Origin of the sequence: Micromonospora sp. DT43 (assembly GCF_049841645.1) — a bacterium.
Lineage (GTDB): Bacteria > Actinomycetota > Actinomycetes > Mycobacteriales > Micromonosporaceae > Micromonospora.
Map to the genome: position 1 here is coordinate 172,438 of NZ_JBNCKR010000003.1, position 56,295 is coordinate 228,732.

A 56,295-nucleotide genomic window follows, 5' to 3' on the forward strand; every position below is an offset into this window, starting at 1 on the left:
CCGAGTACTTCGGGCCGATCCTGGGCGTGCACGTGTTCGACGACGCGCGCTTCGACGAGGTGGTCGCGCAGGCCGAGTCGATCGCCCCGTACGCGCTGACCGGGTCGGTGTTCGCCACCGACCGCCGGGTCATCGACGCGGTCGGCGAGCGCATGCGGTACGCGGCAGGCAACTTCTACATCAACGACAAGCCGACCGGCGCGGTGGTCGGGCAGCAGCCGTTCGGCGGTGCCCGGGCCAGCGGCACCAACGACAAGGCGGGCTCCTGGCTCAACCTGGTCCGCTGGGTGTCGCCGCGGACGATCAAGGAGACCTTCGTGCCGCCGACCGACCACACGTACCCCCACATGGGCTGACCTGCGGCGACCCGCCGGCGGCGTGCGTAGCGCCGCCGGCGGTCGGCCGAGGCCCGCAATCCATCGATAGTCCTCAACGGACAGTCTGCCGCCGACAGTGCACTTAGGAAGTCCTGTCGGGTGGCAAACTGCCAAATCCTGGACGCCGGCAGCGCAAAGTGGCAGCGTAACGGGCATGGCGGATTCCGGAGTCAACCCTACGGCGGCGGCCCTTCTCGGGCTCCTCCACGAGGGCCCGATGACAGGCGGTCAGTTGATGGCCGCCGCTGAGCGCCGTCTGGCGCCGTACTGGTCGATGACCCGCAGTCAGGTCTACCGCGAGTTGCCGGTGCTGGCCGAACGGGGTTACGTGCGGCTCGGCAAGCCGGGCCCCCGCATGAGCCAGCCGTACGCGCTCACCGCCAGCGGGAAACGGACATTTTCCCGCTGGTTGGCGGAGAACCCGGGGCGGGACACCATCCGCAACCCGATCGCGCTCCGGATGGCCTTCGGCAACCTGCACTCGTCCAGCCAGCTCAAGAGCCTGTACGCCTCGGCCAACGAATACCACACCGAGGCCCTCGCTCAGGTACGCGAACAGGTCAAGAACGCCAAACGGGACGGCGAGACGTACGACGCCAGCGCGCTGGAGTTCGCCGTCGCCTACCATCGGGCGGCCCTGTCGTGGCTGAAGTCCGCCCCCGTCGGGTGATCTCCGGCGGGTTCGCCGACACGGAACGAGCTGTGCTGCTTCCGGTGGCGCGGCGTCATTTTGGCGTCGGCCTGCGGGGCTCGCAAGCTCACTCCTCGCCCGAGCAGTACGCTTGTCTGTCGTGACCGCTGCCGATTACGCCGAACAGCTCAAGGAACTCGACGCGACCCTGCGCAACATCGAGGCCGTCCTCAATTTGGACCGGCTGCACGAGGACAAGGCCCGCCTGGAGCAGGAGGCGTCCGCCCCCGACCTGTGGGACGACCAGGCCAAGGCGCAGCAGGTGACCTCGCAGCTGTCGTACGTCAACGGCGAGATCAGCAAGCTGGGCAGTCTGCGCTCCCAGCTCGACGACGCGCGGGTGCTGTTGGAGTTGGCCGAGGCCGAGGCCGACCCGGGCGTGCTGACCGAGGTCGAGGCGGAGATCACCAGCCTGACCAAGTCCATCCAGGAGATGGAGGTCCGCACCCTGCTCTCCGGCGAGTACGACTCCCGGGAGGCGCTTGTCGCCATCCGGGCCGGTGCCGGTGGGGTGGACGCGGCGGACTTCGCCGAGATGCTGCTGCGCATGTACCTGCGTTGGGCCGAGCGGCACGGCTACCCGACCGAGGTCTACGAGACCTCGTACGCCGAGGAGGCGGGCCTGAAGTCGGCCACCTTCGCGGTGAAGGTGCCCTACGCGTACGGCACCCTCAGTGTCGAGTCGGGCACCCACCGGCTGGTCCGGATCAGCCCGTTCGACAACCAGGGCCGCCGGCAGACCAGCTTCGCGGGCGTGGAGGTGCTGCCGGTGACCGAGCAGACCGACCACATCGACATCCCGGAGAACGAGGTACGCGTCGACGTCTACCGTTCCTCCGGGCCGGGTGGGCAGAGCGTCAACACCACCGACTCGGCGGTCCGGCTCACCCACATCCCGACCGGCATCGTGGTGACCTGCCAGAACGAGAAGTCCCAGCTGCAGAACAAGGCCTCCGCGCTGCGGGTGCTCCAGGCCCGGCTGCTGGAGCGCAAGCGCCAGGAGGAGCAGGCCAAGCTGGAGGGCCTGAAGGAGAACGCGGCCGGTTCGTGGGGCGACCAGATGCGCTCCTACGTCCTGCACCCGTATCAGATGGTGAAGGATCTCCGAACCGAGCAGGAGACCGGCAATCCGAGCGCGGTCTTCGACGGCGAGTTGGACGGTTTCATCGAGGCTGGCATCCGTTGGCGTAAGCAGCGGCAGCTCGCCGGCGACGGTGCGTGACGGCTCGTGGGCGGAGCGCGTCGTCGATCTCCAGGTGAGGGCCTGATTCGACGACGCGCGCCGCTTCCGCGGGGCGTGGGGCTTGGCTCAGTTGTTACACCGCGTAGACTCACGACCCGTGATTCAGCTTGAGCAAGTGACGAAGACGTACCCGAAGGCGTCCCGGCCTTCGCTCGACAACGTGTCCGTCTCGATCGAGAAGGGCGAGTTCGTCTTCTTCATCGGTCCATCCGGCTCCGGCAAGTCCACAATCATCAAGATGCTGCTGCACGAGGTCACCCCCAACAAGGGGCGGGTCATCGTCAACAGCAAGGACGTCACGTCGATGCGCTCCTGGAAGCGACCCCACTTCCGGCGTTCGATCGGCTGCGTCTTCCAGGACTTCCGGCTGCTGCCGAACCGCACCGCGTACGAGAATGTGGCGTTCGCCCTCGAGGTGATCGGCAAGACCAAGGCGGTTGCCCGCCGGGTCGTGCCGGAGGTGCTGGAGCTGGTCGGGCTCGGTGGCAAGGAGCACCGCTACCCACACGAGCTCTCCGGTGGTGAGCAGCAGCGGGTCGCCGTCGCCCGGGCGTTCGTGAACCGTCCGCTGATCCTGCTGGCGGACGAGCCCACCGGAAACCTGGACCCGGACACCTCGATCGAGATCATGCGCCTGCTGGACCGGATCAACCGCACCGGCACGACCGTCGTGATGGTCACCCACGACTCCAACATCGTGAACCAGATGCGCCGCCGCGTCATCGAGATCGAGAGCGGCCGCATCGTGCGTGACCAGGCCCGCGGCGTCTACGGGTGAGCCGGCGCTCCACCCCTGCGCAGCCTGACGACGAACACTTCATGCCGGAGACCCGGAGGAAATCCCGATGCGCGTGAAATACGTCCTGTCCGAGGTACTGGTCGGACTGTGGCGCAACGTGACCATGACCATCGCGATGATCATCACGATGGCGGTCTCGCTGACCATGCTCGGCGCCAGCGGTCTCATGTACCGCCAGGTTGACGACATGAAGGACCTCTACTACAAGAACATCCAGGTCTCGATCTTCCTGAGCCAGGAGGTGAGCGAGCAGCAGCGCACCGACCTGGACGCCAAGCTGAAGAGCAACCCACTGGTCAAGGAAGTCATCTACGTCAACAAGGACGAGGCGTACAAGAAGTTCCAGGAGATGTACCAGGACGCGCCGGACCTGGTCAACGCCGTCAAGCCGGACCAGCTGCCCGAGTCGTTCCGGATCAAGCTGAACAACCCGGAGCAGTACAAGAGCATCTACGACCAGTACAAGGACACCGAGGGTGTCGACGAGATCGTCGACCAGAGTCGACTGCTCGACAAGATCTTCGACGTCCTCACCGCGATCCAGAACATCGCCCTGGCCGCCGCGATCGTAATGGCCATCGCCGCACTGCTCCTGGTGGCCAACACCATCCAGGTCGCCGCGTACAGCAAGCGGCGTGAGGTGGCGGTCATGAAGCTGGTCGGCGCGTCCAACTGGTTTATCCAGGCGCCGTTCGTGCTGGAGGCCGTGGTGGCCGGCCTGATCGGCTCACTGCTCGGTCTGGTGGCCCTGGTCGCGGCGAAGTATCTGCTCTTCGACGGATCGCTCAAGGCGTTGCAGGGCCTGCTGTCGCCGATCAGCTGGGGTGACATCCTGTTCATCTTCCCGCTGATGGCCGGCGTCGGTGGCCTGGTCAGCGCCGGCACCGCCTGGATCACCCTGCGCTTCTACCTGCGGGTCTAGGCAGCGTACGGGTCGTCCCGTCGCAACTTCGGGACCCTCCCGCGGCCGGAATAAACGGCGCGGGAGGGTCCTTATCATTCGGGTAGCATGATCGGTTGTCCGGCCGGGGTGCGCCCGGCGACGGACGTCTTTGGAGAGGGGGTGGCGCCGATGCCACGGGAAAAGGGGCGCAAGGTGGTCGCCTCCAACAAGAAGGCCCGCCACGACTACGCGATCCTCGACACGTACGAGGCGGGCATGGCGTTGACCGGCACCGAGGTCAAGTCGCTGCGGGCCGGGCGGGCGTCGCTTGTCGACGCGTTCGCCCAGGAGCGCGACAACGAGTTGTTCCTGCACTCCATGCACATCCCGGAGTACACCCAGGGCACCTGGACCAACCACGAGCCCCGGCGTACGCGCAAGCTGCTGCTCAACCGGGGCGAGCTCGACAAGCTTCTCGGCAAGACCCGCGAGGGCGGTCTGACCATCGTCCCGTTGCAGGTCTACTTCTCCGATGGCTGGGCCAAGGTCGAGATCGCGCTGGCCAAGGGCAAGAAGTCGTACGACAAGCGTCAGGACCTCGCCAAGCGCGACGCGGATCGGGAGATCGCCCGGGTGTCCGGTCGACGCGGCAAGGGCATGGACGACTGATTCATCCTTTTTGTCCGGGCCGGCACGCCGGCCCCGGGGCTCGGGATGAAAGCCGTTGCGGCAGGCGTTAGTCTTGTCAGTGCCACCACATCGGTGGCCTGTCGAGGGGGTGACTGGTTTCGACTTCGTACGCAGCGACAGGGGAAGCGAGCCGAGGAAGCCGACGTCGTCTCGAGAATCGGTCGTCGGAAACTTATAAGCGCCAAGAACCAACGCGCTGACTTCGCTCTCGCCGCCTGAGGCGAGTAGCTAAGTCTGTCGGCCTGGGAACGCCTTCGTCCCAGTAGCCGGCATCAGCTAGAAGGCTGGCCAATCGGACCCGGTCGCGGGGTCCGTGCGGCGAGATCAATCAGCGACTGGGCCCGTCACACCAACTTGCTCGCGTGAGCGGTGGGGCCGAGTAGAGGCACAGCGAGCTGCGCTCGGAGAAGCCCTGACAAACCGGCGAAGGACCCGGGTTCGATTCCCGGCACCTCCACCACCTCGAAGCGATGCGCCCCGGCCGACGGCCGGGGCGCATCGTCGTTTCCGACGGGCGACCGAGCAAGCATGGGCGGGCCGATCAGCGGGACACATGGACCGCCACCGACGCCGGGGGTTGCGGGCGGGTCGCCGACGCCTACGCTGCCGCTGTGACGAACCATCAGCTACGTCTGTCGGTCGGCGCGTCGGCCGGCCAGCGCACGGTCGCGGTGGTGACGGGAGTCCTCGTGGCGGCGTTCGGTGCGGCATTCCTTCTCGTACCCCTGCTCGCCGGCGGGCTGCTGCTCCGCCTCAGCGGCCCGGGGGACGGGTTCGCCTCCTATGAGGAGGCCCGCGACCTGCCGCCGGGAATGCTGCCGCCCGCGCTGCGGGAGTCCGGCGGCTCCGCCGGGCCTGGACCGGTCCTCGGGCTGTGCGGGCTGCCGTTCGTCCTGCTCGGCGTCTATCTGGTGCTGCGCGTGCTCCGGACGGCCGCGTGGCTGGAGGGCAGCCGGGTACGGGTGCGGGGCGCCCTGCGCAGTCGTACCGTCGATCTCGCCATCGCGGCCATCGACTCCCGGTCCCACGGCGACCTGTCGGCCCGTGCGGATCGGTTGCCGGCCGTCGTGGTCACCGATCGGGCCAGCGGGCAGCGGATCACCATTCCGCTGTGGGGGATGGGCCTGCCCCTCCTGCCGCCGTCCGAGCTGCGCGCGCTCGCCGACGCGTTCGCGGCGGGTCGACCCGGCGCGGCACCCAGCGACGAGGCCCGCGCCGTCGCCGCCGATCTGCGCCGCCTGGCGGACGCCTGAACGGCCCGCGGACGGCGTCAGCTGAGGCGAAAGTGAACGGTGCGACAGCTGGGGCAGATGAGCGGGAAACGCCCCTGGACAGGGGGAACGGGCGGGTTCACCATCACGGTATGGGATAGCAGCGCCGTGCGGGAGGTGCCATGGTCACCGGTGGAGTCCAGCAGCCGTCAGCCACCGCCCGGGCGTCCGCCGCCCGCACGCACGTGGTCGGGCTCCCCGGTGAGCCGCGTCCCGCCGGTCTCCCCGGCGACCTGCACGCCCTGGCCCGGGCCGTCGCCGTCGCGACGAGCGAGCCGCGCTGGCGTGAGACCGTGCTGCTCCGCCTGCGCCCGGTCGGGCAGGGCTTCGCCGAGCACGTACGGGCCACCGAGGGGCCGGCCGGCCTCTATCGAGAGCTGCTCACCCACTCGCCCCGACTCGACCACGGGATCCGGCTGTTGACGCGGGAGCACGCCCCGATCGTCGCCGCGGTCCTGGCCATGCAGCGGCTCGCCGAGCGGTCCGAGGCCAGTCCCGACGAACTGCGCCGCCGGGCGGGGCACCTGCTGCGGACGCTGGCCCGGCATCGGCGGAGGGGCGCCAATCTGCTCTGGCAGGCGTACCAGACGGATCTGGGCGGCGAGACCTGAGCCGGGGCGGGAACCCGTCGGTCGGCGGCCCCGTCGAACCTCGCATGCGTCGAGGAGTTCTGTTGCTCGTACTGCCGCTGCTGTCCATGGTGGGCTGCGCCGCGACCGGCGCGGAGCCCGCCGCCCCGCCCACCACGACGGCGCAACCCGCGTTCGACAAGCGGGCCGCCGCGGTCGCAGCGGCGTGGCGGCCCGGTCCCGGCTGGCGTGACGGGTACGTCCCCCTGCAGGGGCCGACGGTCCTCACCGGCGACCCGCGCTTCACGCCCGACACCGAGACGGCCTTTCGGTCCGGCTGGTACCGCGCCCAGGTCGCCATCCCGCCCACCCGCGTCGGCGCCGAGATCCGTTTCCCGGACGGCCGGTTGACCCTGCCACTGGTCAGCGCGGCCGAGGCGTACCGGCAGCTCGACCGGGGTGACCCGCTGCCCTGCCCGGGGCGGCCGAAGCGGCCCGGGCTGCCCACTCCCGGCGGTCCCACAGTCGAGCCGGGACCGGACGGCTGGGCCACCAGCTCGACGGAGACGGCCTGCCTCCCGCTGACCGTCACCGGGGTGACTCTCGGATCCGTGCCGGTCCGTACGAGTCGAGGTGAGGCACAGGTCCCGGCCTGGTTGTTCACGGTGGAGGAGCTGGCCGTCCCGGTGGCCCAGCTCGCCGTCGCGCCGACGGCCGTCACGCCGGTCCCGTCTGCGCCAACGCCCACCGAGCCGCTGCCGGAGGGTCTGGTGGCAGCCCAGGACATCGTTGCGGTGGACGGCGCACGGCTGACCCTCCGGCTCGGCGTCGGCGCGTGCGACACCGGCATCACCCCGGCGGTGTCGGAACGGCCGGACGTGGTCGTGGTCGGTGGGGCGGTCACCCGGTCCCCTGGCGTCTGCCCCGCCGTGCTCAAGCTGGAGCCGGTCACCGTCACCCTGGCCACACCGCTGGGGGCGCGGCCGGTGCTGGACGTCTTCACCGGCGCCCCGTTGACGATCGCCCCGCGCTGACCCGGCCAGGCCCGCGAGTTCAGAGAATCGTGGGCACGTCGGTGCTGATCGGCACCGGCAGCACTGTGGGTCCCTTGGCACGCAGGCCGGCGGCGAGGGCGGCACCGAGCTCGTCGGGGGTCCGCACCACCTCGGTGGCGCAGCCGTAGCCGGCCGCGATCGCGGTGATGTCCAGCCCCGGCAGATCCAACCCCGGCACCCCTGGAGTGTCCTTCAGCTGGGCGAACGCCTTGAGGATCGCGTACTGCTGATTGACCGGGACGACGACCACCACGGGCAGCGCCAGGCGCGCGGCCGTCCACAGCGCCTGCACCGAGTAGTGGAACGAGCCGTCGCCGATCACCGCTACCACCGGCCGTCCACGCCCGGTGTCCCGCTCGGCCAGCGCCACCCCGATCGCGGCCGGCAGGCCGTAGCCGAGCCCGCCGCTGGCCATCGTGAAGTACGACGCCGGTCGGTTGATGCGCAGGTGGCGGCGCAGTGCGGACAGGTTGGACGGTGACTCCTGGACCAGCACGCCGTCGGCCGGCCAGTGTGCGGCCAGGGCGGCGAACATCGCGTCGGCGCTCAGCGGGACGGTGACCTCCGGCGGCGGCGGAACGGCCCGGGGTGCCGGTGGTTGTCGGTTGGCGGCCGGAACGAGGTCGAGCAGCGCGGCGAGCGTCAGCCCGGGGTCGCCGAGCAGGCTGTCCCCGACGGGTGCGCGGGCTGCCTCGTCCGGGTCGTCGGTGACGTGCAGCAGGCGGGCGCCCTCGGGCAGGTGGTCGCCCGGAACGTGCGGGTAGTAGCGGAACACCGGGGCACCGACGACGAGGACGGTGTCGTGGCCGCGCAGCGCCTCGGCCAGCGGCCCGATGGCGAACGGCAGGACTCCGCGGAACTGCGGGTGATCCTCCGGGAACACCGCCCGTTCCGGTGCGGGGGCCGACCAGACCGGTGCGGCAAGCCGCTCGGCCAGGGCCACGGCCGCCGGCCAACTGTCGGAGCGGTCCACGCCCGGCCCGAACACCAGCACCGGATTGCGGCTGTCGGCCAGCACCCGGGCGAACATCTCCAACCGCTGCGGATCCGGCCCGAAGCGGGTCGCCACCGAGCGCGGCGCGGGCGGCGCCTCGGCGGACCGGGCCCAGTCGTCCATCGGCAGGGAGAGGAAGACCGGCCCGACGGGCGGCTGCACGGCTGTCGCGTACGCCCGCAGCAGCGCCGCCGGAATGTCCTGCGCGCGGACCGGCTCGTAACTCCACTTGACGTACGGCTCGGGCAGCTCCACGGCCCGACGGCTGGTCAGTCGGGGCTCCAGCAGCAGCATCTCCCGGGTCTGCTGGCCGGCGGTGACGATCAGGGGCGTCTTGTTGTGCCAGGCGGTGACCAGGTTGCCCATGCCGTTGCCCATGCCCGGGGCGGTGTGCAGGTTGACGTGCGCGGGCCTGCCGGCCGCCTGGGCGTACCCGTCGGCCATCGCCACCGCCGTGGCCTCGTGCAGCGCGTGGACGTACTGGAAGTCGGTGGGGAAGTCCCGCAGGAACGGTTCCTCGGTGGAACCGGGGTTGCCGAAGACGGTGGTCATGCCGAGGGTGCGGAGCACGTCGTACGTCGCGTCCCGGACCGTTGTCATCGTCACCTGCCTCCGTGTCGCGCGCAGGGGCGACCGTGGTCGCCCTCCCGATCAGCCGAATCTATCGGGATGTGACAGACCTTTCGGGCGTTTCCCAGCCGTCGAGGCTCCGACCCGCCCGGTGGGTCGCGCGCGTCCCAGGTCAGGGCAGCTTGAAGGGCAGGGTGATTCCGTCCAACGCCCGGCCGCACGCGCAGTCCTGCTCGGCGGGGAGCGCCGCCACCGCGTCCAGCAGCACGTCCCGCAGGCGCTCGGTGTTGGCCGCGAAGACCCGGAACACCTCGTCCTGGGTCACCGACTCGCCGGCCTGCACCCCGGCGTCCAGGTCGGTGATCAACGCGATCGACGAGTAGCAGAGCGCCATCTCCCGGGCGAGCACCGCCTCCGGGTGGCCGGTCATGTTCACGACAGTTCCGCCTATCGACGCGAACCAGCGGGACTCGGCCCGGGTGGAGAACCGCGGCCCCTCGACCACCACGACCGTCCCGCCATCCACGGCCGTGACGTCCCGGGAGGCCGCCGCGGCGAGCAGGGCCCGTCGGCCCTGCGGGCAGTACGGGTCGGCGAACGGCACGTGCACGGCGCCCTCGTCGTAGTAGGTCTGTGCCCGCCCGCTGGTCCGGTCGATGAGCTGATCCGGCACCACGAACGTGCCCGGCCCCAGCTCCGGGCGCAGCCCACCGACCGCACACGGCGCCAGCACCTGGCGTACGCCGAGCGACCGCAGTGCCCACATGTTGGCCCGGTACGGGATCCGGTGCGGCGGATACCGATGGTCGGAACCATGCCGGGGCAGGAACGCGACCCGCCGCCCGGCCACCTCCGCGATGGTCACCGCGTCCGACGGTGGACCGTAAGGGGTGCCCAGCTCATGAGGGGTGCCGTCGAGAAGGGCGTACAGGCCCGAGCCGCCGATCACCGCCAGGTCTGCCGTCGGTGCCATGGAACCCTCCGTCGCAACTGTCCGATCACCCGCCGGTCAGACCTTAGCCAGCGCCGGGGACGCAGGCTATGGTGCCAGGCATGGCGTTGACAGCGCGGCTGATCCCGATGCACCGTGCGGATCCGACGAATGACGGATCCAGGGTGCGGGCTCACGATTGACGGGTAGGTGGGATGCAGGGAGAGGGCCAGGCGATCGGCGGACGAGCGATGGAGTCGATGACCGGGCGGCTGCTGGTCGCGACTCCGGCGCTCAAGGACCCGAACTTCGACCGTACGGTGGTGCTGCTGGTCGCCCACGAGCCGGGCGGCGCGCTCGGCGTGGTCCTGAACCGCGCCACCGAGGTGCCGGTCGCCGAGGTGCTGGGTGACTGGAGCGACCTGGCCCGTCACCCGGCGGTGCTCTTCGAGGGCGGCCCGGTGCAGCCCGACTCGGCGATCTGCCTGGCCCGGATGCGGCAACCGCTACGCCGGCTCAAGGGCTTCCACCAGGTCTCCGGCGCGGTCGGCACGATCGACCTCTCCGTGGACCCGGAGAAACTGCGGGAGAGCATCGGCGGGATCCGGGTCTTCGCCGGCTACTCCGGTTGGGGCAGCGGGCAGTTGGAGCAGGAGATCGCCGACGGGTCCTGGTTTCTGCTGGACGCCCTGCCCGGCGACGCCTTCGTCGACCGCCCGGACGACCTGTGGCCGATGGTGCTGCGTCGGCAGGGCGGCATGATGGCCGCCGTCGCCCACTTCCCGCCGGACGTGGCCCTCAACTGACCCGGCTGGACGGGGACCCCCGCGAGATGACCATGCGGGCCGGTCTGTGTATAGTTTCCCAGTGCCCGGGCGACCGGGACGACAGCAAGGGGCCGTGGCGCAGCTGGTAGCGCACCACACTGGCAGTGTGGGGGTCAGGGGTTCGAGTCCCCTCGGCTCCACCTTGCGACGAACGCCCTGGCCGGGATGACCCGGCCAGGGCGTTTCGGTGTTCTCGGCGGATTCGCCGCGACCAGCACCCCGGCGGGCAGCGACCTAGAATCACCCCACCTGACACGTCAGGAGGTGGATGGTGCTGGCGGGGTCCTTCATCTCGGTGGTCTACGCGTTCCTCGGGTGGCTCGTCGCGTTCACCGCCCGGGCCGCCCTGCGGCCGTCGGTGGACAGATATCGCAGTCCCGGGGTGCGGACCACCGCCACCACGAGATCGACCGCGCACTGGTACGCGGCGCACCGGCGGATCGAACGGCCGCTGTATCGGACCGGGATCGCGCTGGCCGTCGTGTCCCCGCTGCCGGTCGTCCTCGGCGCCGCCCTGGGCGACCCGCCGGTGATCGTCGCGGTCCTGGTGCTGGCGGTGCTCGTCGTGCCCTACCTGCTCTACCTGGGCTACGTCGGCAACCGTGCCGCGCTCGACGTCCAGGACGGGCATTGAGCCCACGCCCCTTCGGCGTCCTCGCTCAGCTCGCCTGACCGCCGAAGCGCACCCGGATGTCGGACGGGTAGGAGGCCTTCTGCCAGATCACCGAGAAGTGGCCCGTCGGGCTGGACGCGGGCTGCGCGTAACGCCCGTCCGGGGACAGGATCTCGGCCGCGCCGAACGCGCCGTCCGGCCCGATCGTCCTGGCCTGTACCCGGGTGGCCGAGAAGTCCGGGCTGGGGGAGTTCCACGTGACCAGGCCATCCCCGTTGTCGTCCAGGGTGACCTTCGGCCAGTTGCCGACACCGAGCCTGGTGACAGTGCCGAGGCGTGCCGAGATCCGGTAGATCTTTCCGTCGGCGGTGTAAATGAATCGCGGTGCTCATGCGTGTGCCAGGTGTGGAGCAAGAACGGAAGGACTTCGCGGACTTCTACCAGCGCTGCCGGGACAACTGCCTGCGTGCCGTACTGGCCAGTGCGGGTGATCGTGCGCTGGCGGAGGACCTGGTCGCTGAGGCGTTCGCGCGGGCCTGGGCGTCCTGGCGGAAGGTGAGCCGGCATCCGGCACCGGCGGCGTGGGTGGTGCGTACCGCCCTCAACATTCGAGTTTCCTGGTGGCGGCGGCGCCGACGCGAGGTCGCCCTCGACGGACACGATCTGCCCCGCCTCGACGTCGACGTCCGCGACGTCGACGAGGCGATGCTGGCCGCCATTCGTCGACTGCCGAAACGGCAACGCGAGGTGATCCTGCTGCGGGTCTGGCTCGACCTGGATACCAACACCGTCGCCGATGAACTGGGCATCTCGCCACGGACCGTCGCCGTCCATCTGTCTCGCGCCACTGCGGCCCTGCGGGCGCACTTCGTGCCCGTAACCACCTGAGGGATTCGATATGAACGAGGATGAGGTGCTGAACGCGATGAGGAAGACTCTCTCCGACGTGCGGATGGACCGTCCGGTCGAGGCGATCGAGAAGCGCGGCCGCACGCGGCGGCGTAACCAGGGCGTGCTCGGTGTGGTCGCCGGTGGAGGACTCGCCGCCGTGGCCGCCCTCGCGCTGGCTCTGCCGATCGGCTCGGACCCTTCCGGTTCGGCCCCGGCCGGCGGCACCGCGCCGGCGGCCCCGGCGGGTGACGCCACGGTGCCCGTCATGGAACCGGCGGCGTTCTCGGTGGCCAAACTGGCGGACGGGTCGGTGCAGCTGCGCCTGAAGTCCAAGCAGGTGATCAATCCCGACGCACTGGAGAAGGCGTTGGCCGACGCCGGCGTTCAGGCAGTCGTCAAGGCGGGCGTCCTGTGCACGCCGAAGGGCAAGGAACTGCCCCAGATCAAGGACGTCCTGACGTTCGAGCGGATCGACGGGGCCAACGAGGAGGGCGTGTTCGGCGATTCGGAGTGGGTGATCGCGCCGGCGAAGATGCCCAAGGACAGCAACCTGCACTTCAGCGTCTTCCCGGTGCACAAGGGCGGGGACTACGCGAAGGTGGCCTGGGCCCTGGTGCCGAAGGGCGCCCCGATGAACTGCCGGTCAGTCGTGAGCTGACCCGGAGAGCCGCACGCGAAAACGCCCCGACCGGGTCACTCCGGTCGGGGCGTTTGTCAAGTTCTGGACGATATAGGGCGGATTAGCCCTGGCGGCTCTTCCACTGCGGGTTCGCGCGGTTCACCACGACCACCCGGCCACGACGGCGGACCACCACCGAACCCGGCTTCTGCTTCAGCGCACGCAACGAGCTACGTACCTTCATGTCTGCCTCCTCGGTATTAGCGGTTCCGAGTATCGAAACGCCGCGCCCACCCCGGGGATTCCCGCGGCAACGGGCCGAGGCGGTCAAGCGGAGGCTCGTGACGGAATCGTCGGTAGACGGACCGTGAAGGTCGCCCCGGCGCCAGGCCGGCTGTCGGTGGAGATCGTCCCACCGTGGCTGGTCACCACCTCGCGCAGGAGAGCCAGGCCCAGACCGAAGCGCCGTTCCTTGGCCCCGGCGCCACGATGGAACCGGTCGAAGAGGTGTGCCGCGTCGGCCGGGTCGAAGCCGGCTCCGCTGTCCCTGACCACCAGGTCCGCGCCACGGCGGGAGGTACGCAGTAGGACGTCGATGCGGCCACCGGCCGGAGTGTGGGTGAGGGCGTTGGCGAGCAGTTCGCCGACCATGCGGCGCAGGGCCGAGGCGATGCCGGGGACGAGGACCGGAGCGTCCGGGACGGTCAGGTGTAGCTGGACGCCCTGCTCCGCGGCGCGGTCGGCCTCACAGTCGACGGCCTGGGCGGCGAGGAGGGCCAGGTTGACGGGCTCGGAGGGGTGCCGGTCGGCCGGGGTGGCGGCGAGGCGGGCGGAGAGCAGGAGTTCGTCGACGATCTCGCCGAGCCGGCGGGTGGTCTCGATCAGGCGGTCGTAGTCGGCGTGGTCGGCCCCGGCGCGGCGGGCCAGGATCTGGGCACGGGTGTGGACCTGGGCGATGGGGGTGCGCAACTCGTGGCTGGCGTCGGCGACGAAGCGGCGTTGCCGGCCGAGCGCCTCGGCGAGCGGTGCCACGGCTCGGCGGCCCACGGTGATGCCCGTGAGCACTGCCGCGGCGAGGCCCACCATCGCGGCGAGGAGGAAGGCGGCGAGCAGGTGACGTCTGTCGGAGAGCTGGAAGCGTGCGTCGAACACCGCTTGCACGACGCCGGTCCCACGGGGCTGGGTACGGACGTAGTAGGTGGTGCCGTTGCGCTCTACCTTGTCGCTGCGGACCTGGTGGTCGAGGGCGACCGCGTCGATGGCGGACCGCAGCGGGAACCCCGGAGGGGGCGGGTTCCGGCCGGAGTCGATGCGGCCGCCGTCGTACAGGATGATCCAGCTGCAGCCCGGCGGCCCGGCGATGGTGCCGTGGACCGCGCCGTAGTCGAGCTCCCGTTCGATCTGCGCGTGCTGGTTGCGCAGCAGGGCGGCATAGGAGATGGCGGCGCCCAGGGCGAGCAGCGCCGTCATGGCGAGTCCGACGACCAGACTGACCCGGGCCCTGGCCCGGCGCAGCACGGTGTCCTCGAAGCTCACAGGGTGCCCAGCCGGTAGCCGAGGCCGTGCACGGTCCGGATCACCGAGCGGCCGAGCTTGCGGCGCAGGTAGTAGACGTACGTGTCGACGAGGGAGGCCGCGGCCGCCTCGTCGAAGACCCGGCTGCGTAGCTCGGAGCGGGAGTGGACGGTGTGTGGTCGGGCCGCGAGGACCCGCAGCAGCTCGAATTCGCGTGCGGACAGGGCGATCCGGGTGCCGTCAGGGAGCACGGCGTCGCGTACGGAGAGGTCGAGTTGACCCGACCCGAGCCGCAGCACCTCGGTGGACTCGCTGGTCCGGCGGCACAGGGCTCGGATGCGGGCGCTCAACTCGTCCAGGTCGAAGGGTTTCGTCAGGTAGTCGTCGGCGCCCGCGTCGAGGCCGGCGATCCGGTCCTCGACGGTGCCGAGCGCGGTCAGCAGCAGTGCCCGGGCGGCCACCGCACGGGAGCGCAGCCGGACCACCAGGTCCAGCCCGTCGAGGGCGGGCAGGCGCCTGTCGATCACCATCACGTCGTACGGCCGGGTGAGCCCCAGGTGCAGGCCGCGCTGGCCGTCGGGGGCCTGGTCGACGACGTATCCCTCGCCGGTGAGCGTCTCGGCCACCATTCCGCGCAGTTCCGAGTCGTCCTCGACGAGCAGGAGTCGAGTCATACCGTGATGGTGACATAGATAACCATCGTCGTCTGTAGAACTTGTCTCCTCAAACAATAATTTTACGGGGCTCCGGCGGGCACGAGCGACCCTGCCGGAGCGGGAACGCGTGCCTCACGTCGCTCGATCCAGGTGAGCAGCGGCGTCGTCATGAGTGTCGTGACGAGCGCGACCACCACCAGCACCGTGAAGAGCGACGGGTTCACGATGCCCGCCTCCAGTCCCACGTTCAGGGCGATCAGCTGCATCAGGCCCCGGGCGTTCATGAGAGCGCCGACGCGCAGCGCGACCCCGTTCGGCTCGCCGCGCATCCGGGCCGCGGCCCAGCAGGCGCCGAACTTGCCGACGATCGCCACGGTCACGCACGCGGCGGCGAAACCGAGCACGGCCGGGTTGCCCAGCAGCGCGAACTCGGTGCGCAGCCCGGAGTAGGTGAAGAACAGCGGCAGGAACACCGTCGCGGCGATCGGTGTCAGCGTGTCGACCACCTTGTCGGTCTGCGGGGAGCGTGGCATCACCACGCCGACCGCGAAGGCGCCGAAGACCGCGTAGAGCCCGATCTCGTCGGTGTACCAGGCGACCAGGAAGAGCAGCGCCACAGTGCCGAGCAGCCGCGCGCGATCGCCCGGGAGCCCCATGACGTAGCCGGCCACCCGCCGCCCACCCAGCCACAGCGCCACCCCGAACAGCAGCGCGCCACCCGCGCAGACCAGGGCCGGGCCGACCGAGCCCGAGGCGAACGCCAGCACCACCGCCAGCATGATCCACGCGACCATGTCGTCGATCGCGCCGCTGGCCAGGGCGAGCAACCCGTGGCGGGTGCCGGTCTGGCCGCGCTCGGTGATGATCCGGGCGAGCATCGGGAAGGCCGTGATCGCCAGCGCCACGCCGACGAACGCCGCGGACACGCCGATCGACACACCGTCCGTGCGGATCGGGACGAAGCCCGCCGTGCCGAGGACCAGCAGGATCCCCAGCGCCAGCGGAGCGGTGACACCCGCGAGCGACACCGCGCCCGCCGTGCCCGCGAGCCCTGTCACCCGGTGGGACGTGAAGGCGTACCCGGCCTGGAACATGAACAGCACCAGGCCGACCTGGCCGACCACGTACAGGATCGGCAGCAGCGGCGCGGGGAAGAGCACGGCCTGCGCGCCCGGCCAGAGCAGGCCGAGCAGCGAGGGGCCGAGCAGCACCCCGGCGAGCATCTCGCTCACGACGGGAGGCTGGCCCACCTTGCCGAGGAGCCAGGCGACCAGCTTGCAGAAGAGCAGAATGACCGCGACCGCGATGAAGAACCGCGGGGCGAGTTCGCTGGGGGTCACGCGCTGGCCTCCTCGAAGAAACGGGTGCACAACTTCTGTCGTCGGGCGTCGACGACCATCCACGTACCGCAGACCAACTGCTTGACCGAGCGCCCCACGTCGAAGATCCGGTCGCGCTGCCGCATGAGGGTGAGCCGGTTGCGGCCCGGACCGGGGAGACCCCGGGGGGTCAGGTACGCGGGACCGCGACTCGGCAGCGAGCGGGTGTGCTCTGCCGACGAGCTGACCGAGAAGCGCCGCAGCACCTCCCGGGTCGCCGCGCGTAGCTGGACGGGGGCCGAACCGCGCGCCGGACAGGCCCGGTTGGCACTCACGCCGTACGGGATGAAATGGGCGTCCTGCCGGTGTAACGACAGCCAGCGGTCCGGGTTGAACGCGTCGTCCGCGGCGGGACCGGTGCGCTGAAAGGCCCGGTAGTTGAAGAGGAGCACGGATCCGGTGGGGAGGACGTGATCGCCCACGGTGATGGGTCCGGAGGTGATCCGGTGCGCGATGCCGAAGAGCGGATGCACCCGGAGCGTCTCGTCGATCAACCGGTCGAGCGACTCGTTCGACGTGTCCGTGACGGACCCCGAGCACAGCAGGATGTGGGCCATGGCCTCCGACATCTGCACCACAGCAGTGGTGAAGAACGCGCCGTGCAGGTACCAGGCGGTCTCCAGGGCGGTGAAGGGCGGCGGGAGTACGACCGGGCACGTTCCGGCAGTGATCCGGTCCAGCAGGTAGCGAGTCAGACGATTCCGCCGAGACATGTGCCGCAGGCTCATCCCCTTCAGGGCGGTCGCCACGTCGTCCGCGTTCGCCACGATGAGATCGCGGACGTCGCGCGGGCAGGGTGCGCCGAACACCAGCTGGTACGAGACCTCGGCCCAGATCGGCATCATCAGGTCACGGAGCCGCACGTGGCTGATCCGGTCAGCCGGGAGCGTGTCGAGGATCCGCCGGGTCGCGGCCGTCGCCAGCTCGTCGGTGCGCGCGTGCGGCATGGCGAGCACCTGCCGGGTCGTCCGCGCGACAGTCCGGTACCGCTCGCCGGGCTCCAGGTGCTCCTGATGCATCTGCGGGCCGGGCGCGAGCCAGTACCAGAAGAGGTCCGACAGGCCGGCCCCACGGCTGCGCCCGTCGGCTGCCGGATCGCTGTAGACCCGAAGGAAGTCCTCCGGCCCCACCAGCGGCCCGGGCACGGTGATGCCCTCGGTCCCGTTGACCCGCTCGAAGATCCACTCCCGCAGGTCGACCACCGCCTTCACCGGGTCGCCACCTGGTCGGGCGTCAGATCGGCCGGCCGCCGCGCTCCGGCCAGGGCGAGGGCCTGATCCAGCTCGGTGGTGAGTCGCTCGAGAGCTTCGCGTACGCCCACCGCCCCGCCCGCCGCGAGCCCCCGCACCACCGGACGCCCCACCAGCACCGCCTCCGCCCCGAGCGCCAGCGCGATCACCACGTCGGAGCCGCAGCGCACACCCCCGTCGAGCAGCACCGGGATCCGCCCACCCACGGCCGCCACGACCGCAGGCAGCGCGTCGAGCGTGGGAATGGTCCCGTCGAGCTGTCGTCCACCGTGGTTGGACACGATCACGCCGGCGACGCCGTGCTCGACGGCGAGTCGGGCGTCCGCGGGATGCAGGATGCCCTTGAGCAGGATCGGTAGTGGCGTGACACCGCGCAGCCACGTGATCCGATCCCAGCCCACCGTCGCGTCCATCGCGATCGAGCGCACCCGGCCGGTCGCGTCGCGCATGTTCTCGCAGGCGTAGCCGGGCGGCAGGTCCGTGAAGCCGTTGCGCATGTCACGCTCGCGCCGTCCGAACACCGGGGAGTCCACTGTCACCACGAGTGCCCGGCAACCCGCCGACTCGGCGCGCTTGACCACGTACTCCGTGAAGTCGAGGTCGGGTTGTGGGTACAGCTGGAACCACAGCGTTCCGCCCGCCACCGCGATCTCCTCGACCGGCTGGGTGGCGGCCATGCTGACCACAAGCGCCGTGCCGGCCGCCGCGGCCCCGCGCGCGGTGGCCGCCTCGCCGTCTGGGTGCGCGAGTCGATGGAAGGCCGTCGGAGCGACCAGGACCGGCGCGGCCAGCGACGTGCCGGCCACTGAGGCCCGCAGGTCCCGCTCGCCGGTCGCCCGCAGCACCCGTGGCACGATCCACCGTCGCTCGAAGGCACGCTCGTTGGCGGCCAGGGTGCGCTCCCGCCCGGCCCCACCCTCGAAGAAGTCCTGGTGAACCGGGTCCATGTCAGCCCTCGGCGCCGGCGATGCAGCGACCCAGGAACTCCTGCAACGGCCGTACGTGGACGTCCGGCCGGTCCCACCGGTTCTCCAGGTTCTCGGCGAGGTGGTGCGTGCCGATCAGGCGGCCGTCACGGTGGTAACGGACGACCGGGTGCAGGTACGCCGCGTCGTGCGCCTGCCCCACGACGTCCTGGGCCACGCGGGACACGGTGATGTCGAACGGGTCGACCTGGTCGTGGTCGGGGCCGTACTCGAGAGTGATCACGAACGCCTGGTCGTGGTCGTGTTCGGCGGTGCGGAGGCCTGTCGACTCGAAGTAGGCCACCGGCACCTCCTCGTGGTAGCGGGCCTCGGGTCCGGCGACGGTGAGCACGTCGGCGATGAACCCGAACTGCTGCCACAGGGCCGAGCTGCGGTTGACCCGCTCGATGACGGCCGCGGTCATGGCCGCCGTGTCGACGGCGAGCCTGTCGAACGGCCAGGCCGTGGCGTCGTAGCGGCGGGACAGGATCCTGTGCAGTGCGCGCACGGCGTAGCGGAAACCGTGCACGAAACCGCTCGTGGACTTCTTGAAGTCGCGCTCCTGGGAGATCGTCCCGGCGAAGAACAGCCCCGGAACGTTCACCGACTCCCACGCCTCGGTCTGCGCCGGGAACCGGTCTGAGATGGCGAGCTGTGGCCGCGCCGAGGAGTCGAAGATCGAGTCGTCGAAACGGAATCCCGTGCACGCCAGCACCCGGTCGTAGTGCAGTTCCTTCACGACCTCGTTCGCGCGCGAGAAGCTGAACGTGACCTTGTAGCCCGTGCCGTCGCGCTCGATGCTCTTGATCGTCCCGTCCAGGATCGCGTTCGCCGACTTGAGCTGATAGGTGTCGAGGAAGTTGTTGTTCACCGCGCGCAGGTGCCCGACGTAGTGGGTGCGCCACGCCATCCGGACCGAGCTGGGCCCGGCGACGTGGATCAGTGTCGTGGTCTCCATGAGGTTCTCGGCGGTCTCGAAGGCCGAGTTGCCCTTGCCGATGATCAGCACCTTCTGGTCGAGGTAGTCCCGTGGCTCGACGCTCATCACGTCGTACCCCTCGGCCAGTTCGAACCCCGCGATGTCCGGCTCGTAGGTTTTCGACACACCGGTGGCGACGACCACCGCACGGGCGTCCCAGCGCCGGTCGCCGGCCTCGACCGTGAACACGTCGTCGTGCTTGGACACACGCGTCACCCGGGTGTCGTAACTGACCTTGACGCCGGTCTTCGCCGCGAAGTCGGCGAGGTAGCGCACCATCACGTCGGCGTCCGGGAAGTACCGCTCGGTGTACTGCGTGAACAGCAGTGCCGGGTCGTCGGTGAGCAGGGAGTTCCAGTCGAGCCGCAGATTCAGCTCGGGGTCGTCCGTGCCCGTGTGCGGCTTGTTGATCGAGATGAGTTGGCGGTGCCGCGGATAGGTGGCGAAGAACGCCCCCGGTCCGTCGGCGCCCTCCAGCACCACATAGTCACACTTGCCCTCGGCCTCGAGCAGGGCGGCGAGTTGAAGGCCGGCCGGACCGGCCCCGATGATCAGGTAATCAAGCGTCACGGCGCTCACCGTACGAGCCGGAATTCAGAGAGTTTTCAAGCTCTTCCAGAATCGCGGCCGCCCTTCGCACGTCGGAGTCGAGCGGTCGGTCCGGGTCGATCGGGGGGATCTCCTCCAGGGCTCGGAGGATGCGGTCGCAGCCCGCCGCCGTGGGCCGGCGCGCACCCACGTGCACCGCCTGGCGCAGCCCGAGCCCGAGCGACCCGGTGATCAGGCGCAGCAGCTCCGCCTGGTCCATGGCGCGCAGAGCGGCTTGCGTGCCGAGCGGGATGACGTCCTGGTTGTGCAGATTGGTGGGCAGGCTCTGCAGGCTTGCGGGCACACAGTCGCGCCTGATCTCGGTGATGAGCGCGGTCGACGCGAGCTGGACGCCCTGCAGCCCGTGCTGCTGACCTGGTCCCGCCGCGAGCATCGGCGGCAGTCCGCCGTTGCGTCCGGGATCCACGAGCAGGTCGAGTTGGCGCTCGGCGAGGTTGCCGACCTGGGCGATCACCATGGACAGAACGTCGGCGGCGAACGCGGCGGGTTGGCCGAAGAAGTTGCCACCGTGCACGACCTTGTCGTCGGCCGGGAAGAACAGGGGGTTGTCGCTCACCCCGCCGAGGTCCGCCGACACGACGCCGTCGACATAGCGCAGGGCGTCCTCGGCCGCTCCGAGCAGCTGCGGCGCGCAGCGGATGCTGTAGGGCTCCTGCAACGCTCTCGTGCCGGACTTCCGCAGGCCGGCGGAGGTCGCCCGCATGGCGGCGCCGACCCCGATGGCGCCCGGGTGGCCGTAGGCGCCGAGGAGGGCGGGATCGAGAAACTGCGGATCACAGCCGAGCAGGTCCGCGAGCAGGCAGGTCAACGTCTGCACCACGCGGTGCGAGGTGCGGACCCGGCCCAGGGCGAGGGCCAGCGCCGCAGTGGTGAGCGACGTGCCGTTGACAAGCGCGAGCGCATCCCGGCCGTCGAGCGGCAGCGGCTCCAGGCCGGCCTTCGCCAGGGCATCCCCGGCGGGCATCCGGACGCCGTCCAGGTAGGCGTGCCCGCGACCGCGCAACGCCTGAGCGGCGGCACCGAGCGGGATCAGGTCACCGCTGGCTCCCACCGATCCGAGCCTGGGCATCGCCGGCGTGAACGTCGTGCCGAGCATGGCCGCGAGCGCGTCGATCACGTGCGGCGAGACCCCCGACGCGCCCCGGGCCAGGGACCAGGCGCGGACCAGTAGCGTCGCGCGTACGACATCCGGGGCGAGGTCCGGTCCCTGGCCCGCCCCGAGGTGGGCGAGGGTGTTGTCGGCCTGGTCGCGCTGGTCGGCTCGGCCCGCGTAGCCGACGAGCGCCCCGAAGCCGGTGGTGGCACCGTAGATCGCCCGGTCGTCGCCGAGTGCCTTGCCGAGGAATGTGCGGCAGGTCGCCACTCGATTGCGCACCTCCTCGCCGACCACGACCGTGACCGGGCCCGCGGCGACGCGCAGGTCGGCGAGGCGCAGGGGTGCTGCCAAATCCACCTCAATCGTCATGAGAGCGGATGCTAGAGGCAATTTCTCAGAGCGCTCTGAAATCGCCTCAGTAAATTGCGGCCCATGACGCACGATTGCCTGATCATCGGAGCCGGGCCGGCAGGCCTGCAGCTCGCGGCCCTGCTCAAGCGCGACGGTCACGACTACGTGGTGCTGGAGGGCGGTCCACGGGCCGGCACATTCTTCGAGACCTATCCGCGGCATCGCCAGCTGATCTCGATCAACAAGGTGTGGACCGGGTCGGAGGACCCGGAGTTCAATCTACGGTCGGACTGGAACTCGCTGTTGACCGACGATCCGGCGCTGCTCTTCAAGCACTACAGCACACGCTACTTTCCCGCCGCGGACGATCTCGTGCGTTATCTCGCCGACTGTGCGCGGGGTCTTAACGTCGTTTACGACACCCGGGTCACCTCTGTGTCGAAGGCCGACGACGTGTTCACCGTGCGGGCGGGCGACAGGAGTTGGGTGGCCCGGAGAGTCGTCGTCGCCACCGGCGTCTCCGAGCTCTACGTGCCGCCGATCGAGGGCGCCCACCTGGCCGAGCGGTACGACACCGTAAGCGTCGAACCCGCCGATTTCGTCAATCAGCGCGTGTTGATCATCGGTAAGGGCAACTCGGCCTTCGAGACCGCGGACGCGCTCGTCGAGACCGCCGCCACGATTCACGTCGCCGGACCGCACTCCATCAAGTTGGCCTGGCAGACCCATTACGTCGGGCACCTGCGGGCGGTGAACAACAACTTCCTGGACACCTATCAGCTCAAGTCACAGAACGCGGTCCTGGACGGCACTGTGGAACAGATCAGCCAGCGGGAGGGCGGCGGGTTCCGGGTGCTTTTCCGGTACGCCCGGACTGTCGAGAATCTGCGCGAGCTCGAGTACGACCGAGTCATCCTCTGCACCGGATTCCGCTTCGACGCGTCCATCTTTGCCGAGTCCGCCCGGCCGGAACTGGTCATCAAGGATCGGTTCCCGGCGCAGACGCCTGCCTTCGAGTCAGTGAACGTCCCCGGTCTCTACTTCGCCGGCACCCTCAGCCAACAGCGTGATTTCAAGAAGTCCACGAACGGCTTCATCCACGGCTTCCGCTATGCCACCCGCGCCCTGCACCACATCCTCCGCGAGCGGCACCACGGCCAGCCCTGGCCGTCCCGACAGATCGCCCCGACGCCGGAGGCGATCGCCGATTCGATCATCACCCGGATCAACGTGACCTCGGCACTGTGGCAGCAGTTCGCGGTGCTCGGCGATGTCATCACGGTCGACGGCGAAACCGCCTGCTACCGCGAGGAGGTGCCGGTCGCCTATCTGCGGGACGCGGAGCCGGACGCGTTCGCGTTCCTGATCACCCTGGAGTACGGCCCCGACCACGACCAGATCGACCCGTTCGACATCACCGTGCCGCGTCCGGCCGAGAACGACGCGAACGCCGCCCACGGCGCCAGCTATCTCCACCCCGTCGTGCGGGTGCTGCGTGACGGGCAGATCGCCGCCGTGCACCACCTGGCGGAGAACCTGGAGAACAACTGGGACCTGCCGACCGTGCACCGGCAGCCCCTCGAGGTCTTCGTCAAGGGCGTCCTCGCCGATGCCCACTGACGTCTGGCCGCAGCCCGTCCTCGACCTCCTGGCAACCGGCGGGGACCGCCCGGTCTTCGAGGACGGACCGATCGTCACGACCGCCTCGCAGATGACGGGTCTGATCCGGCGCATCGCCGCCGGGCTGCGCTCGTCCGGCGTGGGGCCAGGAGTGGGTGTCACTCTTGATCTGCCGGTCACCGCCTCCGCCTTCGCCGCCACGATGGCCGCCTTCGCCGTCGGGTCGCGGGTGTCCGGGTGGCGTGCCGACCTGAGCCCGGCACAGCTCTCCGGCTCGCTCGTCGTCGACTCGGCTCGGCTGGCCTCGCTCGCCGAGCATCCCGACGACGGGCTGGCACTTGTCGCAGCGGGACGGGCCGAGGATCCCGCGCGGATCATCTGGACCAGTGGCAGCACGGGGACGCCGAAGGGCGCGGTGCAGACCTATGCGGCGATGTCGGCGGCCTGGGCCCCGTACCCGGACCGTTGGCCCCCGGCCGTCGCCGAACTGGCCACCCGGTTGCGGCGCTACCTGGTCTTCGGCTCGCTGGCCAGCCAGGTGATGCTGGAGTACGGCGTCCTCGCCCTCGCGGCGGGCGGCACCCTCGTCGTGGCGCCCCGGCCGGTCTTCCCGGCTGCCCTGGCCGAACACCGGGCCACGGCGAGCGTGATCACTGTAGGCAAGCTGCACCAGCTGATCCGGGACCAGCGCGCCAACCCGGTGGACCTGCGTCACCTGCGGGCGCTGATGGTCTCCGGGTCGCCACTCGCGCCGGGCCGCCTGGCGGAGGCGCTCGACGTGCTGGGCCCGGTGGTCTTCCACGGTTACGGGCAGACCGAAACGTCGATGATCGCCATGGTGACCCCCGCCGAGATGATGGCCGACGTGGCGACGCTCGCCACTGTCGGTCGTCCGGCCGTGGACGTCTCCCTGCGCGACGGGGAGATCTATGTCCGCACACCCGCGCAGGCATCCTCGTACTGGCAGGACCCGGACGAGTCGGCCGAGGTGTTCGTGGACGGTTGGGTGCGTACCCGTGACCTGGGGGAGCTTGGCGTCGACGGATACCTGCGGCTGGCCGGGCGGGTGCGCGACGTGATCATCGTCAACGCGCAGATCGTCCACGCCGGGCCGGTGGAGCGGGCGCTCGCCGCCGATGCCGCGGTCGCCGAGGCGTACGTCGTCGGATGTCCGGACGAGACGACAGGTGAGGCCGTGCACGCCTACGTGGTGCCGGTGGCCGGGAGAACGCCCGACCCGGACGTGTTGCGCAAGCTTGTGGCCGCACAGGTGAACGATCTCGCGGTGCCGCGAACCGTCACGGTCATCGATCGGGTCCCGCTCGCGCCCAGCGGCAAGCCGGACAAGAGCCAGCTCCAGCGGGCTCGATGACGGTGAGCCGGTATTGGAACGCCGGGCCCGCCGCGTGATTCCCGGGCCCGGGTGTCGAACCTTTGGCGTCCCGCGCCCGTACCAGTGCACGGGAGGTCAAGCCATGAGCGTGCGTCGGATGCTCGTCGTGGTGCTGGTCGCCGTGGCGGTCGCACCGCTGGGCGCGGCACCCGCCTGGGCGCACGGCGCCCCGACCAATCCGGTGAGCCGGGCGGCGGCCTGCGGACCCGAGGGCCGGCACGCGGGCACCGCCGCCTGCCGGGCCGCAGTCGAAGCGGGCGCGGCTGTCCGGGAGTGGGACAACGTACGGGTCGCCGCGATCAACGGGCGGGACCGGGAACGCATCCCGGACGGCGAGCTGTGCAGCGGAGGGTTGTCCGCGTACCGGGGGCTGGATCTGCCCCGCACCGACTGGCCGAGCACCGAGGTGACCACGGGCGCGCCGTTCACGTTCCGGTACCGGACCACAATCGAGCACCGGGGCACCTTCCGGCTCTACGTCACCAGGCCCGACTACGACCCCCGTAAGCGGCTCACCTGGGCAGATCTGGAGTCGCGTCCATTTCTGACCAGGACCGACCCGCCGGTGCGCGGTGGGGCGTACCAGTTGGCGGGTCGGCTGCCGGCGGACCGCAGCGGCCGACACCTGATCTACACGATCTGGCAGAACTCGAACACCCCGGACACCTACTACTCCTGCTCGGACGTGGTGTTCCGCACGGCGAAAAGCGCCACGAAGAGCGCGACGAAGGCGGCGCCGGCCGCTGCGCGTACCGCCGAGGGCAAGCCCGCCGCCACCGACCCGGCGGCGGTGAAGGCGGCGGCCGACCCGGGTGTGCCGGTGGCGTCGGTGACCGACCTCGGCGCGCGGTGGCCGGTGCTGGCCGGGGCCGTCGTTGTGCTGGTTCTGGTGCTTGTCGGCGTGGGCCGGCGACGACGCGGCGCGGCAGCGCCGGTGGGACGGCAGTGCGAGGTACGTAACCACCGCGTCGGGCGGCGCCGGATCTGGTGACCCGGCCCGCCCGCGCGGCTCAGGCCAGGAGCGCGTCGATCTCGGCCAGCTCCTCGGCGGTGAAGTCGAGGTTGCCCACGGCGGCGATGTTGGTCTCCAACTGCTCGACGCTGCTCGCTCCGATGATGAGGCTTGTCATCCGCGTGTCGCGCAGCGCCCAGGCCAGCGCGAGCTGCGCGAGCGACTGGTCGCGCCGCTTGGCGACCGCGCCGAGCCCCCGGATGGTGGCCATCTTCTCGTCGCTGAGGTCGCTCTCGTTGAGGAAGACGCTTGTGCGTACCCGGGAGTCCGCCGGGATGCCGCCCAGGTAGCGGTCGGTCAGCAGGCCCTGGGCCAGCGGGCTGTACGCGATGCAGCCGGCACCTACCTGCTCCAGCGTGTCGAGCAGGCCGTCGGACTCGGTCCAGCGGTTCAACATCGAGTACGACGGCTGGTTGATCAGCAGCGGCGTGCCCAGCTCGCGCAGGATCGCGGCGGCACGCGTGGTCTGCTCCGAGTTGTAGTTCGAGATGCCCACGTAGAGCGCCTTGCCGGAGCGGACGATCGCGTCCAGCGCCCCCATCGTCTCCTCGAGCGGGGTGTCCGGGTCGAAGCGGTGCGAGTAGAAGATGTCGACGTAGTCCAGGCCCATCCGGCCCAGCGACTGGTCCAGCGACGAGATCAGGTTCTTGCGCGAGCCCCACTCGCCGTACGGGCCGGGCCACATCAGGTAGCCGGCCTTGCTGGAGATGACCAGTTCGTCGCGGTACGGCCTGAGGTCCGTGGCGAGCAGCCGGCCGAAGTTCTCCTCCGCCGCGCCCGGCGGGGGACCGTAGTTGTTCGCCAGGTCGAAGTGGGTGACGCCCAGGTCGAAGGCGCGCCGGACGATGTCGCGCTGCCTGTCGAACGGGCGGTCCGGGCCGAAGTTGTGCCAGAGCCCGAGGGAGACGACGGGCAGTCGCAGGCCACTGCGTCCGCTGCGCCGGTAGGTCATGGTGTCGTAGCGGTCATCCGGAGCGAGGTAAGTCACGATCATGAGCCTAGCCGCGGCCCGTCGTGCCCGGGATCGGGCGTGGAAACCGGGACAACGGGGTAGTTTCGAGGCCATGCGGTTCATCGCCCTCGACACCCCCAAACCGCTCTCCAGGATCGGCCTCGGCACCTGGCAGTTCGGCTCCCGCGAGTGGGGCTACGGCCGCGACTTCGAGTCTCGGGCCGCGCAGATCGTCCGGCGGGCCGTCGAGCTGGGCGTGACGGTCTTCGACACCGCCGAGGTCTACGGGTTCGGGCGCAGCGAGCGGATCCTCGGCGCGGCGCTCGGCGACGACCGACCGAAGGTCGTGGTCGCCAGCAAGATCTTCCCCGTACTGCCGGTGGCCGCTGTGGTGCAGCAGCGGGCGGTCGCCTCGGCGGCCCGCCTCGGCGTCACAAGCATCGACCTCTACCAGGTGCACCAGCCCAACCCGCTCATCGCCGACCACACCACCATGCGCGGCATGCGCGCCCTGCAGGACGTCGGGCTGGTCGGCGAGGTGGGGGTGAGCAACTACGGGCTGCGCCGCTGGCAGGTCGCCGAAGCCGCACTCGGCCGGCGGGTGCTCAGCAACCAGGTCCGCTACAGCATGCTGGACCGCGCGCCCGAGCAGGACCTGCTGCCGTACGCGCGGCAGAGCGGCCGGGTCGTCATCGCGTACAGCCCGTTGGCGCAGGGCTTCCTGTCCGGCAGGTACGACGCGAAAAACCCGCCCACCGGCGCGGTTCGCCGCGCCAACCCGTACTTCCTGCCGGAAAACCTGGAGCGCGGCGCCGTCCTCATCGACACGCTGCGCCAGGTCGCCGAGGCGCACGACGCTACCCCCAGCCAGATCGCACTGGCGTACCTGCTGCACCACCCGAACGTGGTGGCCATTCCCGGCGCGTCAAGCGTGGAGCAGATGGAACGCAACGCCGCGGCGGCCGACCTCGCGCTCGCCGACGACGAGTACGCGGCGCTCGCCGAAGCCGCCAAGCGGTTCCGCCCGGTCACCGGGCTCGCCGCGCTGCCCCGGATGTTGCGCGCCCGGATCACTGCCCCGACGGAGAAATGAGCACAGTGGACGACATCACCGCACTGATCCTGGACGACCACGCCGCCTTCCGGCGCGGCTTCGCCCGCCTCGACGACGCCCGCGACGAGCAGGAGCTGCTGGCCATCTGGGACGCGCTCGCCCTGCACCTGGACATCCACGCCGAGGCGGAGGAGGCGATCCTCTACCCGCACCTGGTCAAGCACGGTGACGACGGCGAGGACGAGACCGCCGACGCGATAGGCGACCACAACAAGATCAGGGACGCCATCGCCGAGTCCAAGCTGCACCCGGTCGGCTCGAAACCCTGGTGGGAGGCCGTCGGCACGGCCCGCCGGGAGAACAGCGAGCACCTGGCCGAGGAGGAGGACGAGGCGCTGCCCGACTTCCGCAGGCACGCCAGCTTCGAGCTGCGCGCCGAGCTGGGCCAGCGCTGGCTGACCTTCTACGGCGAGCACAAGAACGGTCGCGACCTGCCGTTCCGCGACAAGGATCCGCAGGGGTACGTCGCCGACCACCGCTGAGATCTCCCCGGTGCGGGGGAGTCGCGCCGCCGGGTGACGGCAGCAGAATGTCCGCATGACCCTGCGTGCGGCACTGGCCCCGCTGGTCGCCGGCAGCACCTGGCGACGCGGCGTGTTCCTGCTGCTCGGCGGCGTGCTGGCGCTGCCGTACGGGGTCCTCGCGGTGACCTTCGCGCAGATGCTCACCGACTCGGAGATCCCCCGCCCACTCGTGTACGCCCTGCTGGTGATCGCGACGTTGATCGCGGTGGTGCCGTTGCTGCTGGACGGCAGCCGGGCTCTGGAGATCGCCGCCGTCCGGACGCTGCTCGGCGTCGACCTGCCCGACCCCGCGCCGGGGCACCGGGGCGACCGGGAGAGCAGGCTGCGCGGCGCGCTCTGGATCGCCACGCACCTCATCGTCGGCGCACTGGTGATGTTCGCGCTGTTCAGTGCCCTGCCGATGGCGCTGGCGTTCATCGCCCAGCAGTTCGGCGTGGGCGACGAACTGACGAGCGGGGAGCGGTTCGGGCCGCTGGACGGGCGGGACAGCGGTTGGCTGACGCTGACCGGGGTGGCTCTGCTGGTCGGCCTCGGCTACGCCGTCGCGGGGCTCGGCGCGCTCGCCGCCTCGATGGCGCCGGTGCTGCTCGGCCCCGCCCAGGCCGAGCGGATCGCCGCGCTGGAGGCGCGGGCCACCCGACTTGCCGAACGCAACCGCCTGGCCCGGGAACTGCACGACTCGGTAGGTCACGCGCTGACCGTGGCCACCCTTCAGGCCGGCGCGGCCCGCCAGGTGCTCGACACCGATCCGGAGTTCGTCCGGCGGGCGCTGGGCGCCATCGAGGAGGCTGGACGGACCGCGATGGACGAGCTGGACCACGTACTCGGGCTGCTCCGCGAGACCGGCGGCGACCGGCCCTCGGCGGCGCCGCAGCGTACCCTCGCCGACCTGGACCGGCTGGTAGCCGACACCCGCGCGGCCGGGCTGACGGTGCACGCGCAGCGCGTCGGAGACCCGGCGCGACTGCCCGCGATCGTCTCGCGGGAGGGCTACCGGATCGTCCAGGAGGGACTGACGAACGCCGCCCGCTACGGCCACGGCCCTGTGACACTGCGCCTGGACCTGCGGTCGGACGCGCTGGAACTGGAGCTGGTCAACACGATGAGCCGCCCCGACCGGGCCGACACGGGGCGGTCCGGTCGGGGCCTGGACGGCATGCGGGAACGGGTACTGTTGCTCGGCGGTCGACTCAGTGTGGGCCCGGACGGCGACCGCTGGTTGATCCGCGCCCGTCTGCCCTACGAGGACCTGCGATGACCACCGGCGTGCTGATCGTCGACGACGACGAGTTGATCCGGGTCGGGCTGCGGGCCATCATCGACGCCCAACCCGACCTGCGGGTGCTCGCCGAGGCCGCCGACGGCGCCGAGGTGCCGCCGCTTGTCGCCCGGCACCGCCCGGACGTGGTGCTGATGGACGTGCGGATGCCCGGCATCGACGGCATCCAGGCCACCCGGCACCTGATGGCCACCTCCGCCGACCCACCCCGGGTGCTGGTGGTCACCACGTTCGCCAACGACGAGTACGTCTACGAGGCGCTGCGCGCCGGCGCCTCCGGCTTCCTGCTCAAACGGGCCCGGCCGGCGGAGGTGATCGAGGCGGTCCGGGTCGTCGCGGCGGGCGAGTCGCTGCTCTTCCCGGCCGCGATCCGTCAACTCGTCGGGGCGTACGGGCCGGCGGGTGGCGACCGGCTGCGCGCCGCCCGGCTCACTGAGCGGGAGGCCGAGGTGCTGCGGCTGATGACCACCGGCCGGTCCAACCCGGAGATCGCAGCGCACCTGGTGGTAGGTGTGGAGACGGTCAAGACGCACGTCGGCAACGTGCTGGCCAAGCTGGGCGTCCGCGACCGCACGCAGGCGGTGATCGCCGCGTACGAGTCCGGCTTCGTCACCCCGTCGGGCTGAACGGTCCCTCGCCCGGGGGAGCGGGTTCACCGCCGGCCGGGAGGGATTCGCCGGGCTGTCGGTCGAGGCTGAGAGCATGACGACGATCACTTCCTCCCCACCCCGAACCAACTCCCGGTGGCCCGACCGGTTCGCCCCGCTGGCCGCCGGTTGGCTCGGCCTGTGGGGCGTCCTCGCCCTGGTGAGCACGCTCACCGGCGCCGGCTATCCGTTCGGCGCGAACGACACCCATGGCGGCGACGTCAATCTGCTGCGCCTGGTGCCGGTGGACCTGGCCACCCCGCTCTTCGCCGGCGTCCTGCTCACCGCCGCCGTGGCCGCGCTGGCGATGAGCCGCCCGGCGGTCCGCCCGCCCGGTCCGCTGCGGGCGCTGCTCGCCGGCTACGGCTGGGCGGTGGCGTTCGGACTCGCCGTGGTCGTCCCGGACGCCCGGGTGCTTGTCGTCCTCGGCTACCTGCCGATCCTGATCGTCGGAGCGCCGTTCGGCTGGCCGCCGATCGACTACTCCGAGGTTCTCAACTGGGCGCTGTTCGGCCGGTTCGCCGCGCTTGCCGGCGGGCTGCTGCTGGCCGGGGCGGTGCTCGTCTGGCAGCGCCGCACCGCCGAGGTGTGCGTGGGTTGCGGCCGCGACGGCACCGACCGGGGTTGGACCACCCCGGCCGCCGCCACGCGCTGGGGTCGCTGGGCCGCCGGCATCGCCGCGACCATTCCCCTGGCGTACGCGTCGACCCGGTTCGCCTGGGCGGCCGGCATCCCGCTCGGCATCTCCCGGGAGTTCCTCACCGAGATGCAGGAAACCGGGCTGGTCTGGGCCGGTTTCGGACTGGGCGCGTTCGCCACCGTGGGCGCGATCCTCACCCTGGGCCTGGTGCAGCGCTGGGGCGAGCGGTTCCCGGGCTGGATGGTCGGCCTCGCCGGTCGCCGGGTGCCGGTGAAGCTGGCAGTGGTGCCGGCCGCCCTGGTCGCCATCGCGGTGACCGCGGCCAGCCTGGGGCTGCTCAGCAACCCCGAGTTCTACCGGCTCACCGGCGGGTTCAGCCCCACCGGAACCCCGATGATGCTCTGGCCGGTGTGGGGCGTGGCGCTCGGCGCGGCCACCTACGCGTACCACCTGCGCCGCCGGGGAACCTGCCGGCGCTGCGGGCGGGGCTGAGGGTGGCAGTGGGGGTGCCCCCCGATGACCGGGGCACCCCGGCGAAGGTGAGCTAGCGTGGGTCGGGTGACTGCGCCTAACCCGGTAATCCCGGTTCCACCGGCCGACCTGCCCGGCACGCTCGGCGCGCTGCGGGCGGCCGGTCACCAGTACCGCACCGTCAAGCAGGAACTCCGCGACAACCTCCTCGCCCGGATGCGCTCCGGCGAGACCCGTTTCCCCGGCATCGTCGGCTACGACGACAGCGTCCTGCCCGAGGTCGAGCGGGCACTGCTCGCCGGGCACGACATGGTGCTGCTCGGCGAGCGCGGCCAGGGCAAGACCCGACTGATCCGCGCGCTGGGCGGGCTGCTCGACGAGTGGACGCCAGTCATCGCCGGTTCGGTGCTCAACGAGCACCCGATGCACCCACTCACCCCCGCCTCGGTCGCCCAGGTGGCCGAGGCCGGCGACGAGCTGCCGATCGGCTGGCTGCACCGCTCGATGCGCTACGGCGAGAAGCTCGCGACCCCCGACACCAGCGTCGGCGATCTGATCGGTGACGTCGACCCGATCCGGATCGCGCAGGGCCGCACCCTCGGTGACCCGGAGACCATCCACTTCGGGTTGGTTCCGCGCACCAACCGGGGCATCTTCGCCGTCAACGAGCTGCCCGACCTGGCCGAGCGGATCCAGGTGGCGCTGCTCAACGTGCTGGAGGAGCGGGACATCCAGGTCCGCGGCTACCAGCTCCGCCTGCCACTTGACCTGCTCCTGGTGGCCAGCGCCAACCCGGAGGACTACACCAACCGGGGTCGGATCATCACCCCACTCAAGGACCGGTTCGGCGCGGAGATCCGTACCCACTACCCGGTTGACCTGGAGTTGGAGCTGGCGTTGATCCGCCAGGAGGCCGACCTGGTCGCCGCCGTGCCGGAGCACGTGCTGGAGGTGCTGGCCCGCTTCGCCCGCGCGGTGCGGGAGTCTCCGTCGGTGGACCCGCGCTCCGGCGTCTCCGCCCGGTTCGCGATCGCCGCCGCCGAGACGGTCGCCGGTGCCGCGCTGCGCCGCGCAGGCCTGCTCGCCGCCACCGAAAGCCCGGACGGTCGGCCCGAGGCCGCGGTGGCCCGGGTCGGCGACGCCGTGTCGGTGACCAGCACGCTGCGCGGCAAGGTGGAGTTCGAGAGCGGCGAGGAGGGGCGAGAGATCGAGGTTCTCGCCCACCTGCTGCGGACGGCCACCGCCGAGACGTTCCGCGCCCACCTGGCCGGCCTGGACCTGTCCGGGTTCACCAACCTGGTCCAGGACGGCACCGCGATCGAGACCGGCGAGCTGGTCGGGTCCGCCGAGCTGCTGCGCCAGGTGGGCACGGTGCCCGGCCTGGCCAAGGTCCTCGATCGGCTCGGTCTGGGCGACGCGCCCACGCCGGAGGAGGCCGCGGCCGCCGTCGAGTTCGTGTTGGAGGGGCTGCACCTGACCCGCCGGCTCGGCAAGGACGTGACCGACACCGGTCGTACCGTCTACGGCGGCCGGGGCTGATCGTGGCCGGCAACCGGTTCCGGTACGGGCAGTGGAACGGCGGGCCCGACCCGCTCGCACCCCCGTACGACGTACGCGAGGCTGTGGACGCGGTCGGCGCCGAGGTGCTGGCCGGCGGCAGCCTGCGGGAGGCGCTGCGCGACCTGCTGCGCCGTGGCCCGCAGGGGCGCGGTGGCCTGGACGACCTGGCCGCCCGGGCGCGACGGCTGCGCCGGGAGGCGCTGCGCCGAGGTGACCTGGACGGCGCGGTGACCCGAGCCCAGGCGCTGCTCGACCAGGCCCTCGCCGCGGAACGTGACGAGCTGCGGGGCCGCGACGACGACGGCGCGCGGTTCGCCGAGGCGGTGCTGGACAATCTGCCCCGCTCCACCGCGCGGGCGGTGGAGGAGTTGTCCGGCTACGAGTGGGCCAGCGACGACGCCCGCCGCTCGTACCAGCAGATCCTCGACCAGCTCCGCGACGACGTCCTCGGTCAGCGGTTCGCCGGGCTGCGCGACGCGGTGCGCGCGTCCGCCGACCCGGCGGCGCAGCAACGGCTCGCCGAGATGATGCGGGACCTGAACGACCTGCTGGCCCGGCACGGCCGCGCGGAGGACACCACCGACGTGTTCGCCGAGTTCATGCGCCGGCACGGTGACTTCTTTCCGGAGCGGCCGGAGACGGTCGACGAGCTGATCGACGTGCTGGCCCGCCGGTCGGCGGCCGGTGAGCGGCTGATGAACTCGCTCTCCGAGCGGCAGCGTGCCGAGCTGGCCGGTCTGATGCAGCAGTCACTCGGTGACCGTCTCGCCGGGGAACTGTCCGCGCTCGACGCGAACCTGCGGGCGCTGCGACCGGATCTGCGCTGGGGGCGCGGCGAACGGGTCCGGGGCGACCAGCCACTGGATTACGGCGACGCGGCCGGTGCGCTGGGTGAGATCGGCGAACTGGACGACCTGCTGGACCAGCTCGACCAGGAGCACCCGGGGGCCACGCTCGACGACGTGGACGTCGACGCGGTGGCCCGGACGCTGGGCCGGGACGCCGCCGACGACGTCCGCCGGTTGCGCGAGCTGGAACGGGAGCTGCGCCGGCAGGGCTGGGTGAGCCGGGACGCGGACGGGCTCACGCTGAGCCCGAAGGCGCTGCGCCGGCTCGGCGGGACGGCGCTGCGACGGGTCTTCTCCGACCTGACGGCCGGGCCGCGCGGGCAGCACGACCTGCGTTCGGCGGGCGCCGCAGGTGAGGTCAGTGGCGCCTCCCGCCCCTGGGAGTACGGCGACGAACAGCCGCTGGACGTGGTCCGGACGCTTACCCGGGCGGTCCGCCGGGCCGGTCCGACAGTTCCGTTGCAACTCGCGGTGGACGACTTCGAGGTGGTCGAGACCGAGAAGCGGGCCTCCGCGGCGGTGGTGCTCTGCGTCGACCTGTCGTACTCGATGATCTCGCAGGGTCGTTGGGGGCCGATGAAGCAGACGGCGTTGGCGTTGGCGCACCTGATGGAGACCCGGTTCCCGCAGGACGCGTTGCAGATCGTGGGCTTCGGTCGGGAGGCGATGACCCTCACCCAGCAGGAGCTGGCGGCTGTGGAGCCGGACATGGAGCAGGGCACGAACCTTCAGCACGCGCTGCGGCTGGCCGCCCGGCACCTGCGTCGGCATCCGGACGCCGAGCCGGTGGTCCTGGTGGTCACGGACGGGGAGCCGACCGCCCACCTGGACCCGGACGACGGCGAGGCGCTGTTCCACTGGCCGCCGCTGCCGGAGACGATCGAGGCGACCGTCCGCGAGGTGGACAAGCTCAGCCGCTACGGCGCCACGCTCAACCTGTTCATGCTCGGCGACGACCCGGGTCTGCGCCGCTTCGTCGACGCGGTGGCGCGACGCAGCCGCGGCCGCATGTTCACCCCGGACACCGACGACCTGGGCGAGTACGTGGTCAGCGACTACCTCCGCTCCCGCCAATCCCGCCGCTGAACGGCTGCGGGCAGGGTTGACTGGAGGGGTGCAGGACGCGGGGTTGCGAGGGGCCTACGGTGCTCTGTTCGCTGAGGTCGACGCCGGAGGGTTCGGGCCGCCGCCGGAGGGACAGCTGAGTGCCGAGCAGATCATCGCGCATCTGGTCGCCAACGACGAGCTGATGATCCAGGCCAGCGAGGCGCTGCTGGCCGGGTCGCCGTTCGCCTACTACGAGTTGGAGGAGGACATCCACCGCCCGCAGCTCGACGCGCTCGCCGCCGAGCAGGGTGGCCTGCGCGGCCTGACCGCTCTGCTGCACGGCACCAGCGACCGGTTGTGCGGGCTTGTCGACCAGCTCGGCCTGGCGGCGGAAGCCCCGGTCGCGACCCATCTGCGGGAGGGCTTCGACCTCATCGTCGACGAGCCGTTGCCCTGGTCCCGCACCCTGGACCTGCACGAACGGGTCCACCTCCCCAAACACCAGGCCCAACTGCACATGCTCCGCACCTGAGCCCTCTGGTCCGCTGAGCCGCCTCGGTCCGACCCATTGCCCGGTGTGCCGGGTCCCCAGGATGTCGGTCTGCTGAGCGATATACCTGTGGGTCATATTTATGACTCACAGGTATATCGCCCAGCGCAGTGATGCCCCCGGCAGGACTATCGCCCGTCCCGTCCCGTCCCGTCCCGCCGCCGCTGAACGGCAGCATCGGACGCCGGCCCATGAGCGGCTGGACCTGTGAGCGGCGCTCTGTGGCTGCCGGGCCTCTGAGCGACGGGCAGCCTCGGCGCCCGGCGTCCTACCAGCGGCTGGGCCTGCCACCGGCGCGCTGCGAGCGGCTGGGCCTGCGGTGGTGCGGGAGGGATGGATGGATGACGGCAGGCGGCGGGTCAGGTTTCGAGCAGCTCGGGGCGGGGGTGGAAGGTGCGGCGGTAGGTGGACGGGGCCACGCCGATGCGCTGGTGCAGTTGCTGGCGTAGGGCGGCGGTCGTGCCGAACCCGCAGCGGTGGGCGATCTGGTCGACTGTGAGGTCGGTCGTCTCCAGCAGCAGTCGCGCGTGGTCGGTGCGCTGTCGCAGCAGCCACTGCGCCGGGCTCAGTCCCGTCTCCGAGCGGAAGCGTCGGGTGAAGGTGCGGACGCTCATCCGGGCCTGCTCGGCGAGGTCGCGCAGGGCGATCGGCTCGTGCAGTCGCTGTCGGGCCCACTCCCTGGTGCCGGCGGTGCTGGCGTCGGTGGCCTTCGGCACCGGCTGCTCGATGTACTGGGCCTGACCACCGTCGCGCCACGGCGGCATCACGCAGCGGCGGGCCGCCCGGTTGGCGATCTCGCTGCCGTGGTCGAGGCGGATGACGTGCAGGCAGAGGTCGATGCCCGCGGCCACGCCGGCCGAGGTGAACACCCGGTCGTCGACGATGAAGAGCACGTCCGGGTCGAGGTCCACCCGGTCGTGCAGGCGACGGAACCGCTCGGCGTACGCCCAGTGGGTGGTGGCCCGGCGTCCGTCGAGCAGGCCGGCGGCGGCCAGGACGAACGCCCCGGTGCAGATGGACATGATCCGGGCACCCCGCTCGTACGCCGACCGCAGCGCCCCGGCCACCTCCGGCTCGATGTCGCCCGAGGTCAGTACGGCGCCGTCGTGGATGCCGGGGACGATCACGGTGTCGGCGGTGTCGAGCAACTCCAGGCCGTGGTCGGGGAGCACCTGGAAACCGGCCGTGCTGCGGACCGGCCGACCGCCAGGGGTGCACACCCGTACGTCGTAGCGGTACGCGTCGTCGGCGCCCCGGGCGGTGCCGAAGACCTGGGACGGGGTGCCCAGGTCCAGGCCGACGACCTGGTCGAGGGCGAGGACGGCGATCCGGTGCGGGCCAGTGCTCATGGCCCGATTATTGCGCATGATGGCTTTCCGGCCACTCGTCGCCGTCGAGGACCCCGCCCAGACTTGTCGACGTGACCACGAACCGTCGCCTGCATCCCGCCTGGCTCGTCGCCGCCGTCGCCTTCGTGGCGCTTGTCGGCGCGGCCGGCTTCCGCGCCACCCCGTCGGTGCTGCTGCACCCGCTGCACGCGGAGTTCGGCTGGCCGCTGGCCACCATCTCCGCGGCCGTCTCGGTCAACCTGCTCCTCTACGGGCTCACCGCGCCGTTCGCCGCCGCGCTGATGGACCGCTTCGGCATCCGCCGGGTGGTGTCGGTGGCGCTGCTGCTGGTGGCCGCCGGCAGTGGCCTGACGGTCTTCATGACCGAGAGCTGGCAGTTGCTGCTGTGCTGGGGCGTCCTTGTCGGCCTGGGCACCGGCTCGATGGCGCTGGCGTTCGTGGCGACAGTCACCGGGCGCTGGTTCGTCCGTCGGCGGGGCCTCGTCACCGGGGTGCTGACCGCGGGCGGGGCGGCCGGCCAGCTGATCTTCCTGCCACTGATCGCCGTGCTGGTGCGCGACCACGGGTGGCGCACGGCGGCGCTCGTCGTGGCCGGAGCCGCCCTGGCGGTCGTACCCCTTGTGGTGTGGCTGCTGCGCGAGCACCCGGCGGATCTCGACCTGCCCGCCTACGGCGCGACCGAGGTCGTCGCGCCGCCGCCGCCGACCGGGGGCGCGGCGACCCGCGCGCTGGGCGCGTTGGCAGCCGCGGCCCGGACCCGGCCGTTCTGGCTGCTGGCCGGCGGGTTCGCGATCTGCGGCGCCACCACAAACGGTCTCGTCGGTACGCACTTCGTGCCGGCCGCGCACGACCACGGCATGGCCGAGACCACGGCGGCCGGGCTGCTCGCCCTGGTGGGCCTCTTCGACATCGTCGGCACGATCGCCTCCGGCTGGCTCACCGACCGGGTGGACAGCCGACTGCTGCTCGGCGCCTACTACGCCCTGCGCGGGCTGTCGCTGCTCGTGCTGCCGAGCCTGTTCGCGGGCACGGCCGAGCCGAGCATGCTGGTGTTCATCGTCTTCTACGGCCTGGACTGGGTGGCCACCGTGCCGCCGACGGTGGCGCTGTGCCGGGAGTACTTCGGCGGCGCCGGGGCTGTCGTGTTCGGCTGGGTGTTCGCCGCCCACCAGTTCGGGGCGGCGCTCGCGGCGACGGGCGCGGGCCTGGTCCGCGATCGGCTCGGCGACTACGCGCTGGCCTGGTACGTGGCCGGCGCGTTGTCGATCGGCGCGGCCGGGCTGTCGTTGCTGCTGCGCCGACGGCCGGGCCGGCCGGTGCCGGAGGCCGTCCTGGTCGCCGCGACAGCGCCCCGGGCGTGGAGCTTCCGAGGCTGAGTCAGCCAAGCGTCCACTGCTGGGCGGGCCGGCCGTCGCAGGGTCGCTGCCGGATCTCGTCCCCGGCCTCGGCGCCGTCGTCGTCGGCCTGCGCGCACTTGCCGCTGTGCACCGCGACGACGAGCACCGGGCCGGTGCCTGTCGGAGTCAGCCGCCACTGCTGGTTGGCCCCACCGTGACAGGGGAACTGGAGCACCGTCGCCCCGTCGTCACCACTGCCGCCCTCGACGTCGAGGCACTGCCCGTGGGCGGCGTTCGTCAACGTCACCGCGTCCGCGCCGGCCGGGTTGACGACCCACTGCTGCTCCGGGCCGCCGGTGCAGGCGGCCAGCTCGGCCTGCGCCGCCTCGCCGTCACCGTCGAGCCCGAGGCAGAGCCCGGAGGGCGACCGCAGCACGCGAGGCCCGGCGGTCGGGACGGCCGGGGTGGCCGACGGGGTCGGCGACGGTTCGACCGAGGGGGTCGGACTCGGCTCGGCCGGCGGGGCGGTCGGCTCGGCCGCGCTGGGCGGCGCGGCGACCGTCGCGGGCACCACCGGCTCGTCGTCGCCGTCGAGCAGGCCGGTGGCGAAGACCACCCCGAGGAGTACGCCCACCAGCCCGACCGCCAGAGCCACCCGCAGCAGCGGATCGGCCAACGGCCCGGAACGGGCTCGCCGCCGACCGCCGTAGACGGTGCCGGCGGGATCGGGGCGTTCCTCGGGCACTGACATACGGGCCATCCTCACCCACCACGGCGGGCCGGGGCCAGCCGGCGGAAACGGGCGGCCGGTGGGATCAGCGGGTCGGCTGGGGGTCCGTGACGTCGGCCACCGTCGCGCCGAGGGCGGTGATCGCGGCGTCGGCGTCGACCGCGACGGCGAGACCGCGCTCGCCCGCGCCGAGGGTGATCTCCCGGCCACGCAGTCGCTCGTCGGCGATGACCGGCCACGCGGTGCTCGCGCCGAACGGGGTGATGGTGCCGCGCTCGTAACCCGTGGCGGCCAGGGCGCCCGCCGCGTCCGGCATGGAGATGCGCTGCACACCGAGCAGGGCGCGCAGCTTGGGCCAGGAGACGACCCGGTCGCCGGGGGTGAGCACGAACACGTGATCGTCGGCACTCCGGCGGACGACTATCGTCTTGACCACGTCCGGGACGGCCACGCCGCGGGCCGCGGCGGCCTCCGCGAGGCTGCCCACCGCACCGTGGCTGACCAGCCGATACGGCAGTCCGGCGGCGTCCAGGGCGGTGATAGCGGGCGATGGCATGCCCGCCACGGTAACCGTCGAACCCGGTGCCGGATGGGAAACGGCAGGCGTTGACATCCCACCGTTTCCGAGGTCCGGGCGTAAGGTGATCACATGCGCGCTGAGCGTGTGGATCACCCCATTGACCATGATGACGCGGTGGACACGCTGCGGCGGTCGTACGCCGCGGTGCCCACGGGCGAGCCTGTCCGGCTGGCCAAACGCACCTCCAACCTGTTCCGCCCCCGGTCCGCTCCCCGGACCCCGGGCCTCGACGTGAGTGGCCTCAACCGGGTGCTCGCGGTGGACGCGAACGCGCGCACCGCCGACGTGCAGGGCATGTGCACGTACGAGGACCTGGTCGACGCGACGCTGCCGCACGGGCTGATGCCCCTGGTGGTGCCGCAACTGCGCACCATCACCCTGGGCGGGGCGGTGACCGGCCTGGGGATCGAGTCGACCTCCTTCCGCAACGGCCTGCCCCACGAGTCGGTACACGAGATGGACATCCTCACTGGTTCCGGCGAGATCGTCACCGCCCGGCCGGACGGGGAGCACGCCGACCTGTTCACCGCGTTCCCCAACTCGCTGGGCAGCCTCGGGTACGCCACCCGGCTGCGCATCGAGCTGCAACCGATCGGCCGGTACGTGGCGTTGCGCAACATCCGGTTCACCCAACTGGAGGCGCTCACCGACGCGATCGCCGAGGTGTCCGCCAGCCGGTCCTGGGCCGGCGAGCCTGTCGACGTGATGGACGGCGTGATGTTCAGCCCCGGCGAGGCGTACCTGATCCTGGGCACGTTCACCGACGCCGCCGACCCGCCCAGCGACTACACCGGCCAGGAGATCTACTACCGGTCGCTGCGTCGGCGCACCCGCGACGTGCTGACCGCGTACGACTATCTGTGGCGCTGGGACACCGACTGGTTCTGGTGTTCGTCGGCGTTCGGCGCGCAGCACCCGGTCGTGCGCAGGCTCTGGCCGGCGCGTTACCGGCGCAGCGACGTCTACCACCGACTGGTCCGCCTCGAGCACCGGCACCAGGTGGCGGCCCGGATCGACCGGCTGCGCGGCCAGCCCGCCCGCGAGCGGGTCGTGCAGGACGTGGAGATCCCGCTGGACCGCACGGCCGACTTCCTGCGCTGGTTCGCGGGCAACGTGGGGATGACCCCGGTGTGGCTCTGCCCGTTGCGGTTGCGCGAGCCGGCGGGTCCCGGTTCGGCGCGGTCCTGGCCGCTGTATCCACTCCACGCGGGGCAGGACTACGTCAACATTGGTTTCTGGGGGAGCGTGCCGATCGCGCCCGGCGCCGCCGACGGCGACGTCAACCGCACGATCGAACGCAGGGTGTCGGAGTCGGGCGGGCACAAGTCGCTCTACTCGGACGCGTACTACGACCGGGACGCCTTCGATCGCCTCTACGGCGGCGAGACCTGGCGCGCGGTGAAGGACCGCTACGACCCGGACCACCGGCTGACGGGACTGTACGAAAAGGCGGTAGCACGAGCATGAGCCTGACCGATCGAGACCAGGGGGCGGCGAGCGTCCCCGCCACCCCGCCGGCGGGGGGCCGGCCCACCGGTCCGACCGTGGCGGACGTCGTCCGCGCGGTCACCGCCGCGCCGCTGCCGGTGCGGATCATCGGGTACGACGGCAGCGCCGTCGGCCCGTCCGACGCCGGCATCACCCTGTCGATCCGTTCCGAGCGGGGTTTGTCGTACCTGCTCACCGCCCCCGGTGACCTGGGCATGGCCCGGGCGTACGTCAGCGGCGACCTGGCGTTGCAGGGGGTGCACCCGGGTGACCCGTACGAGGCGCTGCGGGTGCTCAAGGACGAGTTGCGGCTGCGCCCACCGTCGGTGGCCGACGGGCTGGCGCTGGTACGAGGGCTGGGCTGGGAGCGGCTGATGCCGCCGCCGGCCCCTCCGCAGGAGGCCCAGCCGCGCTGGAAGCGGGTGATGAACGGGCTGCGGCACTCACGGGTGCGCGACAGCACGGCGATCTCGCACCACTACGACGTCTCGAACGCCTTCTACGAGAAGGTCCTCGGCCCGTCGATGACGTACACCTGTGCGGTTTACCGCTCTCCGGACGACACGCTGGAGCAGGCCCAGGCGGCGAAGTACGACCTGGTCGCCGCCAAGCTGGCGCTGAAGAAGGGCATGCGGCTGCTGGATGTGGGCTGCGGCTGGGGTGGCATGGTCCGGCACGCGGCCCGCGAGTACGGCGTCAAGGCGCTCGGGGTGACCCTGTCGAAGGCGCAGGCGCAGTGGGCGCAGGCGGCGATCGAGCGGGAGGGGCTGACCGAGCTGGCCGAGGTGCGGCACCTGGACTACCGGGACGCGCCGGCGGAGCAGTTCGACGCCATCTCCTCGATCGGGCTGACGGAGCACATCGGGGTGCGCAACTACCCGGCCTACTTCGGGGCGCTGCGGTCGCGGCTGCGTACGGGTGGGCGGCTGCTGAACCACACCATCACGCGGGCTGACAACCGGGCGCCGCACCGCTCGGGTGCGTTCATCGACAGGTACGTCTTCCCGGACGGCGAGTTGGCCGGCCCGGGTCGGCTGATCAGCGAGGTGCACGACGCCGGGTTGGAGGTCCACCACGAGGAGAACCTGCGCCAGCACTACGCGCTGACGCTTGCCGCCTGGTGCCGCAATCTGGTGGAGCACTGGGACTTCTGCGTCTCGGAGGTGGGCGCGGGCACGGCCCGGGTGTGGGGGCTCTACATGGCCGGGTCGCGGATGGCGTTCGAGCGCAACGGCATCCAGCTGCACCAGGTGCTGGCCACCCACAACGGCCCGGACGGTGTGAACGGCTACCCGCTGCGACCGGACTGGTTGCCCTGACCATCTGCTGAACGCTGCCTGAAGCCGCGTCGAAAAAGTCGGCGCGGCTTCTCGCGAAGCGATTGACAAACAAGTTTTGTACGTACAAACTGATTTTGCCATGAGAGACGTCCTGTACCTGGAGCAGATCGAGCAGGCCGAAGTCCTGCTCAAGCCGCAGCGCGTCGAGGTGCTGCGGCAACTCGCCGAACCGCGCACCTGCACCGAGGTCGCGGCCCGACTCGATCAGACGCCGCAGCGCGTCTACTACCACGTCAAGCAGCTCGTCGCGGCCGGTCTCGTCGAGCTGGTCAACGAGCGCAAGGTCCGCGGCATCACCGAAGGCATCTACCAGGCCGCCGCCCGGTCCTACTGGCTGTCACCCCGCCTGGTCGGCCGGATCGGGCTGCGCCGAGCCCGCGACGAGCTGAGCCTGGGCTACCTGCTCGACCTGATGGAGGAGGTCCAGGCCGACGTCGCGGCCCTGGATCGGGCCGCCCCCGAGCTGCCCTCGATCGGGGTCTCCGGCGAGATCCGGGTGCCCGCCGAGCAGCGCCCGCAGTTCCTGCACGACCTGCAAACCGCACTTCAGGACCTGTTCGCCCGTTACGGCGGCAGTGAAGGAGACGCCTTCAAGCTCGCCGTCGCCTGCTATCCGAAAGGGAACGACAATGAGTGAACCGTTGAAGGTCCAGGCCCGCCTCTCCGCGCCGGTCGGGCGCGTCCGCGAGGCACTGACCGATCCGGCCGAGCTGCGGCTCTGGCTAGCCGAGCACGCCGAGGTCGAGCTGCCCCAGCAGTACGAGTTCTGGGGTCGCTACACGCCCGAGGGTGACGCGCCGCACCAGCGCCTGCTGCACGCCGACGACGACACGCTGCGCTTCAGCTGGCTGCTCGACGGGGTGGAGACCACCAGCGAGTTCCAGCTCACCGCCGAGGGCACCGACAGCACCGTGCTCACGCTGACGCAGAGCCACTTCGACTTCAACGAGGCGATGACCGGCTCCAGCATCCGTGGGGTGCTGCAGACCTACTGGGCGCTGTCCATCGCCAACCTGGCCGCCCACCTGGAGGGTCGGCCGCTGCTGCCCCGCACCGACTTCACCTCCTCCGACCTGCGCGGCGAGTTGGTCATCGCAGCCCCCATCGACAAGGTGTGGGAGTCGCTGGCCGACTCCGAGCAGGCCAGTGCCTGGTTCGGCTACCCCATCGGGATCGAGCCGTGGGTCGGCGGCCGGTACGCGATGGGCGGCTTCGAGAACGGCTACGCGGCCAAGATCGTCGACCTGGAGCCGGGCCGGAAGATGTCCGTGGACTGGGGCCCGACCGGCGTCACGAACTGGGAGCTGGCCGAGTCCGACGGCCGGACCACGCTCACCTTCGTGCAGAGCGGCTTCGACGAGACCAACCCTCCATACGCGGCCTGGAGCGGCTCGGTGAGCGGCCTGGCCGAGCTGCGCCGTTTCCACGAGGTGCCGAACTGGCAGCCGATCTGGATCTCGGCCGAGGTGCCCGGCCTGGAGCCCGAGCCCGCCAACTGAGATGTTCGGCAGCGGCTCCACTTTGGATGGCCTGTCCTTTGGGTCGATGATCCAAGGTGGAGCCGCTTTCGGTGTTGGACGACTCCAGCGCCGGTCAGATGGCCACGGCGATGGTGGAGCGGCGGTACTTCGGTGACGGGCCGGGCGTGTACGCCGACGCGATCTCCCAGGCATTGGAAAACACCGGTCTGCTGACCGACGAGATCGAGACGCCGCACAGCGAGCATGACTTCCGCGATTTCCTGCGCGGGCTCGCTGCTGAGTTGGACGAGCGGCGACCCTGGCCGGGGTCGGCGACCTGAGGTGCCAGGCTGGCAGCCCGATCTGGATCTCGGGTTTCTCCGATCCGCTCGCTGATCCGGTGACTTTTTGGGGTCAGGTGGGTACTGGCGGGCGATGTTCTTCATCTTCGGTCTGCGTACCAAGGTCGACCGCTCCGGTGTCGTGCAGCAGGTCTGCCGCCACTGCGGCAACCACGCCGCGCAGGTCATCACCCGCCGGTCGACCAAGTTCACACTGTTCTTCATACCGCTCATCCCGATCCGCACCCGGTACGCGCAGCAGTGCACGTTCTGCGGGGCGCAGTACGAGATCGCCAAGGCCGACGCCCAGCGCCTCCCGGTCGGCTGAGCCGATGGCCCGCTTCCTGTGCTGGCTGATCGGCCGGCAACCCCCGTCCACCGGCCCCGCGGTGCACACCGTCCGTCGGCCGCCCTGCACCCCGGGCAGGCGGCGGCACCGGCGCGCGCGTCGGCCGACGGCCGGTACCACGCTGCCGCGCTCGCCGTGGAACCGCTCCGCCGGCCGCTGACCTGGTCTCCAGCGGCCCTCCACCCCGGCAGGCCGGCAGGCCGCATCGCCAACCCCACGTTCGCCGCCACCCGTTGTCCAGCCTGGACACGAGCGCCCCGATCGCGTGCACTGCTCCCACTTCGGGGCGTCATGTTCGCTGTGACCATGGGGGCGACGTGCCGTCACGCGGTCCGTTAGCATTCACGGCGTTCGAACCGGCAACCGCCGGGCGGATGTCCGAATCAACGGGGGATAACGTGTCAAGACACCGCTCACAACGGTGGGGCGCCGCCCTGCTCGGCGCCACGATTGCGGCCGGCTTGCTAGGCGGAGCCTCCGCCCAGGCCGTCGCGGGGGCGCAGCCGGTTCCTGACGGCACCTACCGCTTCAGCGCCAAGGTCACCTTCGGTGACATGCGTTCCTGCACCGGCGCGCTCGTCGACCAGAACTGGGTGCTGACGGCCAAGAGCTGCTTCGCCGACGGCAGAACACCCGTCGCCGCCGGTGCGCCCAGCCTGCCGAGCACGGTTCTGGTCGGCCGCACCAACCTCGCCGGCACTGCCGGCCAGCAACGTGGCGTGGCCTCGATCGCACCCCACCCGAACCGCAACCTCGCACTGGTCCGCCTCTCCGCGCCGGTCACCGACGTGCCGCCGGTCGCGCTGGCAACCACCGCGCCAGCCACTGCGGAGTCGCTCACCGTGACTGGCTACGGCCGGACCGCCACCGAGTGGGTGCCGGACCAGCTGCACCAGGGCGCCTTCACCGTGCAGGACGTCGCCGCCGACTCCGTCGGTCTGCTCGGCGCCTCCGCCGGTGCCACCCTCTGCAAGGGCGACGCCGGCGGCCCGGCGTTCCGCGACAACGCGGGCACCGTCGAGCTGGTCGCCATCGTGAGCAACTCGTGGCAGAAGGGCTGCCTGGCCGAGACCGAGACCCGCGACGGGGCCACCGCCGTCCGGGTCGACAACCTCGGTTCCTGGGTCCGCGCGCAGCTGGCTGACGTGCAGGTCTTCGGCGTTGCGCTGGAGCCGCCCACGTTCGTCCGGCGGCTGACCCACCACAGCATCGACTCGGCTACCGGTACCGCATGGTACGACGGACGTGCCGACGAACCGCTGCCCTTCGCCCCGAAGGCGATGGCGACGCTGAACGCCGACACGATTCTCATGAACGACTCCGCGGGACAGCTCTTCCGGGTGGACATCACCAGCATGTCCCCGCTCACCTACACGATGACGTCGATCGCCACCGGCTGGACTCACGACGAGCTGGCCTATGACGGATACGGCTCGCTCTATGGCATCTTCTCCGGCGGTACCCTGCGCCGGTACACGCTGACCAGCGCCAAGCCGACGAAGGACGACTTCACGACCTTCACCACCATCGGCAGCGGATTCGCCCTGGAGACGCTCACCTCGCCCGGCCCCGGGCGGATCCTGGGCACCACCTCCACCGGCTCCCTGATCTCCTACAAGATCAACGGCGTCAACTCCTGGGTCCGGTCGGACCTCTCCACCACCGGCTGGGGCGGATCGGGCCAACTCTTGTCGCCCGGTGGCGGCCTCTACCTCTACTTCGACCCCAGCCGAGGCCTCACGCGCTACCGAGATGCCAACCCGTTCGACGGCAAGGGCACCGACATCACGGTCATCGGAACCGATTCGACCCCTGGCATGTGGACCCTCCAGCAGCGGATGTCCGCGCGCCCCTGGGCTGGCGTCGTGTCGGTCTTCGGCACCCGCCCGGACGGGCACCTCTCCTACACGACAGTTGATCCGGTCACCGGCAATCGACGCACAATCGTTTCGGCAGGCACTCTCGGCTTCACCCCCAAGGCGATGGCTGTCCTCAACTCGGACACGCTCCTCGTGACGAGCACCGACGCGCAGCTCTACCGGGTGGACATCACCGGCACCGACCCGCTCACCTTCACCAAGGTCGGGTCGCTCTCCGGCGGGTGGACGCACGACCGGCTCGCGTACGACGGCAACGGCTCGCTCTACGGCATCGCCAACGGCGCTGCGCTGCGCCGATACACGGTGACCAAGCCGAAGCCCGTCTACGCCGACATCATCAACGCGAAAGCGATCACCGGCAATTTCACCCTGACCTCCCTCGCCGCCCCCGGCCCCGGTCGCATCCTCGGTACGACAAGCACGGGCAAGCTGCTGACGTATCTCATCGACCCGACTGGCACCTGGACCGCCGCCGAAATCGGCGCGAGCGGCTGGGGCGACACGACCTCACTGTTCACTCCCGGCGGTGGCCTCTACCACAAGCGACTGGCCTCCGGTCAGGTCCTCACCTACCTGGATGCCAGCCCGTTCGACGGCAACGGCAGCGACATCAAGCCTCATCTCGCGGCCCTCAACAGCACCGGCTGGGATCCGATCCTCTCGGCGGTTCCGTACGACTCGTGGCCGGACAGCACCCGCCGTTGGTGATGTGCTGATCGCCGTACCGCAGGGACAGTGCGGGCCGCCCGGTGACGGGCGGCCCGCACTGTCGCGTGTGGGCGGATGGGCGTGCCCGTCCGGCCCTGGCGGGTCATCCGGGCGCTGACTAGGCTTTCGGGGTTTGCCGGGGCCGGCCCTCAGCGTCGAGGGTGCACCACGAGAGAGCCGGAGCGTTCGCCGTGTCGCCGCAGGACGTGACCCAGGCCGTCGTGGTGCCGACCACGTCGGTGCCGTCCACCAACCCTGATCTCGCCGACCGGCCGTTGTTCCCGGTGTCCCGCGCGGCGCGCGTCGGGCTGTTCGTCGTCGGCGTGGTCCTCGCTGTGGAGGCGTTCTGGCTGGTCGCGGCGCTGCCCGGGGCCGCCCTGGTAAGCGACGTGGGCGCGCTTCTGGTGGCCGGCTGGGCGACCGTGGCCTGCGCCGTCGTGGCCCGCCGACATCCGGCCCCGCTGCGCAGGTTCTGGACACTGCTCGCCGTCACCATGGCACTCGCCGCGCTGGGCCGGGCGATCTGGACGGCGCAGCGACTGGTCGGCGGCGACCTGCCACACACCCCGCTGGTCGGTGTGGTCTTCACCGCCGGCATCCTCACCGGCACCGCCGCGCTGCTCAGCTCGCCGTCCGGGCCCCGTACCGGAGTGGGGCGGGCCCGGACGCTGCTGGACGGCGTGATCGTCGCGCTGGCGCTGGTGCCGATCGGCTGGGTGCTGGTGTTCCAGGGGGTCGCCGCCGCGGAGCTGGCCGACCCGGCGCGCACGCTGGGGCTGCTCTACCCGATGTTCGACCTGATGCAGCTCACCATCCTGGTGGCGGTGGCCGGGCCGGCGCGGCCACTGTGGCGCCCGATGAGCGTGCTCGCGGTGAGCCTCACCATTCGGGTGGTCGCCGACGTCGTCTACGTCTCGCTGGTGGCCCGCGCCGACTACGCCGCTGGTCACCCCATCGACCTGTGCTGGCCGCTGAGCTACCTGCTGATCGGCCTGGCCACCGGGAACCCGCCGCCGCCGGACTGCGACGGCACCGACGAGACCGCCGAGTCGCCGCTGCCGCCGTGGTGGCGGGTGGCGCTGCCGTACCTGCCGGTCGGTGGGGCGATCATCGCGGTGCTGCTGGCCCGCCGGCCCACCGGCCAGACCCCGCAGCTGGTCTTCGTGACGATGATGGCGTTGCTGGCCGCCCTCGCCGTACGCCAGGGGCTGGCCGCCAACGAGAACCTGCGCCTGGTGGCGCGACTGCGTCGGCTCGCGTACGGCGACCAGCTCACCGGTCTCCCGAATCGGCTGCTGTTCAACAGGCTGCTGCGCCTGGCCCTGCGCGACGGTCGGCCGGTGGCCGTGCTGCTGCTCGACCTCGACGGGTTCAAGCAGGTGAACGACCGGTTCGGGCACGCCACAGGCGACACCCTGCTGAGCGGGTTGGCGTCCCGGATGCGGACGGCGGTGGCCGGCGACGGCACCATCGCCCGGCTCGGCGGGGACGAGTTCGCGGTGCTTGTCGAGCGGGACGGGCCGGTGTCCCCGGAGCGGCTGGCCGAGCGGTTGCTGGACGCCCTGCGACCCTCCGACGGTGAGGAGGACGTGGGCGTGCACCCGTCGGCGAGCATCGGCATCGCCGAGTACGGGCCGCAGCACGCCTCGCACAGCGACCTCCTGCGCGACGCCGACATCGCCATGTACGCGGCGAAGGCGGCCGGCAAGTCCGCGTACCGGACGTGCACCCCGGGTCTGCGCGAGTCGGCCGTGTCCCGGGCGGAGTTGATCGCCGATCTGCGTCGGGCCGTCGACGAGGAGGAGCTGCATCTGGAGTTCCAGCCGATCGTCGACCTGGCGAGCGGGGCGGTCCGCAGCGCAGAGGCGCTGGTGCGCTGGCGGCACCCGCGGCTCGGGATGCTGCCGCCGGCGAAGTTCCTGCCGCTTGCCGAGGAGACCGGGCTGATCATCCCGATCGACCGTTGGGTGATCCACGAGGCGTGTCGGGCGGCGGCGACCTGGCGGGCGCGGGCGCCGGAGGCGACGGTCGCGGTGAACATCGCCGCGGCGCACCTGCGCCGGCCCGACCTGATCGCCACGGTCACGGCGGCCACCGCCAGCGCCGGGCTTGCGCCGCGCGCGTTGACCCTGGAGCTGACCGAGTCGGCGCTGATCGAGGGGACCGACGCGGTGCTGGAACGGCTGCACCAGCTGCGGGAGCTGGGCATCCAGCTCGCCATCGACGACTTCGGAACGGGCTACTCGTCGTTGAGCTACCTGCACCGCATCCCGGCCACCGAACTGAAGATCGACAGGTCGTTCGTGGCGCGGCTGGGCACTGACGACCGGGCGTACGCGACTGTGGAGATGGTGACCCGGCTGGCCGGCGCGTTCGACCTGGCGGTGATCGCCGAGGGCGTGGAGACCGAGCGCCAGCACGAGGCGGTCACCGCGATCGGCTGCCCACGCGGTCAGGGCTATCTGTACGGGCGTCCGGACAGCCCCGCCACGGTGGGTCAGAATCGGGCTTGACCCTGACGTAACGGCAGGCGGGAGCCTGGTTTCCGGAAGGGAGGGGAACCATGGCGTACACGGTGGGTCAGGTGGCGAAGGTCGCTCGCGTGACGGTGCGGACCCTGCACCACTACGACGAGATCGGTCTGCTCTCGCCCAGCGGGCGGACCTCGGCGGGTTACCGCCGCTACGACGACGCGGACCTGCAACGGCTGCAACTCGTCCTGTACTACCGGGAGCTGGGTTTCCCGCTTGAGGAGATCGCCGCGATCATCGACGACCCGGCGGCCGACCCGGCCGCGCACCTTCGCCGCCAGCACGAGCTGCTGACGGGACGGCTGAAGCGGTTGCAGGAGATGGTCGAGGCGATCGAGTTCGCGATGGAGGCGAGCAAGATGAACATCCGACTCACCCCCGAGGAGCGGTTCGAGGTCTTCGGTGACGTCGACCCCGAGCAGTACCAGGCCGAGGTCGAGCAGCGGTGGGGCGACACCGACGCGTACCGGGAGTCGAACCGGCGAGCGTCCCGCTACACCAAGGACGACTGGCTGCGCAACAAGGCCGAGAACGAGGACTGGAGCCGGCGGATCGTCGCGATGCTGACTTCGGGCGCGCCGGCGGACAGCCCGGAGGCGATGGACCTGGCCGAGGAGCACCGGCAGCTCATCTGCCGCTGGTTCTACGAGTGCCCGTACGAGATGCACACCGGGTTGGCCGACATGTACCTGGCCGACGAGCGGTTCACCGCGTACTTCGAGAACATCGCGCCCGGACTGGCGGCGTACCTGAACGAGGCGATCCACGCCAACGCGATCAGCCGCGCGTGACCCGGTGCGGTCCGGCTAGTCTGGCCGGACCGCACCGCGGTGCGCGTGATCGGCGACCGGCCGGCGGGCGCCCGATCAGGGAGATGACCGTGCAGAAGCCCAAGCTGGTCGCCGCCGGCGCTGTTCTCGTCGTGGCGGTCGCGGGTGGCGTGTGGGCCCTGGTCGCCGCCGGTGACGAGCCGGACGCGGACCGCCCGTCGGCCGCCACGTCGACCTCCCCCACCGGCGCGGGGCCGACCGATCCGGCCGCCGTGCTGGTCGCCGCCGCCGCGAAGGTGGACGAGCAGCCGTACCGGCTGACGGTGGGCAGCGGCGCGACCGCCGAGGGGGACACCACGGTCCTGGTGTGGGACCCGAAGGCGCGGCGTGGCACGGAGACCACCTCGCTCAAGGTGCCCAACGGCGAGGTGAAGATCGAGCGTCTGACCACCGGCCCGGACGTCTACGTGCGGATCAGCGCCCCGGACCGCCGGGTCCCGGTCTGGGACGGCAAGACGTGGTGGCACGTCGGTGCGCCGGGCCGGCCTGTCAACAACAAGGGCCTGGACAACACCCGGCTGGCCAGCACGCTTACCGCGCCGGCCGCCGTTCGCCAGACCGGCAACCGGGAGTACGCGGGCACGCTGGACCTGCGCGACAGCGCCGCCGTGTTGGGCGGCGGAATCGGCGGGGTGCTCGGTGACCGGGCCGCGAAGGTGCCGTTCACCGCGAGCGTTGACGAGCAGGGTCGGCTGGTCCGCTACCGGATCGAGCTGGCCGCCGAGCAGGCGAAGACGGCCCAGCTCGACCTGGCGTACTCGGATTTCGGGCTGTCGGTGACGGCCGACCCGCCGGCGGCCGACGTGGTCGGGGAGGACCCGCCGGCGAACATCCCCGGCGCCTGACGCCTGTTCACTCCTCGACCGCTCCGCCGCTCGGGGTGACCAGGAAGTCGTAGACGGTCCGGGCCATCCGACGGACGGTCTCGTCGCCTGTCGCCATCGGGCCGGCGGTGAGGAAGGCGACGGCGGTCTCGGTGCCGGGGATCAGGTAGTAGCCGACGTCGTGTGAGGCGTCCGGCAGGTCACCGGTCTTGTGGGCCACCGGGACGCCGGGTGGCAGCGCCGCCGGGATCTTGGTGTTGAGGGTCTGCTCCCGCATGAACCCGATCATCAGGTCGCGGGAGGCCGGGGTGAGAATCTCGCCGTCCCAGACCGCGCCGAGCAGCGACACCACGTCGTCCGGGCTTGTGTAGTTCTCCTCGCCGCGCTGCGCCGCCGCGCTGTCCAGCATCCGGCGGGCCAGGATGGTGGACCGCTGGTTCATCGAGTCGACAAGCGCGTTGACCGGGGCGAACCCGCCCAGGTAGGTGATCAGCACGTTGGCCGCGACGTTGTCGCTGTACTTGATCAGGTACCGGGCGAGCCGGTACAGCGTGACCACCTGCGGGAACGTCTCGAACTGGAGCTGACCCGTGCCGCCGACCACGTCGGCAGGAGTGACAAGCACGCCGTCGTCGAGCGAGACCTGTCCACAGTCCACCCGGCGCAGCAGCTCCACCAGGATCCACAGCTTGATGACGCTGGCGGCCTTGGGACGCAGCGCGCCGTTGACCGAGATCTGCTGGTCGCCGTACCGGCCGGACAGGTCGCGGACGGTGGCCCCGGACGGGTTGAGGCTGGCGTCGGCGACCACCCGGGCGAGCTGCCCGCTGAGCGGGAACAGCCGCGCGCCCTCGACCGGATCGGTGGGCGGCTGCGGGCTGGTGACCACCACGCCGGGCAGCTCCACCGGCTGGGCGTGCGGCCCGGACACCACGAGCGTCCCCGCGCCGCGCCCGATCAGCGGCACCCGGTAGCGGAAGCTCCTGCCCTCGACGGTGACCTCGCCGCTGGCCACCCCGGCGGCGACGCGCATGTCCGGATCGGCGACCCGGCCGGTGTCGCCGTCGCAGGCCCGGTACCGGACCGTGTGCCCGAGCGAGTCCACCGCGAACACCCCGCCGGGAAACGACAGCCAGGACACCTCACTTGTCGGCGCCCGCTCCGGCGCGGGCTCCACGCCCGGCTCGTCGCTGCGCCCACCCTCGTCCGCCGGCCCGTCCGTGGTCTGCTGGCCCGTTCCGGCCGCCGGTCCGGGGCCGTCGGCGGTGGCCGGACCCGTCGTCGCGACCACGACGAGCGCGACAGCCGCCGCCAGCCATCTGAGGGGTACGTGGGGGAGCGGCGCGAACAGGGAAGATGAGCGCTTCTTGTCGCTTTTTCTCACGTTCGCACGATATGAAGCCCGCGAGGCCGCTGGGGCTGGCGAGAACGACGTCACCCGTCCGGGACCGGACGTCCCCGCGAGCGCCATACCTCAGAGGTATAACTATGACCCTGTGGTATCTCGCGTAACAGCGATACCGCCCCCGGGGGAGGCACTCATGTTGATCATTGCCGGCAGTCTGCGCGTCGAACCGGGCGCCCGCGACGACTACCTGTCCGGCTGCCGAGAGACCATCGAACAGGCCCGCGCGGCGGCCGGCTGCCTCGACTTCCTGCTCGCGGCGGACCCGCTCCACCCGGACCGCATCCACATCTTCGAACGGTGGGAGTCCCCGGAGCAGTTGGCGGCGTTCCGTGGCGCCGGGCCGAGCGACGCCCAGACGGTGGCCATCCTCGACGCCGACGTGCACCGCTATCTGATCTCCGGCGTCGAGACGGCCTGACCCGCCCGGCCCGCGTGGGGCCCCTGACCCGCCCCGGCCCGCGCGGGGGAGGCAACGGCCTACATCTGTGGTCCTGCGGGGGTGGTCGGCTCGGCGGGTAGGCCGGGTGCCAGCCTGCGCATCGACGTGAAGGTGGGCACCAGCGCGTCGTACAGCTCGGCGAAGAGCGGCAGCAGCGCCGCGTACGTGGCTGCGGCGGCCGGGTCGGGGCGGATGACCTCCTCGATGCGGACCAGGTCGGCGGCCACGTCGATGCTGGGGATCAGGCCCAGCGCCTGCATGCCGAGCAGTGCGGCGCCGAAGCTCGACCCCTCGCGGCCGGCTGGGAAGCTCACAGGCATGCCGAGCACGTCGGCGAGCATCTGCCGCCACAGGCCACTGCGGGCGAAACCGCCGCCGGCGCGGATCTCGCGGACCTCGTTGCCGGCGGCGCGCACCGAGGTGAGCACAAGCGCCAGCTGTTGGCAGACCCCCTCCATGGCGGCCCGGACGAGGTGTTCGCGGCGGTGCCCGTGGGTCAGCCCGACGTACGCGCCGCGGGGGAGCGCACTCCAGTGTGGAGCGCGTTCGCTGTGCAGGTACGGCAGCATGATGAGCCCGCCCGAGCCGACAGGCGCCTGCGCCGCGAGGGCGACCAGCTCCTCCTCGGGGTGCTCGCCCAGGTCGGGCGCGAGCGCCTTACCCGCCCACTTGAGGACGATGCCACCGTTGTTGATCGCGCCACCGACCGCCCAGCGGTCCTCGGTCAGCGCGTAGCAGAACACCCCGCCCAGCGGGTCCACGCTGGGGCGTTCGACCATGACGCGCATGGCGCCGCTGGTGCCTATCGAGCAGGCCACCATGCCCGGGTGGACCGCGCCGAGGCCCAGGTTGGCAAGCGGCCCGTCGCCTGCGCCGACCACCACCGGGGTGCGCTGCGGCAGGCCGAGGGCGGTGGCGGTCCGCGGCGTGAGGCCGGGCAGGACGGCCGTGGTGGCGACCAGTTGGGGCAACTGCTCCTCGGTGATGCCGGCGATGCTGAGCGCCTCGGTGTCCCACTGCAGGGTGTGGATGTCCAGCAGGCCGGTGGCCGAGGCGATCGAGTGGTCGGTGACCAGCGCCGCGCAGAGTCGCAGCAGCACCCAGTCCTTGATGCCGACCCAGTGCGTGACGCGTTCGAAGAGCTTCGGCTCCTGCTCGGCGAACCAGAGCAGCTTGGGCAGCGGCGACATCGGGTGCATGGGCGTCCCGGTGCGTCGGTGCAGGGCCAGTCCGGACGGCACCGCCCGCAGCCGCTCGGCCTGGCGGGTGGACCGGGAGTCGGCCCAGGTCACCGACGGCGTGAGCGGGTCGCCTGCCGCGTCGAGCCCGATGAGGCTGTGCATGGCCGAGCAGAAGGCCAGACCGGAGACCGGAACGGTCAGCTCGGTCACCACGGCCCGGATCGACTCGACGACGGCGGCGAGGATCAGCTCCGGGTCCTGTTCGGCGTACCCGGGTAGCGGGTCGTCGAGGGGGTAGCCGGCGGTGTGGCTGGCGAGCAGCCGCCCGTCGGTGTCGTACGCCATGGCCTTGGTGCTCGTGGTGCCGATGTCGACCCCGATGACCACGCCGGGCAGGGTGTCTGGCGGCATGACCCTCACCCCTCCGTACGGGCGGGGCGGCGGCGTCGCCACCCGGCTGCGGCTGACGTTACCGAGACGGCGATCGCCGCGCAGGGCACGACGGAAGATGAATCGACGCAGCAGTATCGCCCTATCGTCCGGGTTGCTCCACCGTTCGGATAGTTCGCCCGTCCTGGCGTGTCCCGGCCGCCCGTTACGACTGTTAATCCGAGTGCACCCCGGATTGGTGGCCTGCGCGGCGAAGGAGTCGGCGTGGCAAGGACTGAATCGACGGGCTCCACATGGCGGTACCGCTGGGCGCAGCGGCAGAACGTGCGGCGGGTCAGCACGTACCGCGGCGCCGAGACGGCCTGGCGGCGACGCGACGACGAGTTACGGCGGCTGCGCGCCCTGGCCGCCGACTTCCACGGTTCCGCTGCGGCCGGCGCGGGCCTCCCACTTGAGCTGATCGACGACGAGGTCGTGTTGTGGGCGCTGCCCGCCGCGCAACTGGTCGAGGTACGACACACGACAGTGCTTCCCGCACCGGATCTGACGGTCGCCGCGCCGGCCGCGCCGCTGCGTCCGCGCCGCCCGGACGGCGTACGCGTCACCGACGCCGGCATGGCGGTCATCACCAGTCGTCGGCTGGTGCTGCTCGGCGGGCGCGGCCGGCGCGACTGGGCGTACGGCCGGATGACCGGCCTGGCCCACGACCCGGCGGCGCCGGTGACCCTGATCCAGGTGCTGGACCGACGGCGTACCTCCGGATTGTTGCTGCCCACCGACGCGGCGGCCGACTTCCGGTTCAAGCTGACGCTTGCCTTCGCCGACGCGATCGAGCAGCGCGCCGCGGTGCTCGCCCAGCTCGACGAGCTGATCGCGGAGCACGACCAGCTCAAGCCGTTCCGGCCGGCGGTGGCCACGCCGGCGCAGGCCCGGCTGTCCTCGCTCGTCCCCGGTGGCCGCCGGACCATAGCGGTGGCGGCGGGCATCGCGCTGCTGGTGCCTGCGGCGCTGTTCGACTCGAACCCGTCGGACCCGACCGGCGGCGCGGAGGTCGCGGCGGCGGCGACGCCGGCGTCCACCCCGAGCGCCGTTCCCGCGCTGCTGCGCCCGGCGGCCTCGTCGCCCGCGCGCACCACCGCGCCGAAGCGCCCGTCCGCGCCGCGCCCGTCGTCAACCGCGACGTCCGGGCCACGGTGCGGCGCGCCGGAAAACCCCCTGGGGTACGACTTCTGTGCCGGAACCCGGATCCGCCGGCCGGCCGCCGAGATCTGCGACTGGTTCGACTGCGTGCCGCAGTTCTGGGCGGGCCGGGGCTATCTGGTGCAGTGCCGGGATGGCTCGGTCAGCCTGACCGGTGGCCGGGCGGGCGCGTGCGCCGACCATCGGGGCGTCCGGCGGACCATCTCTCAGTAACCTGATTTGGGAGTTATTGTCCGCTTCGGTCGGTGAGAATGATCGGGTGGAGATCCGGTCCGACGATGGTGCCCGGGTGCGGATCCGCCCGGTCGGCTACCAGCCCGGCATCGACCCGCCCGACGATCCCGAGCGGGCCGCGCCGGGCTGGCAGGACTGGCTGCTCGTCGAGGTGGACGCCCGCACCGCCGACGGGCAGACCTGGTCGCACCACTACCCGAGCCTGCTTGTCGAGGA

Annotated in this window: 54 protein-coding genes, 1 tRNA gene and 1 other RNA gene (2 of these 56 cut by a window edge); 40 read left to right on the top strand and 16 right to left on the bottom strand. The window is 71.3% G+C overall.

Translation table 11 applies throughout. From position 1 onward, the window contains the following. The 10 genes from pruA to ACLQ26_RS08605 all read left to right on the top strand — a co-directional run. Positions 1-356, top strand: partial view of an L-glutamate gamma-semialdehyde dehydrogenase gene (gene pruA, locus ACLQ26_RS08560; protein WP_425743924.1) — the 3' portion only. 1,273 nt of this gene lie to the left of the window's left edge; the window shows 356 of its 1,629 coding nt (coding positions 1,274-1,629); its start codon lies beyond the left edge, outside the window; the stop codon is at positions 354-356. Between the two features lie 175 nt (positions 357-531). Further along, positions 532-1,047: a PadR family transcriptional regulator gene (locus ACLQ26_RS08565; protein WP_363678759.1), complete on the top strand. Its 516-nt coding sequence runs from the start codon at positions 532-534 to the stop codon at positions 1,045-1,047. A 121-nt stretch (positions 1,048-1,168) separates the two neighbouring features. Then, entirely contained in the window at positions 1,169-2,290 is a 1,122-nt protein-coding gene (prfB, locus tag ACLQ26_RS08570) for a peptide chain release factor 2 (RefSeq protein ID WP_363678761.1), read from the top strand. 118 nt (positions 2,291-2,408) lie between these two features. Continuing rightward, positions 2,409-3,089 carry a cell division ATP-binding protein FtsE gene (gene ftsE / locus ACLQ26_RS08575; RefSeq protein WP_007455859.1) on the top strand — a complete coding sequence of 227 codons (681 nt, stop codon included), beginning with the start codon at positions 2,409-2,411 and terminating at the stop codon, positions 3,087-3,089. Between the two features lie 67 nt (positions 3,090-3,156). Next, positions 3,157-4,032, top strand: coding sequence for a permease-like cell division protein FtsX (ftsX, locus tag ACLQ26_RS08580; RefSeq protein WP_425743925.1), 876 nt, complete (start codon positions 3,157-3,159; stop codon positions 4,030-4,032). 150 nt (positions 4,033-4,182) lie between these two features. Beyond that, complete coding sequence (smpB, locus tag ACLQ26_RS08585; RefSeq protein ID WP_007455863.1) at positions 4,183-4,662, top strand: SsrA-binding protein SmpB; 480 nt, start codon at positions 4,183-4,185, stop codon at positions 4,660-4,662. 105 nt (positions 4,663-4,767) lie between these two features. Next, positions 4,768-5,143, top strand: a transfer-messenger RNA (tmRNA) gene (gene ssrA / locus ACLQ26_RS08590). Positions 5,144-5,294: 151 nt separating this feature from the next. Then, positions 5,295-5,936, top strand: coding sequence for a hypothetical protein (locus ACLQ26_RS08595; RefSeq protein WP_425743926.1), 642 nt, complete (start codon positions 5,295-5,297; stop codon positions 5,934-5,936). 140 nt (positions 5,937-6,076) lie between these two features. Further along, positions 6,077-6,565, top strand: coding sequence for a hypothetical protein (locus ACLQ26_RS08600; RefSeq protein ID WP_425743927.1), 489 nt, complete (start codon positions 6,077-6,079; stop codon positions 6,563-6,565). Between the two features lie 44 nt (positions 6,566-6,609). Then, entirely contained in the window at positions 6,610-7,557 is a 948-nt protein-coding gene (locus tag ACLQ26_RS08605; RefSeq protein WP_425743928.1) for a hypothetical protein, read from the top strand. Between the two features lie 19 nt (positions 7,558-7,576). Here the strand turns inward: ACLQ26_RS08605 and mdlC are convergent, their stop codons facing one another. Next, positions 7,577-9,172 (bottom strand): benzoylformate decarboxylase, encoded by a 1,596-nt coding sequence (mdlC, locus tag ACLQ26_RS08610; protein ID WP_425743929.1) that lies wholly within the window; start codon positions 9,170-9,172, stop codon positions 7,577-7,579. A gap of 142 nt (positions 9,173-9,314) precedes the next feature. Further along, a complete protein-coding gene (locus ACLQ26_RS08615; protein ID WP_425743930.1) occupies positions 9,315-10,115 on the bottom strand; it encodes an S-methyl-5'-thioadenosine phosphorylase in 801 nt (266 codons plus the stop codon). 173 nt (positions 10,116-10,288) lie between these two features. Here ACLQ26_RS08615 and ACLQ26_RS08620 point away from each other — a divergent pair, with 173 nt between their 5' ends. The 5 genes from ACLQ26_RS08620 to ACLQ26_RS08640 all read left to right on the top strand — a co-directional run bounded on the left by ACLQ26_RS08620 (position 10,289) and on the right by ACLQ26_RS08640 (position 13,062). Then, on the top strand, positions 10,289-10,879 hold the full coding sequence (locus ACLQ26_RS08620; protein WP_234583082.1) for a YqgE/AlgH family protein: 591 nt from the start codon (positions 10,289-10,291) through the stop codon (positions 10,877-10,879). An 88-nt stretch (positions 10,880-10,967) separates the two neighbouring features. Then, a tRNA-Ala gene (locus ACLQ26_RS08625) sits at positions 10,968-11,040 on the top strand. Positions 11,041-11,168: 128 nt separating this feature from the next. Beyond that, positions 11,169-11,534 carry an SdpI family protein gene (locus ACLQ26_RS08630; RefSeq protein ID WP_425743931.1) on the top strand — a complete coding sequence of 122 codons (366 nt, stop codon included), beginning with the start codon at positions 11,169-11,171 and terminating at the stop codon, positions 11,532-11,534. Between the two features lie 384 nt (positions 11,535-11,918). After that, the gene (locus ACLQ26_RS08635) at positions 11,919-12,401 is read left to right on the top strand and encodes an RNA polymerase sigma factor (protein WP_425743932.1); all 483 of its coding nucleotides are present in this window, start codon (positions 11,919-11,921) and stop codon (positions 12,399-12,401) included. Between the two features lie 10 nt (positions 12,402-12,411). Further along, complete coding sequence (locus ACLQ26_RS08640) at positions 12,412-13,062, top strand: hypothetical protein (protein ID WP_425743933.1); 651 nt, start codon at positions 12,412-12,414, stop codon at positions 13,060-13,062. 82 nt (positions 13,063-13,144) lie between these two features. Here the strand turns inward: ACLQ26_RS08640 and ACLQ26_RS08645 are convergent, their stop codons facing one another. The 8 genes from ACLQ26_RS08645 to ACLQ26_RS08680 form a co-directional block, all read right to left on the bottom strand. Further along, positions 13,145-13,267 carry a 50S ribosomal protein L36 gene (locus ACLQ26_RS08645; protein ID WP_030490864.1) on the bottom strand — a complete coding sequence of 41 codons (123 nt, stop codon included), beginning with the start codon at positions 13,265-13,267 and terminating at the stop codon, positions 13,145-13,147. An 83-nt stretch (positions 13,268-13,350) separates the two neighbouring features. Continuing rightward, a complete protein-coding gene (locus tag ACLQ26_RS08650) occupies positions 13,351-14,559 on the bottom strand; it encodes a sensor histidine kinase (RefSeq protein WP_425743934.1) in 1,209 nt (402 codons plus the stop codon). After that, positions 14,556-15,212 carry a response regulator transcription factor gene (locus tag ACLQ26_RS08655; RefSeq protein ID WP_266249139.1) on the bottom strand — a complete coding sequence of 219 codons (657 nt, stop codon included), beginning with the start codon at positions 15,210-15,212 and terminating at the stop codon, positions 14,556-14,558. The genes ACLQ26_RS08650 and ACLQ26_RS08655 overlap by 4 nt, the downstream gene beginning before the upstream one ends. A gap of 62 nt (positions 15,213-15,274) precedes the next feature. Continuing rightward, positions 15,275-16,534 carry a cation:proton antiporter gene (locus ACLQ26_RS08660; protein WP_425743935.1) on the bottom strand — a complete coding sequence of 420 codons (1,260 nt, stop codon included), beginning with the start codon at positions 16,532-16,534 and terminating at the stop codon, positions 15,275-15,277. Then, on the bottom strand, positions 16,531-17,784 hold the full coding sequence (locus ACLQ26_RS08665; RefSeq protein ID WP_425743936.1) for a cytochrome P450: 1,254 nt from the start codon (positions 17,782-17,784) through the stop codon (positions 16,531-16,533). Before ACLQ26_RS08665 ends, ACLQ26_RS08660 begins: the two co-directional genes overlap by 4 nt. Beyond that, entirely contained in the window at positions 17,781-18,770 is a 990-nt protein-coding gene (locus ACLQ26_RS08670; RefSeq protein ID WP_425743937.1) for an alpha-hydroxy acid oxidase, read from the bottom strand. Before ACLQ26_RS08670 ends, ACLQ26_RS08665 begins: the two co-directional genes overlap by 4 nt. Position 18,771: 1 nt before the next feature. Beyond that, positions 18,772-20,337, bottom strand: coding sequence for an NAD(P)-binding domain-containing protein (locus ACLQ26_RS08675; RefSeq protein WP_425743938.1), 1,566 nt, complete (start codon positions 20,335-20,337; stop codon positions 18,772-18,774). After that, complete coding sequence (locus ACLQ26_RS08680) at positions 20,327-21,841, bottom strand: aromatic amino acid ammonia-lyase (protein WP_425743939.1); 1,515 nt, start codon at positions 21,839-21,841, stop codon at positions 20,327-20,329. Before ACLQ26_RS08680 ends, ACLQ26_RS08675 begins: the two co-directional genes overlap by 11 nt. 63 nt (positions 21,842-21,904) lie before the next feature. On the opposite strand from ACLQ26_RS08680, the gene ACLQ26_RS08685 reads away from it, so the two are divergent. From ACLQ26_RS08685 to ACLQ26_RS08695, 3 genes are all read left to right on the top strand, one after another. Beyond that, the gene (locus ACLQ26_RS08685; protein WP_425743940.1) at positions 21,905-23,443 is read left to right on the top strand and encodes an NAD(P)-binding domain-containing protein; all 1,539 of its coding nucleotides are present in this window, start codon (positions 21,905-21,907) and stop codon (positions 23,441-23,443) included. Beyond that, entirely contained in the window at positions 23,433-24,815 is a 1,383-nt protein-coding gene (locus ACLQ26_RS08690; RefSeq protein WP_425743941.1) for a class I adenylate-forming enzyme family protein, read from the top strand. Before ACLQ26_RS08685 ends, ACLQ26_RS08690 begins: the two co-directional genes overlap by 11 nt. Positions 24,816-24,918: 103 nt before the next feature. Then, a complete protein-coding gene (locus tag ACLQ26_RS08695; protein WP_425743942.1) occupies positions 24,919-25,827 on the top strand; it encodes a lytic polysaccharide monooxygenase auxiliary activity family 9 protein in 909 nt (302 codons plus the stop codon). Between the two features lie 19 nt (positions 25,828-25,846). Here ACLQ26_RS08695 and mgrA read toward each other — a convergent pair whose 3' ends face one another. Further along, positions 25,847-26,842, bottom strand: a complete 996-nt coding sequence (gene mgrA, locus ACLQ26_RS08700) for an L-glyceraldehyde 3-phosphate reductase (RefSeq protein ID WP_425743943.1) — start codon at positions 26,840-26,842, stop codon at positions 25,847-25,849. Between the two features lie 70 nt (positions 26,843-26,912). Between mgrA and ACLQ26_RS08705 the strand changes: the two genes are divergently transcribed. The 8 genes from ACLQ26_RS08705 (at position 26,913) to ACLQ26_RS08740 (ending at position 35,462) form a co-directional block, all read left to right on the top strand. After that, positions 26,913-27,893 carry an aldo/keto reductase gene (locus ACLQ26_RS08705; protein WP_425743944.1) on the top strand — a complete coding sequence of 327 codons (981 nt, stop codon included), beginning with the start codon at positions 26,913-26,915 and terminating at the stop codon, positions 27,891-27,893. Further along, positions 27,890-28,396, top strand: a complete 507-nt coding sequence (locus ACLQ26_RS08710) for a hemerythrin domain-containing protein (RefSeq protein ID WP_354817962.1) — start codon at positions 27,890-27,892, stop codon at positions 28,394-28,396. Before ACLQ26_RS08705 ends, ACLQ26_RS08710 begins: the two co-directional genes overlap by 4 nt. Before the next feature lie 55 nt (positions 28,397-28,451). Beyond that, positions 28,452-29,696, top strand: a complete 1,245-nt coding sequence (locus ACLQ26_RS08715) for a sensor histidine kinase (RefSeq protein WP_425743945.1) — start codon at positions 28,452-28,454, stop codon at positions 29,694-29,696. Further along, positions 29,693-30,343, top strand: coding sequence for a response regulator (locus tag ACLQ26_RS08720; protein WP_425743946.1), 651 nt, complete (start codon positions 29,693-29,695; stop codon positions 30,341-30,343). The genes ACLQ26_RS08715 and ACLQ26_RS08720 overlap by 4 nt, the downstream gene beginning before the upstream one ends. A 76-nt stretch (positions 30,344-30,419) precedes the next feature. After that, a complete protein-coding gene (locus tag ACLQ26_RS08725; protein WP_425743947.1) occupies positions 30,420-31,496 on the top strand; it encodes a hypothetical protein in 1,077 nt (358 codons plus the stop codon). A gap of 57 nt (positions 31,497-31,553) precedes the next feature. Further along, positions 31,554-33,014 (top strand): magnesium chelatase, encoded by a 1,461-nt coding sequence (locus ACLQ26_RS08730; RefSeq protein ID WP_425743948.1) that lies wholly within the window; start codon positions 31,554-31,556, stop codon positions 33,012-33,014. After that, complete coding sequence (locus tag ACLQ26_RS08735) at positions 33,014-34,969, top strand: vWA domain-containing protein (protein WP_425744392.1); 1,956 nt, start codon at positions 33,014-33,016, stop codon at positions 34,967-34,969. The genes ACLQ26_RS08730 and ACLQ26_RS08735 overlap by 1 nt, the downstream gene beginning before the upstream one ends. A gap of 28 nt (positions 34,970-34,997) precedes the next feature. After that, positions 34,998-35,462 (top strand): hypothetical protein, encoded by a 465-nt coding sequence (locus ACLQ26_RS08740; protein ID WP_425743949.1) that lies wholly within the window; start codon positions 34,998-35,000, stop codon positions 35,460-35,462. A 377-nt stretch (positions 35,463-35,839) separates the two neighbouring features. On the opposite strand, the gene ACLQ26_RS08745 is transcribed toward ACLQ26_RS08740, so the two are convergent. Beyond that, positions 35,840-36,829 carry a GlxA family transcriptional regulator gene (locus tag ACLQ26_RS08745; protein WP_425743950.1) on the bottom strand — a complete coding sequence of 330 codons (990 nt, stop codon included), beginning with the start codon at positions 36,827-36,829 and terminating at the stop codon, positions 35,840-35,842. Positions 36,830-36,900: 71 nt separating this feature from the next. On the opposite strand from ACLQ26_RS08745, the gene ACLQ26_RS08750 reads away from it, so the two are divergent. Then, entirely contained in the window at positions 36,901-38,205 is a 1,305-nt protein-coding gene (locus tag ACLQ26_RS08750; RefSeq protein ID WP_425743951.1) for an MFS transporter, read from the top strand. Position 38,206: 1 nt separating this feature from the next. On the opposite strand, the gene ACLQ26_RS08755 is transcribed toward ACLQ26_RS08750, so the two are convergent. Together ACLQ26_RS08755 and ACLQ26_RS08760 are read right to left on the bottom strand one after the other, a co-directional pair. Next, entirely contained in the window at positions 38,207-38,917 is a 711-nt protein-coding gene (locus ACLQ26_RS08755) for an RICIN domain-containing protein (RefSeq protein ID WP_425743952.1), read from the bottom strand. Between the two features lie 64 nt (positions 38,918-38,981). After that, a complete protein-coding gene (locus ACLQ26_RS08760; protein ID WP_425743953.1) occupies positions 38,982-39,452 on the bottom strand; it encodes an aminoacyl-tRNA deacylase in 471 nt (156 codons plus the stop codon). A gap of 93 nt (positions 39,453-39,545) precedes the next feature. Between ACLQ26_RS08760 and ACLQ26_RS08765 the strand changes: the two genes are divergently transcribed. The 10 genes from ACLQ26_RS08765 to ACLQ26_RS08810 all read left to right on the top strand — a co-directional run bounded on the left by ACLQ26_RS08765 (position 39,546) and on the right by ACLQ26_RS08810 (position 51,248). Continuing rightward, on the top strand, positions 39,546-40,943 hold the full coding sequence (locus ACLQ26_RS08765) for an FAD-binding oxidoreductase (RefSeq protein ID WP_425743954.1): 1,398 nt from the start codon (positions 39,546-39,548) through the stop codon (positions 40,941-40,943). After that, the gene (locus tag ACLQ26_RS08770) at positions 40,940-42,283 is read left to right on the top strand and encodes a class I SAM-dependent methyltransferase (protein WP_425743955.1); all 1,344 of its coding nucleotides are present in this window, start codon (positions 40,940-40,942) and stop codon (positions 42,281-42,283) included. The genes ACLQ26_RS08765 and ACLQ26_RS08770 overlap by 4 nt, the downstream gene beginning before the upstream one ends. A 100-nt stretch (positions 42,284-42,383) precedes the next feature. Continuing rightward, the gene (locus ACLQ26_RS08775; RefSeq protein ID WP_354860773.1) at positions 42,384-42,941 is read left to right on the top strand and encodes a helix-turn-helix domain-containing protein; all 558 of its coding nucleotides are present in this window, start codon (positions 42,384-42,386) and stop codon (positions 42,939-42,941) included. Continuing rightward, entirely contained in the window at positions 42,934-43,803 is an 870-nt protein-coding gene (locus ACLQ26_RS08780) for an SRPBCC family protein (protein WP_425743956.1), read from the top strand. Before ACLQ26_RS08775 ends, ACLQ26_RS08780 begins: the two co-directional genes overlap by 8 nt. A 56-nt stretch (positions 43,804-43,859) precedes the next feature. Further along, the gene (locus ACLQ26_RS08785; RefSeq protein WP_425743957.1) at positions 43,860-44,105 is read left to right on the top strand and encodes a hypothetical protein; all 246 of its coding nucleotides are present in this window, start codon (positions 43,860-43,862) and stop codon (positions 44,103-44,105) included. A 94-nt stretch (positions 44,106-44,199) separates the two neighbouring features. Then, positions 44,200-44,433 carry a zinc-ribbon domain-containing protein gene (locus ACLQ26_RS08790; protein ID WP_425743958.1) on the top strand — a complete coding sequence of 78 codons (234 nt, stop codon included), beginning with the start codon at positions 44,200-44,202 and terminating at the stop codon, positions 44,431-44,433. Positions 44,434-44,915: 482 nt separating this feature from the next. Further along, the gene (locus tag ACLQ26_RS08795) at positions 44,916-47,042 is read left to right on the top strand and encodes a trypsin-like serine protease (RefSeq protein WP_425743959.1); all 2,127 of its coding nucleotides are present in this window, start codon (positions 44,916-44,918) and stop codon (positions 47,040-47,042) included. Positions 47,043-47,203: 161 nt separating this feature from the next. Then, positions 47,204-49,555 (top strand): putative bifunctional diguanylate cyclase/phosphodiesterase, encoded by a 2,352-nt coding sequence (locus ACLQ26_RS08800; RefSeq protein ID WP_425743960.1) that lies wholly within the window; start codon positions 47,204-47,206, stop codon positions 49,553-49,555. Between the two features lie 50 nt (positions 49,556-49,605). Further along, positions 49,606-50,364, top strand: coding sequence for a MerR family transcriptional regulator (locus ACLQ26_RS08805; protein ID WP_425743961.1), 759 nt, complete (start codon positions 49,606-49,608; stop codon positions 50,362-50,364). 89 nt (positions 50,365-50,453) lie between these two features. After that, the gene (locus ACLQ26_RS08810) at positions 50,454-51,248 is read left to right on the top strand and encodes a hypothetical protein (RefSeq protein WP_425743962.1); all 795 of its coding nucleotides are present in this window, start codon (positions 50,454-50,456) and stop codon (positions 51,246-51,248) included. Positions 51,249-51,255: 7 nt separating this feature from the next. Here the strand turns inward: ACLQ26_RS08810 and ACLQ26_RS08815 are convergent, their stop codons facing one another. Continuing rightward, positions 51,256-52,611, bottom strand: a complete 1,356-nt coding sequence (locus ACLQ26_RS08815) for a serine hydrolase (protein ID WP_425743963.1) — start codon at positions 52,609-52,611, stop codon at positions 51,256-51,258. A gap of 157 nt (positions 52,612-52,768) precedes the next feature. On the opposite strand from ACLQ26_RS08815, the gene ACLQ26_RS08820 reads away from it, so the two are divergent. Beyond that, entirely contained in the window at positions 52,769-53,053 is a 285-nt protein-coding gene (locus ACLQ26_RS08820; RefSeq protein ID WP_425743964.1) for a putative quinol monooxygenase, read from the top strand. Positions 53,054-53,112: 59 nt separating this feature from the next. On the opposite strand, the gene ACLQ26_RS08825 is transcribed toward ACLQ26_RS08820, so the two are convergent. Further along, positions 53,113-54,666: a gluconokinase gene (locus ACLQ26_RS08825; RefSeq protein WP_425743965.1), complete on the bottom strand. Its 1,554-nt coding sequence runs from the start codon at positions 54,664-54,666 to the stop codon at positions 53,113-53,115. A 243-nt stretch (positions 54,667-54,909) separates the two neighbouring features. Between ACLQ26_RS08825 and ACLQ26_RS08830 the strand changes: the two genes are divergently transcribed. Both ACLQ26_RS08830 and ACLQ26_RS08835 read left to right on the top strand, forming a co-directional pair. Next, positions 54,910-56,058 (top strand): hypothetical protein, encoded by a 1,149-nt coding sequence (locus ACLQ26_RS08830; RefSeq protein ID WP_425743966.1) that lies wholly within the window; start codon positions 54,910-54,912, stop codon positions 56,056-56,058. Positions 56,059-56,104: 46 nt separating this feature from the next. Continuing rightward, on the top strand, positions 56,105-56,295 hold the 5' end (the start) of the coding sequence (locus tag ACLQ26_RS08835; RefSeq protein ID WP_425743967.1) for a WapI family immunity protein. The gene runs 343 nt beyond the window's last position; only the first 191 of its 534 coding nucleotides appear in the window; it begins with the start codon at positions 56,105-56,107; the stop codon falls past the right edge of the window.

Bases quoted from the DNA above. Each gene is read 5' to 3' on its own strand.
- ACLQ26_RS08615 (WP_425743930.1), bottom strand. From the start codon at position 10,115: ATGGCACCGACGGCAGACCTGGCGGTGATCGGCGGCTCGGGCCTGTAC.
- ACLQ26_RS08685 (WP_425743940.1), top strand. From the start codon at position 21,905: ATGACGCACGATTGCCTGATCATCGGAGCCGGGCCGGCAGGCCTGCAG.
- mdlC (WP_425743929.1), bottom strand. From the start codon at position 9,172: ATGACAACGGTCCGGGACGCGACGTACGACGTGCTCCGCACCCTCGGC.
- ACLQ26_RS08655 (WP_266249139.1), bottom strand. From the start codon at position 15,212: ATGACTCGACTCCTGCTCGTCGAGGACGACTCGGAACTGCGCGGAATG.
- ACLQ26_RS08565 (WP_363678759.1), top strand. From the start codon at position 532: ATGGCGGATTCCGGAGTCAACCCTACGGCGGCGGCCCTTCTCGGGCTC.
- mgrA (WP_425743943.1), bottom strand. From the start codon at position 26,842: ATGATCGTGACTTACCTCGCTCCGGATGACCGCTACGACACCATGACC.
- ACLQ26_RS08605 (WP_425743928.1), top strand. From the start codon at position 6,610: ATGCGTCGAGGAGTTCTGTTGCTCGTACTGCCGCTGCTGTCCATGGTG.
- ACLQ26_RS08755 (WP_425743952.1), bottom strand. From the start codon at position 38,917: ATGTCAGTGCCCGAGGAACGCCCCGATCCCGCCGGCACCGTCTACGGC.
- ACLQ26_RS08760 (WP_425743953.1), bottom strand. From the start codon at position 39,452: ATGCCATCGCCCGCTATCACCGCCCTGGACGCCGCCGGACTGCCGTAT.
- ACLQ26_RS08745 (WP_425743950.1), bottom strand. From the start codon at position 36,829: ATGAGCACTGGCCCGCACCGGATCGCCGTCCTCGCCCTCGACCAGGTC.
- ACLQ26_RS08825 (WP_425743965.1), bottom strand. From the start codon at position 54,666: ATGCCGCCAGACACCCTGCCCGGCGTGGTCATCGGGGTCGACATCGGC.
- smpB (WP_007455863.1), top strand. From the start codon at position 4,183: ATGCCACGGGAAAAGGGGCGCAAGGTGGTCGCCTCCAACAAGAAGGCC.
- ACLQ26_RS08645 (WP_030490864.1), bottom strand. From the start codon at position 13,267: ATGAAGGTACGTAGCTCGTTGCGTGCGCTGAAGCAGAAGCCGGGTTCG.
- ACLQ26_RS08630 (WP_425743931.1), top strand. From the start codon at position 11,169: ATGGTGCTGGCGGGGTCCTTCATCTCGGTGGTCTACGCGTTCCTCGGG.
- ACLQ26_RS08765 (WP_425743954.1), top strand. From the start codon at position 39,546: ATGCGCGCTGAGCGTGTGGATCACCCCATTGACCATGATGACGCGGTG.
- ACLQ26_RS08705 (WP_425743944.1), top strand. From the start codon at position 26,913: ATGCGGTTCATCGCCCTCGACACCCCCAAACCGCTCTCCAGGATCGGC.
- ACLQ26_RS08670 (WP_425743937.1), bottom strand. From the start codon at position 18,770: ATGGACCCGGTTCACCAGGACTTCTTCGAGGGTGGGGCCGGGCGGGAG.
- ACLQ26_RS08820 (WP_425743964.1), top strand. From the start codon at position 52,769: ATGTTGATCATTGCCGGCAGTCTGCGCGTCGAACCGGGCGCCCGCGAC.
- ACLQ26_RS08770 (WP_425743955.1), top strand. From the start codon at position 40,940: ATGAGCCTGACCGATCGAGACCAGGGGGCGGCGAGCGTCCCCGCCACC.
- ACLQ26_RS08620 (WP_234583082.1), top strand. From the start codon at position 10,289: ATGCAGGGAGAGGGCCAGGCGATCGGCGGACGAGCGATGGAGTCGATG.
- ACLQ26_RS08640 (WP_425743933.1), top strand. From the start codon at position 12,412: ATGAACGAGGATGAGGTGCTGAACGCGATGAGGAAGACTCTCTCCGAC.
- ACLQ26_RS08725 (WP_425743947.1), top strand. From the start codon at position 30,420: ATGACGACGATCACTTCCTCCCCACCCCGAACCAACTCCCGGTGGCCC.
- ACLQ26_RS08690 (WP_425743941.1), top strand. From the start codon at position 23,433: ATGCCCACTGACGTCTGGCCGCAGCCCGTCCTCGACCTCCTGGCAACC.
- ACLQ26_RS08715 (WP_425743945.1), top strand. From the start codon at position 28,452: ATGACCCTGCGTGCGGCACTGGCCCCGCTGGTCGCCGGCAGCACCTGG.
- ACLQ26_RS08805 (WP_425743961.1), top strand. From the start codon at position 49,606: ATGGCGTACACGGTGGGTCAGGTGGCGAAGGTCGCTCGCGTGACGGTG.
- ACLQ26_RS08680 (WP_425743939.1), bottom strand. From the start codon at position 21,841: ATGACGATTGAGGTGGATTTGGCAGCACCCCTGCGCCTCGCCGACCTG.
- ACLQ26_RS08780 (WP_425743956.1), top strand. From the start codon at position 42,934: ATGAGTGAACCGTTGAAGGTCCAGGCCCGCCTCTCCGCGCCGGTCGGG.
- ACLQ26_RS08695 (WP_425743942.1), top strand. From the start codon at position 24,919: ATGAGCGTGCGTCGGATGCTCGTCGTGGTGCTGGTCGCCGTGGCGGTC.
- ACLQ26_RS08600 (WP_425743927.1), top strand. From the start codon at position 6,077: ATGGTCACCGGTGGAGTCCAGCAGCCGTCAGCCACCGCCCGGGCGTCC.
- ACLQ26_RS08720 (WP_425743946.1), top strand. From the start codon at position 29,693: ATGACCACCGGCGTGCTGATCGTCGACGACGACGAGTTGATCCGGGTC.
- ACLQ26_RS08775 (WP_354860773.1), top strand. From the start codon at position 42,384: ATGAGAGACGTCCTGTACCTGGAGCAGATCGAGCAGGCCGAAGTCCTG.
- ftsX (WP_425743925.1), top strand. From the start codon at position 3,157: ATGCGCGTGAAATACGTCCTGTCCGAGGTACTGGTCGGACTGTGGCGC.
- ACLQ26_RS08710 (WP_354817962.1), top strand. From the start codon at position 27,890: ATGAGCACAGTGGACGACATCACCGCACTGATCCTGGACGACCACGCC.
- ACLQ26_RS08790 (WP_425743958.1), top strand. From the start codon at position 44,200: ATGTTCTTCATCTTCGGTCTGCGTACCAAGGTCGACCGCTCCGGTGTC.